A 57,671-nucleotide genomic window follows, 5' to 3' on the forward strand; every position below is an offset into this window, starting at 1 on the left:
TGTCGTAGAGCTATCAACTGAGTCAGCATACCGCCCATAGACATCCCTACGATATGCGCTTGCTCAATCTTATAAGCATCTAATACTCGAATCGCATCATCTGCCATGTCTTCGAAGGTATAGTCCGGTTGACCAGGTTCATAGGTTGTAGAACGTCCAACATCTCGGTTATCATAGCGAATGACAAAGCGACCTTTCTCAGCTAAACGCTGACAAAATTCTTGCTCCCACCAGACCAATGAGGATTGAGCCCCCATAATCAGTAATATTGCCGGGTTAACTTGCTCGCCGAAACTCTCACTACAGATTTCTATTCCATCGCTTTTTATGAGTTGTTCGTTCAGTAGAATTCCTCCCCTCAATGATATATAACAAAAAAACACCGAATATTACCTTCATCATTTATCCCCATAAAGTACTTACGGTGCCCCGCCTTAGGCAGACAGAAATTACCGATCTACTCGGTCGCTAGTTTAAATTATTTTGTTGCAAGAAATTCAGAAAATCTCTTTGCATAGAGCCAAGAGTAAGAATTTTTTTGATTATCCTAAACCTACAATGCTGGCCTTTGATTTTAAATGACCATATTGCAGAAGACAGGTGTCCAGAATGATATTTTTGTTCTTGTAAATCAGCAACTTCATATTCAACTTTTTGTACTACTTTTGTGGAAAATAGATTGAGGAAAAGGATAATAATCCTATCATTATTTAAGAGTAATATGGCTCGACTTGTATAAGCCGAAAAGCTCTGTGGAGTTGAATAGCAGACAAGCATGTCAGATTCTCTATAAGGTTCTGCTAGCTTATTGATCGTTTTTTTTGTAATAAATAGCATGATCAAATACCTCTCTATTTGGATGTTTAAATGAATTGATAGAAAAGAATATCCTTCAAAAGTATTATACTACACAAGTAAACTATTCCAAAAAAGGATAGTCATCTGTAGCCTATTTAAACATACTCCCTCCTCCTCACTTTAGATGTGACATATACTCAAATGCTCCAAACGTATATTTCATTGCCTTTTTTGCTCCAAAATGATGCACTGTGGATAATATGACGATATTGGTAGGGCCTGGTGTGAAGGTAGCAATAAAACAATAAATTAAAACTGATGTAATATTCATAAGGAAAACTCCTTTTAGCGTATTCTCATGAAATATTACATCTTAAGATAAATAGCATATAGTATGTTATTGCAGGTATTGTATCCTTCGTAGTCACGTTCTCCCACCATTTTTGCCTTTCCTCATCATACCAAGCCTTCAAAGAAAGAGAATAGCCTTTATCCTCCACCGTTGAAGATGTCATTGACCTTACCGACAACAACGCAATTATGGATTATTGTGGTATTATTGTGGTATTATTTTGGATTATTGTTAATACTACGTATCTGAGGAGGGTGAAAATGAAGTTACATACCAAATTTTCAAGACAATTATGCCAGAATATCGAGCTCATTTGTGACTTCATGGGAAACAGTTCGGATTTTGTTGTTCGTGAGATCACGACTGGCCATAAACACGCTGCTCTTTTTTATTTGGACGGCATGACTGACATGCAAAAGGTACAGGATAACGTGATCCGTCCGTTGCATGATCGTGTCTCCTCTGACGAGATCACTTTACCGTTATTGAAAAACGCAATTTTGGACATTGGTGAAGCAAACTTTACTCAAAACTTTGAAGATGCCTTGGAACAGATCCTCTCCGGTGGTCTTCTCCTACTCCTGAACGATATGGATGAAGGATTGGTCATTTCTTTGCCTGGATGGGAAGAACGCAGCATTTCGGACTCAAAGACACAGCCAGTGGTCAGAGGTCCGCAAGAAGCGTTTACAGAAACTTTACGTACGAATACGACTATGGTTCGTCGAAGGGTGAAGGATACAAGAGTACGTCTAACTACCCTAAAAGTTGGCAAAAAAACTAAGACCGATATATCGGTCATGTATTTACATGGGATCGCTGACCCAAAAAAGGTGCAGGACATGATATCCAAGTTAAAGAACATGCATGTGGAGGGCGTACTTGAAAGCGAATATTTGGAAGAATGTCTCCATGAAGATAAACAATTCACGATATTTCCGCTCTTTTATAATTCTGATCGCCCAGACTCTATTGCAGCAGGAATTATGGAGGGGAAAATAGCGATATTTGTGGATGGATCTCCCTTCGCCATCCTTGCACCTGCGGTGTTTGCAGATTTCCTTCAATCCGCAGAAGACTATTATCAATCCTTTGTTTACAGTAGTATCATTCGAATATTAAGGTACATTTGCCTGGCAATCTGTATGTTGGCTCCGGCCATTTATGTCGCATTAACGACATTCCATCAGGATATGATTCCAACCGTTTTGTTATTAAGCTTATCCGCGCAACGTGAAGGAGTACCGTTTCCAGCATTTATTGAGGCGATGATCATGGAAGTGGTTTTTGAAATTCTGAGGGAGGCAGGTCTTCGTATGCCACGGACGGTCGGTCAAGCCGTTTCTATTGTCGGGTCAATAGTGATCGGCCAAGCAGCTGTAGAAGCAAACATCGTTTCGGCTGTTATGGTCATTGTTGTTGCAATAACTGCCATTTCGAGCTTTGTCATTCCCTCGTACACTTTTGCTATTCCAATCCGGATATTACGTTTCGCTTTCATAGGCATAGCCGCTATGTTTGGTGTGTACGGATTGACTGTTGGTATTCTCATGCTCTTTGTACATCTGAATGGGCTTCATTCATTCGGTGTACCGTATTTGAGCCCCTTTGCCAATTACAAATCGTCGGAGCAGAGGGACGCCATATTGCGTTTTCCATATAGAACTAAAAAACATCGTAAAAACTAAAGGAGTAAACCATCATGAACTCGTATCGATCCACCATTTTATTACTGTTTATGTGCATCTGGCTAATGGTGTTTCTTACGGGTTGCTGGAACAGTAAGGAATTGAGCGCAATTTCCGTCGTGATGGCTCTGGGCATTGATGCCGTTGATGACCAATATGAAGTCAGTTTACAAGTGGTTGACCCATCGAAAATGTCGCAGAATTCCCCCATGGAACGGACGCCAACGATCGTTTTTTCCAAGCGCGCCGATACCATATTTGAAGCTATTCGAAAATTAACAACGGAATCGTCCCGAAAAATGTATATGTCTCACTTAAAGTTTGTCATTTTTGATGAGAAAACGGCAAAAAAAGGAATCAAGGAGCCGCTGGACTTTCTGTTCCGTGATCATGAAGTTCGGCCTGATTTCTATTTGGCCGTTGTCAGAGGAAACTCGGCAAAGGAGGCCGTTACTTTTGTAGCTCCAACCGAGATCTTGCCTGCAATGGATATGTATAAGGCATTAAGGCTTTCTGAAAAAGCATGGGCTCCAACTTCCGCGGTCAATGTGAAAGATATTTTAGAGAAATTTACAGAGGATGGCATTGAACCGGTTCTCACCGGTATTCGACTGACAAACGTAGAAAAAGGTCTAACTATTGATAATGTGACAAAGTCGCCCCAACATGTTAAATATTTTTTCACTGGAATTGGTGTTTTCAAGGGCGACCGACTTATCGATTGGATGGATGATTCACAAAGTAAAGCCTTTACCTATATATCCAACCGTGTTTCCAGCACCGTAGCTTCCATCGATTGTCCGAATTCCAAAGGGAAATTTGTTGTTGAAGTAATCCGTTCCAAAGTAAAGATGCGTCCAGAAATAATAGACCATGAGCCGCACATTTCTCTTATTGTGGATACAGAATCCAATATCGGAACGATCTCGTGCAATGCCAACCCTAAGAATGAAGAGACATTTAGAGATCTTCAAGAATCAGCTAAAGAGCATCTGCAACAGTCTTTGAAGAAAGGCATTTCGCACGCACAACAAATCGGTTCCGATATATTCGGGTTTGGAGAAGCTTTTCACCGCAAGTTCCCACGTGAATGGCATAGATGGAAAGAGGATTGGCCACAAAAATTTCAAACGCTTAAAGTGGATATTCAGCTCAACTATCGTTTAGTCCGGTTCGGAGACATTACCAGTCCAATTGATATGGGAATACACAATCAGGAGTGAATGCATATGCTTTATGTGATTCTCGTAACTTCCATTTTAACATCGTTGTATGAGTTTAAAAAATTTAAGGCGAAACAATATGTGCGTGAAATTGTATTCAGCTCGATATTGTTGATTATAGGCGTTATATTGATTATCCTACGGATCGCCAACATTAAACTGCCGACTCCACTGGCGGGCATCCAAATCCTATTTCAACCGATAAGCCGGTTACTTACTGAAATATTATCTTAAGGAGGCATGGGGATGAATTCCAATTTGACAGTTCGACAAGCTATTTTGTGGTTTGCATTGTATCAAATAGGAAGCGCATATCTGGTGCTCCCAGCGGTAATTACCGCTGTCGCTAAACAAGATGCCTGGCTCTCCATCCCAGTCTCCTTAGGTTTCCATCTGTTATTGATACCTTTATATGCCTCCATCGCTAGGCAAATGCAGGGGAAATCTTTTGTAGAGCATCTCCGTTGCCTCTTCGGTCCCTTGGGCGGGACGATTAGCATCGTTTTCATTTTTTTGTTTCCCTTTCTTGTGTTCATTATGACACTTCGAAATCTGGGCGACTTTATCACGACAGCTATTATGCCGGAAACTCCCTCCGACTCGATATATTTCATTATGCTTATAGTCATTTATTTTGCCGTTCGATCTGGCCCTGCTGTAATTGGCCGTTGTGCGGAAATCCTATTTTTTTTCCTTCTGGTTCTGTATCTGTTGGTCAGGATTACCCTTCTTTCTGATACCACCATAGATAATGTGCTCCCTATTTTTGAGTATGGTTTGAACCCTATCGTTCTCGCATCGTTCAATTTGTTTGCCTTTCCCTACCTTGAGGCAATTCTGTATCTTTTTTTTGCACAGTACATCCCCGATCCAAAAAAGTGGAGAAAGACAGTGATAACTTGTGCTTTGATTAGCGGCGGCATGTATTTTTTCATGGTTTTACAAATAATTGCCGTGATGAGTGAAGGTGTTGTATCTAATTTGACATTTCCTACTTTTTTTATTAACCGAACAATCAGTAACGGAGAGTTTCTTCAACGGTTTGAAATTTTCGTTGCAGTGTTTTGGTTTGTCACCATTTTTTTCCGACTCGCACTGCTTTTATATGTTTCAGCGCAAGGGCTTGCAGATGCTTTTCGTCTTCGAAGCGCTAACTCTCTCTTAGTTCCTCTGATCCTAATCGCATTGGCAATGGTTCATTCTATTTGGCCAAATATGCAATTTTTAATCAAGTTTTTTTCAGTATGGCCTTTTTACGCCATGATTTTCGGTATCGTGTTTCCTATTGTGCTATGGCTGGTGGGTAAGGTAGGCGGCTCGCTAAAATTTCGTAAAAAGTATCACTAAAGTTGCGTTGGCCGTATGAACATACTGTCCTTCAAATAAACTTTTGTTGTACTCATTATTGCAATTTAGCAAGAAGCAACTCCAGTTCCTCCCTCTCAAGATGTCTCCATTGCCCACGTTCCAGATGATCCAAGGTAATATTCATAATTCGAACACGTTCCAACTTGAGCACCCTGTACCCCAAGGCCTTACACATTCTGCGAATTTGCAAGTTCAGACCCTGCGTCAAAATAATGCGGAACTCGTATTCGCTTGTACGATCAACCTTGCACGGTTTGGTAATAACGTTCAATATTTCAACGCCACAAGACATAGCCTGCGTAAACTCGTTTGTAACAGGTTTGTCTACAGTTACTACATATTCCTTCTCATGACCATGCTCGGAACGCATCATTTGATTGACAATGCTTCCATCGTTGGTTAATAGAATGAGTCCCTCTGACGCTTTGTCCAGCCTGCCAATGGCAAAAATCCGCGAAGGGTAGTTAACATAACTAATAATATTACCAGCAACCTGTTCTGCTGCGGTACAAACAATGCCTATAGGCTTATTCAGAGCCAAATATACAGGTTCACTGGAATTATACGGAATAACTTCCCCATCAATCAGCACGATATCCTGTGGCTCTACTTCCGCGCCCGCTTCACAGACAATGCCATTAATCGTAATTCGTCCTGCTGCAATCAGTCTGTTGGTTTCCCGACGTGAACAGAATCCTGTCTCACTGATGTACTTGTTAATTCTCACGATTCACCTGCTTCTGATTATAATATGTGAGTTTAAATAAAATAATTAAAAAAACACCTGATTGTTCTTGCTTAATCAGATGTTCGCCGTTTACGACAACTTATACTTTCCCGGCTTATTTGCTACTGTTGCCGCCGTTTTTATTCCTTGTTGGTTTGGCAGTGCCGCCTTTTGTGCCACCTGCCGCTTTGCTTCCCGGTGCGCTTGTAGAAGCGCTTTTTGTCCTTACTGGCTTCGCAGTTTTGTTCCAGCGTGTCCATCCCTTACTACCTGTGCCTCTGCCGGTCCCGCCGCCCTTGCTTTTTCCACCCATATGATCACTCCATTACTAGTCGTTCAGATTTAACTAAGCTATCATACCATTACTTTGAATATAATGCCCATTTGTTTTAAAAATTGAACATGTTAAGCCGCAAATACTTTCGCAAAACGGATCTTACTGTATTTTTGTTAGTTTGCAGGTTAATAATGAGATAAGGCCATATAGTATGGAAAAATAATGATTCTTAAAGGAGTGAAACACATGTCTGTTGATGTTTATCTTAACTTTAATGGAAACTGTCGTGAAGCAGCGGAGTTTTACGCAGAGGCATTTGGGACTGAGAAACCACAAATTATGACGTTCGGTGAAGCACCGCCCAATCCTGATTATCCTCTACCAGAAGAAGCCAAAAATCTGGTCATGCACACGCGGCTTCAAATTGATGGTAGTAATGTCATGTTTTCAGACGTTTTTCCTGGTATGCCATTCGTAGCCGGAAACAACATCAGCCTCGCCATCGTCAATAAGGACGAAGAGAAAATTCGATCGTACTTTCATAAATTAAAAGAAGGAGGAACCGTAAACATGGAACTTCAAGAAACATTCTGGAGCAAATGTTACGGTAGCCTTAAAGATAAGTTCGGAATTGAATGGCAATTAAGTTATGATAACGGAATGACCGACAGTTAGTCTGTTATATTACCCTGCGATAGTTAAGCCCCTCGCAAGCTATTCTAATTGAATACTTTGTGAGGGCTTAATATCAGCTTAAAGTTACTCTATACAGCAGCCTTAGAATTCTTCCAAAACCTTGAATTTGTCTCCATGAATCTTATCCAGGTGATCCTCTCCCCAGTAGCATAAATGGTCTAGCGCGGGTTTTAATCCCCAGCCGTAGTCCGTTAACTCATACTCTACTTTAGGAGGGATTTCATTATAAACCTTTCGTGTAACGATCTCATCCTTTTCTAGGCCTCTGAGCTGAGTGGTCAGCATTTTTTGTGTAATGCCGGGTATTAACCGACGAAACTCAGACGTTCGTTTCCGTCCTGTCATCAGATGGTAGATAATTAAAGGCTTCCATTTCCCTCCCATCACCTCTAAAGCCGCTTCCACTCCAACTTGATACTTCTTTTGAACCCTATTTTTTGTCTGTTCAGTCATTTCTTAATCCTCCTTTAGAAGGCTTCGTTTGCTCAGAACAACCCATCACTTCAATTCATTACTCAGATCAGTTTCTAGGGAATCTACCTAGGGCACTTCCATGTTCCTATGGCACCTGTATCATCCTATAGAACTTAGAAGTGCGTACTTCCAGATTATTTTCCTACTGTATATAATAGCATCAAGCATTGAGCATTCCTAGAAGTAAGCTATTGAGAAAGGTAGTGAAGAAGCATGAAAGTATTAACCGTTGTTTCACACCCGAGAAAAGATTCCTTGACCTTTAAGGTTGCTGATCGTTTCGTACAGGGTCTTGCCGATGCAGGCCACGATTATGAGATATTAGATTTGCATGGGATTGGTTTTGATCCTATTTTAAAAGGAGTAGATGAACCGGATTTGACAGTTGCGGAACAGTCCTTTTCCCCTGAAGTAGAAATGGAAATAAGGCGGATGAAGGAGCATGATGCATTGGCATTTATTTTTCCACTTTGGTGGTGGAATTTGCCAGCTATGCTGAAGGGTTATATTGACCGTGTATGGAACAATGGGTTTGCGTACGGTTCGAATCACCTGCATCATCAGCATATCTTGTGGCTTGGCTTGGCCGGCGTTTCGAAAGAACAGTTGAAAAAGCGTAACTATGATGAAATGATTACTCATTTGCTGAATGTGGGAATTGCAGATTATTGCGGAGTTTCCAATTCCAAGGTTGAATTCTTAGATGAGACCCTGAGTTCAAATTCCGGTCATTTTGTAATGCTGCTGGATCAAGCTTATCACTTTGGTTTGAATTATGGCAAGGATTAGGCTTTATTTACAATCCCCTCCGACACGAAGGCCGGAAATCCTAACAGAATGCGAGAAAGAATTATCTTTCCGCAAGGAGACCTAAGTAGTAACGCGAAAAAAGACGTTAACCCAGCCATATTTTGCATGGACAGGGGTTAGCGTCTTTTCATTATTCTGCATTTAACTAGCTTTCGACAGCAAGTAAAGGAAATAAGGGGTAACCAGTATGGTGATAATAATTCCGGTTGGAATATCTGCACCAAAGCTGATCGTCCGAGTAAGTGTGTCAGCAATCAAAATGACGAGTGCACCAACTAATGCTGTCGTAGGTAGCAATAGCTTATGATTGGGCCCTACTAGCTTGCGCGCTAGATGGGGACTGACCATGCCTACAAAAAAGAAATTCCCTCCAAGTGCCACGCTACCAGAAGCGAGCGCAACGGCAGCAATCGTCAAGCCGATAAACTCCCTTTTAATTGCTACACCGAGGCCCGATGCTGTCTGATTCCCCAAATTCAACGTATTGAGTGTGTTAGACCTGTAAAAAACGTAAAAACAGATGATAAACACCCACGGGAGCAGCACCATAATATAGCTCCAGTCGTCCCCCCACAGGTCTCCAGCCTGCCATCTCAGAGCAAAGTCATACTGTTGCTTGTCTAGCCGGAGTGTCAACATCAGAGATAATGCGCTGTAGCCACTCCCCATAGCGACACCGGTTAAAATTAGGCCTGTAGGCGAGATGTCTCTTCCCCGCCTGAAAGCAAACATAAAAATCAAGAAAGCTGCCGTGAGGCCGCCTGCAAAAGCTAACCCTGGAAGAAGAATCGGCGATAGCAATCCTTCACTAGCGAACAACGTAATATACATAAGTACAAATAGCCCCGAGCCTGAGCTGATGCCGAGTGTCCCGGGACTGGCCATGTCGTTTTTGAGCAAGCTTTGCATGATACAGCCTGATATCCCCATGCCAATACCTACCAATATAGAAAGCACAATACGTGGCAGTCGAAAGTCAAACACGATCAGGTTCTGTTTGCTCGTTCCTTCGCCCATGATGACCTTGAAAACTTCGAGTGGAGAAAGGTTCATTTTCCCAACATTCATACTGAGTATAGCCACTAACAGCGTCAGCACTACTAACAGTAAAATAATGCTAATACCCCTGCTATTGCGGGACAGCTTCAACTAAACTCCCTCCTTTGCTTGCGCACAAGGTAGAGAAAATAGGGTACGCCCACCAAGGCAAAAATAATGCCAAGGGGTGTTTCGTGAGGGCGATTGATCAGTCGTCCAAGTAAATCCGCTGCCAACAGAAAGACTGCTCCATACAAAGCTGAGGCCGGGATAATATACCGATAATCCGTTCCGACCAGATGGCGCATAATGTGTGGCACGATCAAACCCACGAAGCCAACAGGACCGACGACAATAACCGATAACCCCGTCAGAATTAATACAATTAGGGTTGAAAACAACTTAATCCTATTGGCACGAATACCCAAGCCTGATGCTACATCCTCCCCGAAGCTCAAAATCGTAATTGAGGGAGAAAGCGCGATGGCACAGACCAAACCCACTACAAACAGTGGCGCAATGAAAGCTAATTCACCCCACTTGGCACTGGCTGTACCACCAGCAGACCAGTAATCAAGGGCTTGGCCAATCTCATACTTAATAGCGATAAACGTACTAAATGCACCAAAAAGCATGGAGATGGACATTCCTGCCAGTACCAGTCGCTGAGGCGTCATGCCTCGCTTGCCTATAGATGCGATGTAATACGTAATGCCCGTAGTGATTGCTGCACCTAGGCAAGAATACAGCATGGTTTCTCCGTAGGTGCGACCAGGCAAAAAGGCCATACATAACGCAATAGCAAATGTCGAGCCTGAGCTTATGCCAATGAGTCCCGAATCCGCTAGTGGATTACGAGTGGTTCCCTGCATAATCGCCCCACACACAGCCAAGCTACACCCTACAATGATATCTGCCACGGTGCGTGGAAACCGCAAGGTGTGAATAATCTGATGTTCCGTAATGTTGGGATCAAACTGAAATATAGCCCCCCACGCCAGCTTCAAGCTCATTTCCGCAGCACCAAAGGTAATGGATGCTGCGGTAACCACCAGAAGCAGGAACACGCCCACGATCATGCAGCCTATAAAATGAAATATTCCTTTTTTATTTGGTTCTTTGTGAGTAGACATCGATTACACCCTTAGTTGGTCAATTATGCATCGTTACTTCGTCTGTTCCAGCAATTTGCTAATCATATAATCTAGCTGTCCCGTCATACTAGCAACGTCCGAATAATAGAACAGTCCTGCATATTTCGCTGGAATTTCGATGATATGTCCGTTTTTAACGGCTGGAATGCTGCTCCAGATTTTTGTCTTCGCATATTCGGATTCCTTGCCTTCCTGCTTAAACCAAAGGACATAATCTCCAAAGTATTCAGCAGCTACCTCGTAGGATAAAGAACCACGATTCTCTCCGGAGTTTTTAACCAATGTGTTGAGCTTTTCCGGTTTGTGAAGTCCAAGATAATTGTAAAGCAACGTTCCTCCGCGTGAGCCTGTTTCATAATAAATTCCGTAGGAGCCACTGCCCCAGTCCTCGAAAATGCTAAACGTTTTGTCCTTGAATATGTCGGAATTTAGTTTTTCTTTGGCCTGACTCAGCTTGCTTTCAAACAGTGAAATCACTTTGTCCGCTTCTGCTTCATGTCCTGTGGCCTGACCAAGAAATTTCAAACGTTCTAGGGAGGTCATTTTATCCTCAGGTATCACAAGAACAGGCGCAATTTTAGACAGCTTATCATAATCCTTTGTATCATATGTAATGATGAGATCAGGATCATACTTCATAATTTCCTCAGTTTCCCACTTTTCAATATTGGGGACGTCGTTAAACTTATCGTAAAAAGGCATCGTTTCTTGTTTCCACCCCATGACTGCGGCCGGCTTAATCCCTAGTGTAAATACATCGCCAACATACCAGTTCACGACTACCCGTTGAGGATTAGCGGGCACCTTCACATCTCCTTTTACCGTAGAGACTGTACGCGTATCAGAATCACTGCTTACCTCTTCCTTCGTGGACGACGCGGATTTAGCAGATGAATCAGAGGAGCTGCCAACATTCCCACAACCTGAAATAACGAAAATCACTACGAATAGTGCACATAAAATCATGTGAAACTTCTTGTTCATCATACGATGCATGTTGCAAATCTCCTTTGAAATATAGTAAGTGCAAAGCATACTTAAAATTAATGATATTGATAATCATTATCACTAATATAAAATTGTAAATTTTACCTCACTGATTGTCAACTGTTTCTTGTTTTGTTTTACTTTAATGGGTTCTCCAGTGTTGCTCTTCTATTCGCTTCATGCCATTCCTGATAGATTCCTCCAATTTCATAAAATGCTTTGTTCATTGAAGTTGTCAGCTCCTTCATGATCTCCTTTGTATATTTTAAATGAGTATTTATGTTATCCACTTTATATTTGCGAAGCAGATTCAGATGGGCAATGATGTGAATTGTATCTTCGATGATCCAATAAATCACATCCTCTTCCTCTTTCGTAAGCTTGTTCAGCATCTGTATGCCTCTTTCATACATTTGGAGCGTATAACCCCGCTTGCTCACTTGCACATACGGACTCAGATCATCATAAAAATCCGTACAGAAAGGTCGTCTTACATATTGCTCATACTGCTCTTCATATATTGAAGTTTGTTCAAGCAGTTTAATCGTCATATCTATGAGTTCTTGTTCGCTATATATTTTTTTCATCAGATTTTCCCTTCCCTCTCTCTACTAAATAAATTCAAGTCATATGGACGAAAGCATCGGCTATTCTATGGGTAGTGGTATCCCTGATGTTCAATGGAACGTACGCGCTCGCAGCTTCAGCAACATCAACGTTTATCGTTACGTTTCAACAAGCAACCTTGGTATACAACGATCACGTAGGCACGATTAGGCCATTGCTGTCCAGGTGGCAGGTCAATCCATTAGTGAAGGTAACAGCGTAAAGGCCTCCTCCGTTTCTGCCAAAGGTTCTACCGTTAAGCTAAAAGTGACGATAATAGAATGCTAAAAAATAGACCGTCACTCCCAGGAGCAGCGGTCTTCATATTTACAAGTCGCGGTAACTGGGCAGGTACCATTTCGGTATATAGGATTGAAAGTCATCATATGCCTCCAATACCTCTTCAGCTCGTTGCACCATATCGTCTACCTCTTCTTTGCCAAATGGAATGGCCCAGTGGATCGATGAAAGCTGATTGCTTGCAATATACAGAGCCATTAATCTAAAAAATAAATCAGGTACATTGTTATTAAAATAACCGTGGATTCGGCCCGAAGCGAATAAAGGACTTAATGCTGCACACCAGGTAATTCTATTGAATTCTTCCCAAGGATCACCATAGTCCATTCTATTAAAATCGATGATACCCAGTTCACCAGATGGGGTAACCACCATATTGCCCACATGATAATCCCCATGCTGAAATGTTTGAGGACGATTTTCTAATAGATGACGGTTTTGCTCAATAAAGCTTATGGCTTGATCTGCTCCCTTTAAGAAAATACCGCATGACTTATAGTTTGTAATATACCTGTTGATTTTGCCATTATAATGCTCAGCCCATGGGACTCGATCTGGCTCTGCATGAATCTCATGCATTTTTTTCAATGCATCTCCCGCTTGAACTCCAAGTTGATACTGTTGTGCTGCAGCTAACGTGGGGATCATCTCTTCAGCATCTTTCCCTTCGATCCAGGTGAACAAGGAATATACAGATTGACCCTCATGACAAAACCCAAATTCAAGCGGCCGGGACATGAACAGATTCTCCACGTGATTCAGCTTTTTTACAGCTTCAAACTCGCGTTTCTTTTTATCATAATGAACCATATCCGCCATTCTTAGCAGCAAGTCTCTACCATCAGTGGTTTGAATATAATATTTTTTGTCACTGGACCAGCCTCTATGAATCTCTTCCACGTTGCTCCACTTGCTGGCACCCGGTATTTCACTAAAGAGTTGATTCACGCTCATCCCCCCACGTTAAAATAGCCTTACTTACTAACTTACTATATGCTTTCCATAGTTTACCTTTGAAATGACAGAGGAATCAATCTTCTTCCAGAAAAAACTCAAATATAAAAGGCTGAAAAGACAAGCTGTCTCTTCAACCTCAATATTCACTGAGTTGCCATCGTGAACACCCATCACTTATATTATAAAATCAGTAAGAATACGAAAACTCATGTTTAAATTCGTCTACCCGTTGAATGGTTTTGAGAATATTGCGACCTTCACGTGTACCATCAATAATACGACGAGCTTGTTTACTATCCCCAATATTAATAACTTCTACTTGAGGTTTTTTACCATATTCGAGCAAGCTGTCCATCAGCGGACTGTATGAACGCATACCCAAGCATACGAATCCAAGATCAAAAGGAATCTCAAACTCCTGTTCTCCATGCTTTACTTTGAAACGGTCGCTACACACTTCTGTCAAAGCTGTTTCCGTATGGACGTTCACTTCCCGCTCCTCTACCATTTTCATCATGGAGATTCGGGTAATCATATCCAGATCTTTACCGAGTAGCGGCATCATCTCAATAATGGAAACCTCTTGTGCTCCACGCTCTGCGTAATATTCGACGACATCCAGTCCCACAGCCCCGCCACCAACTACAGCAATGCGTTTACCTTCAAACTCCTGGAATTTCTCCATGTTGTGCAAAAGATCAAAGATGGAGAACACTTTTGTCCCCGGTTTGCCCAGTTGCTCATGCAAACCTGCAATAGGCGGAAGAAGTGGTATGGCCCCCGTCGCATTGACAATAATATCAGGATTCAGGGCACTAATCATCGCCAAATCGGCTCGGCTCCCTGTTACAATGTTCAGATTGGTTAACTGTTTGGTGCGTTGAATCAGATAATCAGGGAAATCATTGATGCGTGTTTTGTCTGGCAAGCGGGCAATATCACGGGCCAAACCGCCCAACTCTGGTTTCTCCTCAAAGAGGGTTACTTTGCAGCCTACTTCGGCTGCCGTACATGCTGCTTCCATCCCAGCGGTACCCCCACCGATCACAACAACCTGAACATTGTTTTTAACACGTTGTTTCCGGTATTCAGCTTCCTTGAACAGATCCGGATTTACCGTACAGCAAATCGGTTTACTTTTGGAGATACGATGATCGGCACAACCAATGTTGCAAGAGATACATTTTCTAAGCAAATGTTCGTAGCCGTTTTGCACTTTAAGCACCCAGTTCGGTTCTGCAATCAAGCCTCTACCCATTGCCAGAAGATCCGCGTCACCTCTCACCAAAATATCCTGCGCAGCCTGTGGGCTCCGAATATTACCTGAGGTCATCGTTACCTTCCCGAATTTTTCTTTTACCGCTTTGGCCATATATGAGCGCCAACCATCTGGCAGGTTCATCCCGTCAATCTGGAACTGGATGGAATCATTCAGAGCAGCAGAAACATTCAAAATATCTACCTCATCATTAAGATACTCCAATAACTCGAGTGTATCTTCCAGTGTGTTCCCACCTTCTGTGAACTCTTCCGCGCTAAAACGTAAGCAAATAGGGAAGAATGGGCCTACCACTGAACGAATTTCATCAATGACTAATCTGGCAAAACGGGTACGGTTTTCTGCACTGCCGCCAAATTCATCCGTGCGTTTATTATACATCGGCGAAAGAAACTGACTCAGCAAGTAGGAGTGTCCCGCATGAATTTCAACACAGTCAAATCCTGCTCGTTGCGCTCTTCCCGCTGCTTCTCCGTATTTGCGCACAATGGCGTAAATTTCTTCTTTTTGCAAAGGTCTTGGAATCGCTCCGCCCTTTTTAGAAGGAATATTGGAAGAAGATACAGGCTGAATTCCGTTCAGTCGTCCCGCATAAGCTGAAGCACCCGCATGGTTAATTTGTACAGAAACACAAGCTCCATAAGAGTGTAGGGCTTCTGTTAATCTAAACAGTCCGGGAATAAACTGATCGTTATCCATACGCAGCTGGGTTGTTCCGTTTGTACCCATTGGGAAATCCAGACAAACATTTTCTACTGTTATCAAGCCGGTACCACCTTTGGCCCGTTGCACGTAATAGTCAATATGATCCTGAATAAAGCTTCCGTCCATGGCAGCAAAGTTAGTTCCCATTGGGGGCATAACAATCCGATTTTTCAAGGTCATGCGTCGTATGGTTAGAGGTTCAAAGATAGCAGGATAGTGGTTCATTGTTCTTCCTCCTTGCGAGTGTACAAATTTCATGTTCAAGCTTCCATTAAAGCATTCTCATATGTGATTTATTTCACTTTTGGGAATATCGAGATGTTATTGAGTACGATTATTCCTTATGACTTGATTTTATATCATCTAATCCATAAATTCTAATGCTATTTTATGTACTAAATCATAGTTTCAATCTATAGATTAACTGGAGTTATAAATAAAATAAAAAAGGAACAATCCTGTGAGGAATGTCCCTTTGGTGTGGAAAAATCATGCTTATATTCTGGTATCCATCTACCGAGCTGTTCTTTTAAAACCGTTGGGTACACGTACCAAAATCCCTTCCCTAACGTATCTGTCCAGCAGTCCACACATTGTGGTATATCCATTTACTTCGAATAAAGGTGCGTAGGCTGAGGCTTTAGGAGAGGTATTCAGATATTTAAGGAAAAATCCTTCGTCGATGACCTGGGTATCGTAAATATAAGCCTCAATAGATGTATGCCGTTCTGGGTGATGCTCCACAATATTCATAAACAGACAATGATCACCATGCAAATCAGCTGACCATATTCCATCAATAATCAAGTCTGTTTCTTTCTGTTCCAGCCATTCAAACTGAGTTGGGAACGGATCAAACTCAGAAGGTCTGAATTGGTGGGTTTCGGTAGCCATTCGTTCACATAAACGCTGAGCAGATAGTGTGTATTCGTCCCACAAGCCCAGAATAGCCATATCTCTTTCACTCGAGTATTCCCACTCTTGATCCTCTTCTGTCGAAGTTGGGAACTGTGCGAGTGATTGGTCTATCCCCTTATGTCTCATTGCTGTTTTCTTTCCTCCTATCCATCACTAGAAGTGCTCCATTCAGAAACCAAAAATCCCCTGCCCGAAAAGCCGGGTGAGTCCAATGAAAGGAAACACCCCGGCTTGACGTCAAGGGAGACTTGTCTATCCGTATCAAGATTATACTTTTAAATCACCATCATAGGTGGCAATCATATTGTACAGTTCAGGACGACGATCACGGAAAATGCCCCATTCAATCCGTCCTACTTCCAGCTCATCCAGGTCAAATTCAGCAGTAAGCACTTCTTCATCGGTACGACCCGCTTCTGCGATCTTGTTACCTTGATGTCCGGCAATAAAGGATGAACCGTAGAATGTAATACTGGAGTCTTCGTCCGTTTCAGTTCCGATCCGATTGGAAGCTATGACTGGAATCAGGTTGGAAGCAGCATGACCCAGCATGCAAGTCTGCCAGTGATCCTTGGAATCGATGGCAGAATCCTGCGGTTCTGAGCCAATAGCTGTCGGATAGAACAAAAGTTCTGCGCCCATGAGCGCCATACAGCGGGCCGCCTCAGGATACCATTGATCCCAGCACACGCCTACCCCAATTTTGGCATAACGTGTATTCCATACTTTAAAACCGGTATCGCCCGGATTGAAATAAAATTTCTCCTCATACCCAGGACCGTCCGGGATGTGGCTTTTGCGGTATTTACCTAACACTTCACCGTCTGCGTCAATGACAGCAAGACTGTTGTAGCGCGCGTAGTTTTTCTTTTCATAAAAACTGATTGGCAGCACAACCTGTAATTCTTTGGCGATTTTCTTAAAATGGTTAACCGCTTTGTTGTGCTCCAGCTCAGTGGCATATGAATAATAATCAGACTTTTCCTTCTGGCAGAAATATGGAGTCTCGAACAACTCCTGTAGCAAAATAATTTGTGCGCCCTGCGCAGCCGCTTCACGTACTAACTTCTCTGCTTTACTAATATTTTCTTCGATATTGGTAGAGCAGCTCATTTGAGTTGCTGCCACTTTTACTTTTCTCACGTTAGTCCTCCTTTTAGATGTTGTATCGTTCAACGCTTACAGCAGGCATCTGCTGGGTCGTACAGTGCACGTTACCGCCTTCACGGATGACCGCCATACCGTCTACCGTACGAATGGTGCGATCTGGAAATACATTTGCCAGCACTTGCTCAGCTGCAAGATCGCTCTCAGCGGCAGTGCTGCCAAATACCGGCAAAATAATGCCGCCATTCACAAAGTAGAAGTTAATATAGCTCAGTGTCAATCGGCTATCTTCATAATCCACGCGCGGCGGCTGGCCGATCCGAATCACTTCCAGCTTACGGCCTTGGGCATCCGTTGCTTGCTCCAGAATGCGCAGATTTTCCTGCGTGATTTCGTAATTTTCATCCTCAGGATCATCACATACTTGCATAATGACCTTGCCAGGAGCTGCAAAACAAGCAATATTGTCCACATGACCATCTGTTTCGTCGCCACTAAGACCACGTTTTAGCCATATTATCTTCTCGGCACCTGTATACTCACATACATACCGTTCAATTTCTTCTCTGCTTAATTCCGGATTTCGGTTGGAATTGAGCAAACACTCTTCGGTTGTAATCAGTGTGCCTTCGCCATCTACGTGCAGTGAGCCGCCTTCCATCACAAGCGGTGCGTCAAACCGTGGAACTCCAAGTTGGTCCAAAATTTGCGGCGCAACCTGGTCATCTAGATCCCATGGAGCGTATTTGCCGCCCCAGGCGTTAAACTTCCAGTTTACACCTGCCAATTGACCATGCTCGTCTGTGAGAAAAGTAGGGCCGTTGTCACGCAGCCACGCATCACTGTGCTCAATCGGCAGCAGTTCTACCCGTTCCCCAAGTTCAAGCGCCTTAACGTTCTCCAGATCATCCGGATTTACGACCACAGTAACTGGTTCAAATTCCGCCATGGCGCGTACAATTCCGGCATAGCCCTTGCATACATCAGCATGCATATCTGGGTAAACCATTGAAGATTTTACAGGCCAAGAAATATACGTGCGTTCATGTGGCGCCCATTCAGGCGGCATCTTATAATGTGAATCCTTAATTTGCATGTATTGAAGCTCTCTTTCTTTTTCATAATGTAGACTCCGCTCCTATCATACAATAATATGATCTTTGTCTCAATCGAAGCGGAAAACTTTCAATAATTTACATTCACATTGGAGTAAATTACTTTGAAAATGTGATTGCTTTCACTGTATTCCCATCAAAATCCTTCACAGTGAATTGTGCCCCCTCCAACACACCGTAAGAGGATGGATAGTTTTCTTTTGGCAGCGAGATCGAACCGGGGTTCAGTATAAAGATCCCATTTTCCACATCCGCTACCGGAATATGAGTATGTCCCTGGATAAACACATCTCCCGCTTCTAGTGGTGGTAAATTTCCGATACTAAAGCCATGTCCGTGCGTGACATAGATTCTCCGTCCTTCATGGTATAGCAAAGCATAATCACCCATCATAGGAAACTCCAGCAGCATCTGATCCACCTCTGCATCGCAATTTCCGCGCACAGAAACCGCAATATGGGACTTGTGCTTATTCAGCAGTGCGGCGACTTCTGCCGGATTATACCCTTCTGGTAACGGATTACGTGGTCCGTGGTACATATAATCTCCGAGCAGGACAAGACGATCGGCTTTCTCCTCCCTGAACTTTTCCAGTGCCAATTGCAACCAATGCAGTGAGCCGTGAATATCTGATATAAACATCAATTTCATAATTATTCTTTCCTTTCTGAATAGGCTGAAAATATTCCACTTAAGCACATTATTGCATTATTCCCTAAACAAATCTGTGCAAAAATGTTCTTTCGTTTGGTCATACTCTTTTTAAGACAATAAACTACAGCTCCGAGTGAACTGTAGTTTATTGTTATTCCTTTTATATTTGTACTTATCATCTTCGGTGATTTTACGGGTGACCTTGCAAGGGTTTTCAACCGCAATCACACCAGAAGGCACATTACCACCGATCCATCCTCGCTTCGCTTATTTAGATACAGAAGTCAGATTTCTTTTAAAGCTTCATTGTAGGATTCCACATGCTCACTCTTCAGAACTGAAAAGCTACTCACATTGAAATTTCCACTAAATTACCTTCTGGATCTTTAATTACGCTTTCATAATAGCCGTCACCTGTCAATCTTGGCTGACCCACTACTTCATATCCTGCAAGCATGAGCTGCTCTGTCTTTTCATTCACCAGTGCTTTACTTCCAACGGAAAATGCCACATGAGCCCAGCCCGTAATATTGATCTGTGGAGAATGATCTACTCCCGTTTTACGCATAACTTCTAACCTTGCTCCATCCTCAAAGGTGATAAAATAGGACTCAAATCCTTTTGTAGCGTTATAATATTTATCGTTAGATTTTCCATCAAAATATTGCTCGTAAAAGCTCTTCATCTTTTCTAAGTCTCTCACCCAGATCGCTACATGCTCAATCTTCATTATTTTCCTCCTTCTGCAGCCCTCATCATTAAAAAATCATTAATTTATACTGGACTCAATTTTCTGTATAGTTATTATTAATGTTTTAATAAGTCTTAATATATATTAGTAATTAATTTTTGTCCAATTCTAACACCCCTAAAAAATTAGCGACCGCTTCGTAAAAGAAAAAAAGCGGTCGCTATCTATAAGCCTTCATTTATATATAATTAATCACTGGATTATTTATAAATTAACGTTTCAAGCTTTCACCATTCGTAGCAATAACTTCTTTATACCAATGAAACGATTTCTTCGGATATCTTTCAAGTGTACCGCTGCCATCATCGTGACGATCTACGTAAATGTAGCCATAACGTTTCTTAAGTTGAGCGGTCGATGCGCTGACAAGGTCAATACATCCCCAAGACGTATAGCCCAAAACCTCTACTCCGTCCTCAATAGCTTCTCCAACTTGAACCAAATGATCATTCAGGTAGTTGATCCGGTAGTCATCTTCAACCGTTTTTTCGCCTTTTTCATTTGTAATCAGTTCATCAACGGCGCCCAGACCATTTTCAACGATGAATAGTGGTTTTTGGAAGCGATCATAGAACGTATTCAGGACATAACGCAAACCTTGCGGATCAATTTGCCAGCCCCACTCACTTGCCTCAAGATGCGGATTGATGACACCACCAAGGATATTACCTTCACCTTTGACTTTTTTAGCTTCGTCAGCTGTCTCACAAGTACTCATATAATAGCTGAACGAGATAAAATCAACGGTATGCTTCAAATCTTCGGCATCACTTGGTTCAAAGTGAATAGTAATCCCGTTTTCTTTAAAGAAACGTTTCATGTAACCTGGGTATTGACCTCTTGCGTGAATATCGGCAAATGCCATGTTTCTGTGATCAAATTCCATTGCAGCAATGACATCGTCTGGATTTGGTGTCAACGGATAAGTAGGCATACTCAGCACCATACAGCCAATTTTGAAATCAGGGTTGATCTGATGACCGATTTTTACCGCTCTTGCACTCGCTACAAGCTCATGGTGAATAGCTTGATAAAGATCTTGCTCACTAAGTTGATCTTTTGGTGTGCTAATTCCTCCACTCATGAATGGTGCTTCAAGAATGGAGTTGATTTCATTGAAAGTCAACCAGTATTTAACTTTATCTTTGTAGCGATTAAATACAGTTGTAGCATAGCGCTCATAAAAATCAACAAGCTTACGGTTTACCCAACCATCGTATTCTCTGGACAAATGTAAAGGTGTTTCATAGTGAGATAGTGTAACGAGTGGCTCAATTCCATATTTGTGAAGTTCATCAAACAAATCATCATAAAATTGCAAGCCTTTTTCGTTAGGCTCCAGTTCGTCACCTTTAGGGAAAATACGTGACCATGCGATAGAAGTACGGAATACTTTGAAACCCATTTCCGCGAAGAGTTTGATATCTTCTTTATAATGATGATAAAAATCAATACCGATCAATTTCATGTTATCTTCTGTGGGTACATCCGTAACGGGCCCCCAACCACCACGAGGAGTTACATCCTGAATGGACCAGCCTTTTCCATCTTCTTGATAAGCGCCTTCGAGCTGATTAGCAGCAACTGCTCCGCCCCACAGGAAATCTTTTGGAAACTGTGTACTCATATTTTCTCCGCCTTTGCTGATGTTTTTTATTAACTAGGATAGAAACACGTTACCCTTATGCAAATGTGTTATAAAGTACTTCTAATTGAATCTTAAGGTTTGTAACGCGTTTCATGTCAAGTTTTATTTTAAAAACATCCAGAGCTTATCATAGTATTATCTCCAATAATTATTCCCATATTTATAACTCTTCTATTATTGAGTAAAATGACTATTCTTCAAATGGCGGATCTACATGAATATCTCTATCTGGTTCAGTACTTACCCAGCGTGTAAAGATAACCTGAAAGCCGGCTCGAGTCGGCGCGCAGGCAAAAGGACCTGCCTGTTGTCCCGTTTCATAAGGAAAACGTGCTACACGTACAGTGCGCCAGCTTTGATTTTCGGTTCGGGCTCTAATGATAACCGCGTCCTGTAGTTGTGAAGCACGGATCGTGACATTTTTCCCTACCCAATCGGGTACAGGAGCTAATGACCAATCGGAATAGCCATCTGTGACTACGACTGCCAGCTGAGGAATTCCGTCATTTAATTCGATTCCGGCTTTAATCCACTTTTGTTGTCCTTGATACAGCATTATACCGGCCTGATCGTAAAGCTCCGTAAATGAGCCTAATTGAAACGTGACTTCGATGGCAGAGCCTTCTTCCCAGTCTGTAAGCAGGGAATGTCCGCTACTGCGTTCAAACCCATACAAAGTTTTTTCCCAGTAGTCGCTTCCTTCTCTGGTTTCAACTTTAAGAAACTGGTCTTCTTCTATGGATGATACAGGGTGATTAGTCCATGTCCCTGTAGTCCATGCAATCGATTTTTGATTCATTAATCTCATCCTCTCATGCTTTATTGAACGATGTCTTATTTCCTTTTCTCCACCAATTGCAAATTGTACGTCAGACTTTCAAGGGTCACCGAAATCAAGCCATACATGTATTCATCATGCGTATCGTTTTTCACAAAAATCTCGGGCATATGTTCTTTGGGTATATCTTTTAGACAGCCGCTATAAATATCGTCCAACAGATTCGGCTTGGATAACTCTCCAGTCAAAGCGATAGATACAGGGTTTATAATCGCAATAATGGAAGTTATCGTTTGGATCGCCAGAGGAACAAAGCCCTCTATGCTATTTAACTGTTTAAGCTGTTCCTCTCTTGTTAAATCAAAAGGTAAGAAGGAAACTTCCCCCGCAAATTTGGTATTTCCTTTTAACAAATGTCCATCGACAATAAAACCCGCTCCGGGGAAATTGTCTTTTGGAAACGTAACAATAGCAAAGGTTTTATCCTCATCATAATTCTGCATGTTATAAAATCCGTAGACTGTTAAATGCATATCATTTTCAATGGTAACTTCTAATCCGTATTTATCTTGAAGCTGTGGACCTACAGGGACTCCTATGAGCAGGTCGAGATCACAAACATCGATAATTCCTTGATGAACGACCCCGGGGATGCCAATCCCAATGGCTTTGACGTTTCCATAGTTATTAATCAGCTCTCCAATTTGGGTTTCTATGACCTCATAATCAATATGAGGCACAATGGAAGTATTCTCGATGATGGTATCACCAAGCAAATTAGCAACAGCATAAGTAAGAGAATGTATACCCCCTTCCGTTTTCACATTTAAACAGATAATATAAGAATAATCAGCGTTATATTTGTACCGTCTAGCCGGACGTCCGCCGTTCGACTCTTCCAATTCCGTCTCTAATACTTCCCCGGTTTGAAGAAGCTCATTCAGAATATTTCCGCAGGTTGCCACACTAAGACCTGTGATACTGGCTATCGATGACTTGGTTGCATATTCCTTGGATTTCAGTGTGTTTTTAACTAACTCTACATTAATTTGTTTAACCCGAATGGTATTATTGGAGACTGGTTGTATTTGAATACACTCCTTTTCCAGTATTTATTAAAAGGTTTATAATAAGTTGTAATATAACGCTCTGCCTGTAAAAAGTCAATTTGTACGCCTTTTCCTCTTCTTCTCTATCATCATGCTATACTATAAATAAAAAATAAATTTTTAGTGCAGCATTTCTGCGTTGAAAGTCACTTAAATAGGGGGGAATTCTGTTGTCAGCTATTGAGTATATAGCAATCATCGCATTGCTCCTCTCCGTCATACTTTTAATTAAGGTCTACAGCCTTCAATCTCGGCTTAATGACTTGAAATCCGACGTGGAGCGTCTAGAAAATCGTTCAGGAATACAAGGAACATCGCTGTCAGGCACCATCGCTGCCTCTCCTCCACATATTCTAGATGCAGGAGCTTCAGAAGATATCAATGAAAGGTTGCTCCTGCTCATTAGGGAAGGAAAAAAGATTCAAGCCATAAAAGAACTGAGAACGGCTAAGGATCTTTCCCTTAAGGATGCAAAGGATTATGTGGATCACTTGGAAAAACTCTAAAGAAAGGAAGAAATAAGATGAGTGCCAGCAAAACAAACGCCATGCGCATATTGGACAGGCAACATATACAATACAATATTTTGAGTTATGATCATCAAGATGGAAAAATAGACGGTATGAATGTGGCTGAGAAAATCGATAGAGCCCCGGAGATAGTTTTCAAAACTTTGGTTGCACACAGCAAACAAAATCTGTTTATTTTTGTAATTCCTGTACATAAAGAGCTTGATCTCAAAAAAGCAGCCAAATCCGCAGGAGAGAAAAAAATTGAAATGCTTCCAGTTAAGGATTTGCAAAAGTTTACGGGATATATTCGCGGTGGCTGCTCCCCCATAGGAATGAAAAAGCTCTACCCCACTTTTATCGACCAGCCTGCATTGGAACTGGAAGCCATCGTTGTAAGCGGTGGGAAAATTGGGACCCAACTGGAGTTAAGTCCGCACGATTTAGCTCAAATCATTCAGGCTCAGTTTACAGATCTAACGCATACAGCATAAAACTCACTACATGATCATAAAATCTTTATGCGTATTTTCTTATCCCATACTTCATCAAGCTTCAACCTGGAGAGGAAGATTTAATGATGCATAATGATTACCCGAAAAATGCAAGAATCCCCCAACCCATCAGAAGTGATGGTGCTGGGGGCATCGATAAGGGTCCACGTGATGTGATGAGGGATCTACAGAATCCCGATATGCTGGTTCCCCCCGTAACGGACAATGGTCTCATTCCAAATATGAGATTTTCTTTTTCTGATGCCCATATGCAGCTTAATCATGGTGGGTGGTCAAGAGAAGTAACGGTAAGGGAATTACCTATTGCTACAACCCTTGCCGGGGTGAATATGAGTTTGACACCGGGTGGTGTACGTGAGCTTCACTGGCATCAGCAAGCGGAATGGTCATATATGCTGTTGGGAAGTGCTCGCATTACGGCAGTAGACCAAAATGGACGTAATTTTATTGCTGATGTGGGTCCCGGAGATCTCTGGTATTTTCCTCCTGGCATTCCGCACTCTATACAGGGGCTTGAGGATGGGTGCGAATTTTTGCTGGTTTTTGATGATGGCAGTTTCTCCGATCTGAACACCCTATCCATCTCCGATTGGTTCGCACATACTCCCAAAGACGTACTTTCTGCAAATTTTGGTGTACCAGAAGCTGATTTTGCAGCGATTCCTCAAGACCAAGTATATATCTATCAGGATTACATTCCCGGTTCAATCCAAAGCCAAGCAGTGTCCTCTCCCTATGGTACGATACCTCAGTCCTTCAAGCATAAATTACTAGCCCAGCTCCCAATCAAAACGCCGGGCGGAAGCGTACGAATCGTCGACTCCTCCAATTTTCCGATATCCAAAACCATCGCAGCTGCTCTTGTTGAGATTGAACCCGGTGCCATGCGGGAAATGCACTGGCATCCTAATAATGACGAATGGCAATACTATCTTGCCGGGCAAGGACAGATGACTGTCTTTGGCGGTAATGGTGCAGCCCGTACGTTTGATTTTAGAGCCGGAGATGTTGGATATGTGCCCTTTGCTTACGGTCATTACATTCAAAATACAGGCTCCAGCACACTTTGGTTTCTTGAAATGTTTAAAAGTGACCGTTTTGCAGATGTTTCCTTGAATCAATGGATGGCCCTTACGCCTACAGAACTGATTCAGAGTAATTTACATGTAGGTACTGATGTGATCTCTAATTTACGAAAGGTAAAATGGCCTGTCGTTAAGTATCCCGGGTATTCTTTTTACCCTAAAAAGAAATAACCATAAGAGGTCCGATGATTACTATACAAAAAAACACCGTATCTAAATACGGTGTTTTTACAAACTAATTAACAAAGACTATTCCTCAGAGTCTACATTGTGGTAAACCTGCTGAACATCCTCCAAATCTTCTAATGCATCAATCAGTTTATCGAATTGAACCTGTGCATCTTCTGGAAGAGAAATATCATTTTGGGCAAGCATGGTGAGCTCCGCAACGGTAAACTCAGTTACTCCTGCTTGTTTGAAAGCTTCCTGCACAGCATGGAATTGATCAGGCTCTGCATATACGATGACGGCTTCATCTTCTTCAATGATGTCACGTACCTCTACATCTGCCTCCATCAGTAGCTCCAGCACTTCATCTGCGGTTTTACCCACCAGACCAATAACTGCTGTTGAATCAAACATGTAGGCTACAGATCCGCTCACACCCAGGCTACCACCATTTTTAGTAAAAGCAGAACGCACATCCGATGCTGTACGGTTAACGTTATTGGTCAGCGCATCTACAATGACCATGGAACCGTTCGGTCCGAAACCTTCATAACGAAGCTCTACGTAGTTTTCATCGCCAGCACCTTTTGCTTTTTCAATAGCACGGTCAATGATTGCTTTGGGTACATTGTACGTTTTTGCACGTTCTAGAACTACTCTTAGTACCCGATTGGATTCAGGATCAGGTTCGCCTTGTTTGGCTGCCACATAAATTTCCACGCCAAATTTAGCATATATACGACTCGTATTAGCATCCTTGGATGCCTTCTTTTCTTTAATGTTATTCCACTTACGTCCCATAATATCCCGCTCTCTTCCTGTATGAATATACACAACGAACTTCATTATATCCTTGTATATTATATCTCCTAAAGGACATACGAACAAGTTTAAACAACTCTGTTATGGAAAAATAAACAATTCTACCTAATTAGGGATGCTTGAAAATGTGTACTTTCATTTCTCCTCATCTATGGACAATCTCCCTATCCATGTCTAAGATGAAGAGGAAGTCTGACTTGAAGGAGATCATTCACTTGGATGTCTTGTACAAAAAGTTGAGCCATAATCATGAAATCACAGTATACGAAACCACCGAGCTGTATGGTGAAAAGGGATTATTTCGGGTGATGCAGTTTTCAAATACAGCCGTCCAAGGCGCGGTGGACTTGAATCATCCACAACGCATTTTGTTCGAATATCCGAGAGCAATTATCCATCTTATGGAGCTGAACGATCCATCATTTGAAGATGTATTTGTTATCGGGCACGGTATAGGTACAATAGCGGGTCATTTTACAGATAAACGTTTTAAGATTGCCGAGCTGGATGCACAAGTTGTAGAGTTCAGCCGAACATTCTTTGGATACGATCAGGATAATGTGACTGTTGGCGATGGACGACGCCTTCTGGAGAAGGAAGCGCCGGATGCTTATGACTATGTTATTTTGGACGCCTTCACGGAGCTGGGTACGCCCTTGCATTTAGTATCCTGGGAATTTTTCAAGATGGCCAAAGAAAAGCTGGATTCCGAAGGCTCCCTGATCATGAATTTAATGGGCAAAAGTGAACACGACCATTTGATCCATGCCATTCATACAACGTTGCGTGAAGAATTTGCCTATGTCTCAACTTTCTCGCTCCCCTCGGAAGGCGCTGCCGACGTTCAAAATATCATTATGATAGGTCGGGACAAGCCAATCCGGTTTCAGGCACGTCAGATGGCGGACTTTCATGAGATTACACTCGGAGAAGGCCATATTCTACGGGATATAGATGCTTAGTGTAGTTCCAATATTCGTCTCTCTACATCTTCAATACGAATCGTCTCTTTGTTGCAGCTTTTTCGTTCCACTAACTCTACTTTCCCGTGTTCGGCATCTTTACCTACGATGATGCGCACGGAAATACCTACTAAATCGGAGTCTTTGAATTTAACCCCAGGCCGTTCCTCCCGATCATCCAGCAGCACCTCCACACCGCGATCCTGCAGCTGGTTGTATAATTTCTCGGCTATTTGCATCTGAAGCCTGTCTTTCACAGAAATCGGAATAATATGAACTTGAAACGGGGCTAGTGCATAAGGCCATATCATTCCGTTCTGATCGTGATTTTGCTCTACAATGGCAGAAAGGATCCGGGATACGCCAATGCCATAGCAGCCCATAATCATCGCTTGCTCAGCTCCAGACGCATCCAGAAAGGTCGCACCCAGCTTCTCACTATATTTGGTGCCCAATTTAAATACGTGTCCGATCTCAATTCCACGATGAAGTTTCAATTCCCCTTCGTCACATCGAGGACATCTATCCCCTTCTATGACATTGCGCAAGTCAGCCACATGCCGAAGATCTATATCGCGCCTTGGGTTCACATGTCGATAATGGTAATCCAGCTCGTTCGCGCCTGCGATACCGCTGGACATTTGGACAACGGCGTAATCCACCCACACAGGGATTGTCAATCCGCATGGGCCTATGAACCCCGAGGGGGTTCCAGTCGCCTTTGACACGATGTTTGTACTTGCTATTTCGAATTTTTCACTACCTAAAATATGTTTAATTTTCACTTCGTTAACCTCATGATCCCCCCTAACAACTACAGCAATAGGTTGATCGTCAGCCATATAAATCAGTGTTTTGATGATTTCTTTGGGCTCTATGTGAAGCGATTCAACCAGTTGATCTATTGTACACAGGCCTGGAGTATGGAATTTTTCCATTTTAGCTGTATCAAAAGAAGGAGGGCTGACTTGTTCATTTTTATATGAGACAGGAGATATTTCTATTTTTCCCGTCGATCGCGCCACGGCTTTTTCAAGATTAGCTGCATATTCACAGCAGGTACATGCTACAATGGTGTCCTCTCCAATATCAGCTAGAGCCATAAATTCATGGGTTTCACCTTCGCCACCAATGGCACCCGCATCTGCTTCTACTGCACGAAAGTTTAGACCACAGCGAGTGAAAATGCGATGATATGCCTGGAACATGGTCGAATAGGTATGATCTAGTCCTTCCCAATGTGCATCAAACGAATAGGCATCCTTCATCAAAAATTCTCTACTGCGAAGCAGGCCAAATCGCGGACGTCGTTCATCCCGAAATTTGGTTTGAATTTGATACAACGTTACAGGCAATTTGCGATAAGAATTCACTTCATTTCGTATTAAAGACGTAATGACCTCTTCATGTGTAGGCCCCAAAGCAAACTCCCGACCATGCCGATCTTGCAAACGCATCAACTCAGGACCATAAACATCGTATCTTCCTGATTCTTGCCACAGCTCCGTTGGCTGCAATACAGGCATCAGCAGCTCCCCAGCCCCTACGCGATCCATTTCATCCCGTACGATTTGCTCTACTTTTCTGAGCACCCGTCTGCCCAGGGGCATATAGGTGTACATTCCAGCCGCCAGTTGGCGGATAAATCCTCCCCGCAGCATAAGCTGATGACTGATCACTTCAGCTTCTGCGGTTGCTTCACGCAAGGTTGTCAGTAATAATTGGCTTTGGCGCATGTGTAGCTTCCTCCTTGTTGGACGATAAAATGTACGCAAAAAGACACATCCGTCAGGGACGAATGTGTCGTGGTACCACCCTTCATTTGACCGTAGCCATACACGGAACGGTCCTTCATTAGATAACGGCGTCTAGCCGGTAACGGTTTATCATACAAACCGCTACAGCTCGCAAGGCAGGGAAACGTTCATTCGCGGCGAGAAACCTTTCAGCCCATGAGTTTCTTCTCTGTATAGCGAGTATTGAACCTTTGATCCTTGGTCTACACTATTCCTATATATTACAATTTTCACCACTTTACACGAAATGTAATTTCTAGTCAAGGAGATAATCTTCTGCTACACAGCAAGAAACTCGTTACCCTGCTCTACCTGTAAGGGCCGCATAGAATAGATCAGTCTGTCCATCATACAACATGCTCCTTTTACAAATTCAATAATTGAGGCCATTACATACGTGAAGCTCCAAATATGCGCTGTTGTAGGTTAGAGTTCTCTTGATTAATTATGTATCATTCTTTTTAAAATACACGCCCTTGAAAAACACAAAATTTTGCGTATGTGTGCCATACAGCTCCTGAAACCTAGAATGAAGTTTATTCATAGAAAGAGTCTCTGAGACCGTCCGATCCGTTTGCAGGGTCAAGTCGACACAGCTAATTCCAAATTGGCACACTTGCTCCATAGGATAACCTTGGGTAATTCCATATATCATCCCGGCAATAAAAGCATCATCTGCGCCTGTGACATCAATGACCTCTTGAACGGGATGAATGGGAATTTGGCCATGAGTTCCATCCTGAGAGGCGTACAAAACACGATCAGCACCGCAGATAAAAATGACATTCTGAACTCCAAGTTTGTGAAAAATTCGGGTGGCATCCAACATATGCTGATCATCTGTAAGTTCTAGCTCCAAATAGGCTTCAGCCTCCACCGGTTTACATACCAGCCACTCCACTCCATGCAAATTTCGGGGAAGCTTTCTCATCTTCGAGGCCGATACCGAAGAAACGACAATCGGAATCCGATGCTCATGACAGACATGTATGGTGGCTGCAATTACGTTCATAGAGAAATTAGTGTCCAGCAGAACGAGTCGGGATGAGGCAATTAAAGGAGCATTTTCAAAAATTACTGAAGGACGAATCTGATCATAAATCTCCATTTCTGCTGTCGCTACAATCAGTTCACCACGCTCGTTCAGCAAGGCAGTATAAACCCCAGTTGACGGTTCACCTTGGACTTGCAGAGGAACCACGTGCATGTAACGGCTGGACTGTTCGATAATAAATTCACCTTCCGCATCGTCCCCAACTGTGGTCAGCAGGCTGACCCGCTGGCTCAACCTCCCTAAATTTTCGGCTACATTTCGTGCTACCCCACCGCAAGATTGCAGTCTTGTACTGCTCGGATTGGAGGTATGAAGCTGAAATGTACCTTTAATCATGATTTTACGATCCAAATTGGCCCCCCCCGATACATAGTATTGGTTTGCTAGAGGGCCAAGGCTCGTCCTGTTCATTTTGGTGGATTTTTTTTTAATTTCATCATTTGACTCCTTTCTCGAGTCTATTCGTTAAAATGATTTAAATTTGTACAGAAATAGGCACTATATAAAATTAACACGTTCCAAATGTCATATTCCCAAGAATAATGTCGAGTTCGTTAAAATATCCTAAAGTTACACATGCAAAAAAACACCCTATTGTAAAGATATCTTTCACTTTTACGATAGGGTGATTGGGTTGGAACTACAGCATAGTTCTTCCTTACATTATGTTATTCAGGATTTTTGCAAAATCCTCTATTTCAAAATAAATAGAGCTGCTCCGTGAGGAGGTAAATCTGTGGACAGCTCTTGTGCTAAAACACCTAAATCTACATGGTTCCATAAATCTCTGGCATTTGCCTGACCTTCAATACCAAGGTCTTTTAAGGATACACGCACCTTTGAAGATTCATCCCCAGCATTAAACAAAGCTGCATATACATGCCCTTTCCCGTTATGTGAAGTCCAAACGATATGTTCATCCTTTCTATACACCTGCCGTGCATTCAAACCGTTGCGATGAGCATTTAACACTTCTTCATTAGTCAGCAAAGAAAGAGTCCATGCATCATTATCCCGCAGTTCGCCCCCGAACATCAGGGGAGACCGGAAAATGCTCCACAAGGTCATCATCGTTAGCTGCTCATCCTTAGTAAAGCGTGTCCATCTGTCATGGCTGCCGGAATCTACCGAATCTACCGAACGAATACCCAGATGACCCAGTGGTAGCATGTCGCAATCCGGCCAGTGACCCGGCCCTACATGTTCCGCCCATTTCTCGCAGCGCTCAAACATACCATACAGTAAAGGCCATACATCCCAGAAGTCATCAGTCATACGCCACATATTCACGTTTGCGATTAAATCAGATGCATGCTCCAGCGGTGCAGGACCAGGCGATAGACTCAACACCATCGGACGTCCGCATTGGGCGATAGCCCGCCTAATCAATTCAATTTCCGCCAAATGAATACCATAGAGACGTGATGCAGCAATGTCATCTACTTTGACAAAATCCACACCCCATTCCGCATACAGATCAAACAACGAATTATAGTACTCCTGTGCGCCTTCCTTGGATGCATCTACCCCATACATATCTGTGTTCCAGGGACAAATAGAGTTGGGATGCGCAATTTGTCTCGCCGTGGCTGTGGTTCCCAAAATCGGGGTATCCTGATGCACCGCCTGACGGGAGATGCCTCTCATAATATGTATACCAAATTTCAATCCCAGACCGTGTACATATTCCGCAAGAGCTTGGAAGCCTCGTCCATCTGCTGCCGAAGGAAACCGATTCACTGCTGGAATAAGACGTGAAAATGAATCCATTTCCAATGGGACAAACGGGCGATACTGTGAAGATACTGCTCCTGACTCATACCACTGAATATCTACCACGACATATTCCCAACCATATTCCTTCAGATGCTCCGCCATATATTGAGCATTTCCCCGTACTTCCTCTTCCCGTACTGCTGCACCGTAGCAATCCCAGCTATTCCACCCCATAGGTGGTGTATGCGCTGTCAAATGATGCTTCATTTCATTCATCCTTTCATCCAGTAGATCTCATCCTGCTACCAAAAATCCCCTCATCAGTACGTAACTATTATAATGTAAACCCTTACTTTTGTCGCTCGTCTCCTTTTTCATTTCCACTTTTTATACATTTAAGTTGACTAACTAAAAGAATGTGGTACATTTAAAATTGCTTTAAAAAAACTTTGACTTGAATCAGAGGGTGATTTTACATGTGTGAACATACTTATCGAATTTTGTTGTTTTACAAATATGTCAACATTGAAGATCCTGCCACCTTTACGGCAGAGCATCTGGCTTACTGCAAGGAGCTGGGCGTCAAGGGAAGAATCTTGATTGCTGCGGAAGGAATCAACGGAACACTGTCTGGTACAGTAGAGCAAACGGAGCAATATATGCGTGATTTGCGCGCCAATCCGAAATTCCACGATATCGTTATTAAAATAGATGAGTCTGACGGTCATGCGTTCAAGAAAATATTTGTACGCCATCGTCAGGAGCTTGTTACGCTGCGTCATGAAGATGAGCTGGACCCTAATGAAATTAGCGGTAAGCGTCTGTCACCAAAGGAGTTTTATGAACAGCTTCAAGATGAAGATGTAGTTGTTCTGGACGGACGTAATGACTATGAATATGACATCGGTCATTTCCGCGGGGCTATTCGCCCCGAAGTCGAATCGTTCCGTGAATTTCCACAATGGATTCGCAACAATATGACTCAGTTCAAAGACAAGAAAATTCTGACGTACTGCACCGGAGGTATCCGTTGCGAAAAGTTATCGGGTCTTCTGATCAAAGAAGGATTTAACGATGTAGGCCAGTTGGATGGCGGCATTGTGACTTACAGCAAGGACCCGGAAGTACAAGGACGTTTGTTTGACGGTAAATGCTACGTATTTGACGAACGAATCTCGATTCCGATCAATCATACGGATGAGGACGTCATTGTCGGCAAGTGCTTCCATTGTGAAACGCCGAGCGATCATTATATCAACTGCCCAGTGTGCAATCTCCAGCATATTGCATGTCCGGATTGCGAAGAACAGCATCAGCACTATTGCTCTGACGATTGCCGAACCAAAGCGGAAACCGTAGCTACTGCATAAATTGGCAGTATCATTGGTTCATTATAATAAAAGGGATGCCCTATTAGCCGTTCATCATGGCTGTGGGCATCCCTTTTATTGTTTTCACAATAAGTGTCGTAGGCTTCATAGTATATACCTATGGCCTTGATTGTATTTTCATCTTGGACGGGCTCGAAAGTAGCGTCTTATAATGGAAAATGTCATTACAGAAAGGATGGGTGGAATTCATGATTCAAATCGTACTTTCAACTCTATTATCGGTTATCGTTCCGCTGTCCATTCCGGTGATCGCCGGATTTTTACTTGGAAAATTCATGAAGCTGGAAACGAAACCGCTCTCGACTTTGTATTTATATTTTTTAAGCCCCGCCATGATTCTGGACACGCTACTCAAAGCACAGCTTACCTGGCATGATGTGGCGCAGACTGCCGCTTTTTCAATATTAAACCTGCTGCTGTTGTGGGGAATTGCACAATTAGCAGGGAAAATCTTTAGACTGAGCACTCCGGAAACGGCTGGACTTACCTTAATCTCCACACTCACCAATAGTGCAAATTATGGCCTGCCCCTAATTTTACTTGCCTTTGGGCAGCTCGGTCTGGATAAAGCCTCCGTGTATGTCGTCATCCAGATAATTATAGTCAATACCATTGGCGTTTATTTTGCAGCCCGCTCTGAATTTTCTGTTCAAAGTGCTGTTAAGTCGGTGTTTTCACTTCCTGCGATCTATGCAGCTCTACTCGCCATGGGACTGCGGCTACTGGACTGGCATCTTCCCTCAGGGATTCAATCAGGCGTCTCGATGATTGCTGCTGCCTATTCTCCGGTCGTGCTGGCGATTCTGGGTACCCAGATGGCTTATGTAAAAATATTTAAGTTGGAGTCGTCTATTAAAAAAGCCAGCTACGCCGGACTAACAATTCGGCTTCTACTCTCCCCACTTGCGGCTTGTCTTGCTATGCTGATACTGGGAATTTCAGGTCTTTTGTTCTCCGTTCTCTTCATTCTGGCCTCAATGCCGGCTGCTGTAAATGCTGTCATTTTAGCAGAAAAATTTAATGCATCGCCAAAACTGGTTTCCACCTGCATCCTGTGGAGCACGCTTGCCTCATTCCTGATATTGCCTATTCTGATTATGTTGGTGGCAGGTTAGCGAGAAAAAAAGACTCTCTACACCATAGAGAGCCATGCGCGATTCTGTCTCCATTCTACTTGCACAGGCGTTTCAAAAAAAGCACTAAGCGTTTCACTGCTTAGAATATCAGTCGTTTTACCTTTAGCAAATACCGTGCCCCGGCGGATTAAAATCGTATGCGTGTACATCGGTAGAATTTCTTCGATATGATGTGTAACATACAGTAAATTCGGCGAAGCCGGCGACTCCGATAACTGGCGAATGCTATCCAGCAATGCTTCCCGGGAAAAAAAGTCCAAACCATTACACGCCTCGTCCAAAATCAGTAGCTTGGGCGAGGCCATTAATGCGCGGGCGATAAGCACTTTCTGCTTTTCTCCCTGTGAGCATCCCTGATACAACCGATCCACGAGATGAGCACACCCCAGTTGCGTCATAAGCTGAACGGCCTGTTCATAATCTGTATCCGTCGTCTGATCATAAAGTCCAATGGAGGCAAATTTGCCACTAATAACAACATCCTGCGTACGCTGACTCCCATTAATTCTTTCCTGTAAAGAGGAACTGACCCAACCAATAGATTTGCGCAGCTCCCTCAGATCCACATCCCCAAAGGTATGGCCCAATACACCAACACTACCTGTGGTTGGCCATATGTAACCGTTAATCATATTGAGCATCGTTGTTTTACCTGACCCATTCAAGCCGAGTACAGCCCAGTGCTCTCCCTCAGCTACCTGCCAATTGATTTGATCTAGTATGGTGCGGTTATCTCTCTTCCAGCTTACATTGTTAAGTTCAATGACAGAATTCATGGCTGTACATCCTTTCTATTCGTCGTATCATCAGATGTTTATACGCATAGTAAAGATCATCATTAGTACGTCTAGCTTCTCTTTCATGTAAGCATAGCACAGGGTCACAGGTTGTTCAATTTTAAATAACCCACTCCATTGTTCATATAGGAGTGGGCTGGCAATGAAGCAATCCACTAATCAAGATACTTTTTCTTTTTTAGAATCCTTAATTACATTCTTATCTTTGTTCTTATCTTTATTTGTGTCTTTGCTTGGGACCCTAACCTTCCTTCTTTCATTAGCCAGTCGCCAATAGCCTAATACTTTACGGTACATGGACTTATCTGATAATTGGTTAAAAATATATGGGTCTGGCTTCGTATTCACCTCAATAATCCATGGGGTAAAGCGATGATCCAGTCCAATATCCACACCAATTTGCCGGAAATTTGGATATGTTTTTTGCAGTTGTTTGGCGATGGTAAGACCCAGTTCATTTAGTTTCTTGACCAGCTCCGCCTGTTTGCTTTGCGATAAATGGGATTTTAGTAACTGCTCCAAGGCCATCGGCTTGCCACCACTATGATAGTTAGTCACGATTTTACGGGGATGACCCAGACGTCCAATAATTCCAGTAGACTCCCATAGCCCTTTTTCATTACGCTGCACCATGACCCGAATATCAAAATAACGCATTTGATGGCGTAGTAAATGGATTCCCTTTTGAATAAGATAACTTTTCTTCCCCGTATGTTTCGATAGGCTGGTATATAGTGCATCCAAATGTTTAAATTCTTGACGCGTTTCCTCATATTGATAGGCGAAACGCTGGCCAGCCTCCTGCTCTACTCTCATTACACCTTTACCAAAGGTACCTCGCTCGGGTTTTACATAGACCATACCGTATTTCTCCAGCATTGACTTCAAATTTGCTTTGTTATATTTGCGAGTTTCTGGTACATAAGGTTTGATGCTTCCATTCTGAAGCAACAATTGGGTTTTATGCCATTTGCTGCGCGACGCCTGCGCTTGTGAAGAATTCACTTGCCCCTCTCCTCTCTACTCTCAGGTAGAACGCTCTTGTTAAAAAAGATCAATCTATCGTATGCGCTAACTCCCCATTCGAAGCTTCATCAGCCCTGTCCTGCATAGAAATGGACGTTTGACCTTGCCCGGTCGAAAGCGCCTGTCCAAGCATACGATATTGGGAGACGCTGGGAGCGTATATTTGCACATATAGGGAGTGAATAACATGTCAGCGCAATCGGATGGTCCACGGAAGGGTTCCCTTACAATCGATGTTCTGATTCCCGCAATTGATAAAGATATTGCCACACTACCGCTGGTAATTGACAGTCTGCGCCGTCACGTGCAGCACCGAATTGGAAATATTTATATCGTTTCACCGCAAAGCACCGGGATTCGCCGTCTGTGCGTAAACAAGAAATGTACATTTATAGACGAAAAAACGGTGCTGCCCATTACCAAAAAACATATCCATTACGGAACAACGCGCTGGGACCGTTCAGGCTGGCTGTATCAACAATTGCTCAAAATGAATGGCGACAAAATCAGTAAAGCCTCTTTTTTCCTCGTCATTGACGCGGACACGGTTTTGATTCGTCCACATACGTTCCGTAAAGACGGAAAAACGATTTTTTACTACCGCAGCTGGAGCCAGCCTGAGTATTTTCGCACCCATCACAAGCTGATGGGCGTTAAAGCTCCCTCACCAAAGTCCTTTGTTACTCATTATATGCTTTTTGAAAAAGCGCGGCTTACCCAGCTCAAGCAAGTTATCGAGGCCCGTCATGGAAAACCTTGGTACAACGCAATTATCCACAGTATAGACCGGACAAAACAGTTTGGGTTTTCCGAATATGAAACGTATGCCAACTATTTATACAGTAATCAGCCCTCTCGGATGATTTTGCGCAAGTCATTGAATAAAGCGCTTCATCGTCGGGCTTCTTCCCTGTCGCAAAAACAATTGGATGTCTTGGCTAAGAGCTATCGCTCCTTATCTTTTCATCAACGCAAGGTGTACCAGCTTACTCCAAAAACAAAGATTGAATCATCGCTAAAATAGTTTTTAAAATCCTGCAAAATGATGCAGTCCAAAATAGATCTGCATTGAAGGAGGAAACGTCCGTGCGCATCGTATTATTATGCGGTGGTGCCGGAAAACGGCTATGGCCACTATCCAACGAAATCCGGTCGAAGCTGTTTCTCCGGTTGTTGTCCGCTCCTGACGGGCATAAGGAATCTATGCTCGGTCGGGTGTACCGTCAGCTTACCTTAACCGGGCTGGATTCCTCTGCCCTGCTTCTGGCTCATCGGAGTCAGGTAAATCTAGCCTTTCGCCATACAGAAGGTCGTCTGCCCGTTCTGGGCGAGCCTGCCAAACGTGGAACCTTCACCGCTGCTGCACTGGCAGCTGCTTATTTTCACACCAGAGGCACAGGGCTGGATGAAGTTCTCTGCATTGCCCCAGCGGACATGTTTGCAGGAGAGGATTTCTTCCATAGCATAGCAGCGCTCTCCGGCATATTGTTTGAGAGCGGAGCCGATCTAGCTATGCTTGGGACAAGGCCCACTCATCCCTCCGACCAATACGGCTACGTCGTTCCGGGTCTGCAAATGATACGGGAAGGGAAAACTTCCTATGCGCAAGTTGCTCGCTTCACAGAAAAGCCGGATCTCCCCGGAGCACAACAGCTTATTCATCAGGGCGCGCTCTGGAACTGTGGTGTTTACGCTTTTACATTACGGTATATGTTGTCCTGTATGGAGCGAAGTGATCTGCCGCTGAACGATAAAGCATTATGCGCGATGTATGATAGCCTCCCCGTTCGCAGTTTCGACGAAGAGATTGCAGAGCGTGCCGAACATGCCATCGTCCTGCCCTACGATGGCGAATGGCACGACATCGGCAACTGGCAGGCTCTAACAGAGCAGCTAAACAGTCAAGTAATCGGGCGTGGACAGATTAGTGGGCAGACTCACGGCACGCATATCGTTAATGAGCTGCCCTATCCACTTCATGTCATTGGTGTGGAAGATATTATTGCTGCCGCGAGTCCCGATGGCATTCTCATTGCGTCCAAGAGCCATGCCCACGTAATCAAGGAGCAGCTAGGTAAACTTCAACTTCACCCCATGCATGGTGAAACCTCTTGGGGCAGTTACCGAGTGCTGGACGAATTTGATCATCGGAGTCTGAGCGATATACTGGCCATACGGCTGACGGTACTGCCAGATCAACGTTTGAATGGCCGTATTCACGGCAGTGGACTTAAAGTATGGACGATCGTGTCCGGCCGGGGAGAGGTCATGCTGAACGGAGAACGTTTTGCTGCGGCAAGCGGTTCTGTATTTAGCATTCCGGTCGATACGCATCACACAATCCGTGCCGATCTGGATACACCACTGGAGCTAATTGAGGTACGTCTGGGAAACAGCTTGGTGAACGCCTTCTATAAATCCGAGTCCTGACAACACATAGATCAGGATTTTGCAAAATTTGATTCCAGTCGCTCCAAAGTGCAATATATAGACGAACTAGAGCATTTCGATCTATATATTGTTCATTGGAAGTCGCTTATTGGATTTTTGCAAAATCCTCAGATATAATGCACGCTACGGATTCTGAACGAAGGTCGCAGGTCGCACATAAAAAATCGCTCCTGAGCAAGGTGAAAAAGTCCTTGCTCCAGAAGCGATTTTATTTTGTGATGCAGTTACCTTTGACTATTCCGGCTTCTTTTAAAAAATGCTGAACGATCTCCAACTGATAGTGTATGCGTACTTTCTTGGGCAGGCTCCAACCCGTTTCCACGGTAACCGCGCGTGCACCTAAAATACGGGCTACAGCGGTGCGGGAGGAACCTGGAAGCTCATGCAGCCGAAGGTTGAAATGTCGGTCGCTCACCTGTATGGAGCGATTCATTCGCTTAATAACCCGACGAACCGCAGGAACCACCGGGTTGGCCTTGTTGGAGATTAGCGTTTGACCAAGCACCTCGGCATCCTTTTGTGACAATCCATTGGCCTCATGCAAGTCAAGATACCATTCAGGTTGATGCTTTTGTGTTAATTTGAATAGAGCAGCGGAAAGTGGTTGTGTTGCCAGCTGCTTTTTTTTGCGCGGAAAGGTTCGATTAAGATCAGGTATTCCTCTAATCCGTTTGCGGTAAGCCTTTTGGTTTACAATCGGTACAATTATAAGCTTACCCTGGCTAATTCGCAGTTTTTGCTGATTCAAAAGCTTCACCAGTTTCTCAGCAGCTCGTATGCTAGCTATTTCATTACCATGTATCCCCGCGACCACCATCACACACGGACCTTTCTGCCCCCCTGTGACTATATAATAAGGAGTTGCCCAAGAGCCATTTCCGAGCATATATCGTTTGACCTGCATCCCCTTCACCTCCGTATAGGCTGTCGTTGTCCTCTCTTCTGTTCTCGCCGACGGATGATTTCACGGTATAGTCTTAAGTAGTTACTGGTCATCTGTTTGTTGGTAAATCTTTGGTTGACATATGAACGAAGCTGCGCTGGTGACGGATAATTTTTTTGCTGTGCCTTTCCTGCCATTTGGCTAACTGATTTGCAAATCAACTGTGGAAAGCCCAAGAGTACCTCGGGAACGGAGCCATTTTTTAATGCCAGCACCGGTGTTCCACAAGCCATGGCCTCGACCATTACGAGTCCAAATGGCTCTTCCCACAGTGTCGGAAACAGCAGACACTCTGCATGTTTCAGCAGCTTCTGTTTCTGAGCACCTCCAACTGCACCTACATAGCGTATATTCGGATTACGCTGAATTCGTTTCTGAATCTCTTTACGGAAAAATTCTGGAGCTTTGATAGGACCTGCAATAAGCAGTTTTTTTCCTGTTCGTTCTGCAACCTGAATGGCCTGCAATACACCTTTATCTCGTATGATTCTGCCCATAAACAGCAAGTAGCCACGCTTCTCACTGCTGAACTCGTATTCATGGGTGTTGATACCATTATAGATATAAAAACCTTTGCCCCTGCCCATCAGCTGACGCGCTCGTTTACTGACATATACCGGGTTTTTACCGTGTCTCTTCACTGGAAGATGAACGGTGCATACTGATGGACAAGGCAGCTTCCTACGTCCCACAGAAGAACGAAAAGTATGATCATGAATGATATGTGTGTTGGAAGGCATATGCCGGAGTACATATTGGGGGATCTGACTTTGTTTCAAACCCTTGGGGTAGGTAATCAACCGCGCACTGCTCCTGCTCCCACGGGCGGCAAACAGCGATACATGATGCCCTCGTCTCACCAATTCCTCAGTTAATTCATGCACGACCTTTTCCGTTCCGCCTTTGTTAGAGGGTACCGGCTGTGCATCGGGATAGTTGGAAATGACCTGAACAATGGTTAGACGCCGTTTTTTGAGTGCTTTATTCTGCCTTGAAGCCATACGAATTCCCCTTCCTGACCGGAAATACGGTGTGATCCTTACGATGTCAACGGGAATCAGAGCATACTCCCGTACAAGTTATAAATTGTAGTATATAGGTATGTATATTTTGCGTGATTGCTTGTGCCAATCGTCTGCAAGTCGTTTTTTGCCATACGAGCCTATCTATAAGGGGAGTCTATACAATTTGTCAAGCTAAAATTAAGGAGAAAATTCTCATCGTTTTCTAATAAATGAGGACAAAGCGTTGGGGTAACAGGTTTGTAACCATGAGTGGTAAATTCCGGACATTTTATTTGTGTTATTGTCATTTCAGGACATCAACACAATACGAATAACGGAGGAATTTATATATGAAACGTACTTCAAAAAAATTGTGGATGGGTATTTGCTTTACTATGACTTTGGCATTGAGCGCAGGGAGCTTCGTCGTTGGGCCAGCCACCACTCATGCCGCTTCGGCAAGTAAAGCTGATCAGATTATTTCTAAAGGTTCCCAGTTTATGGGTGTGCGTTATGAGCATGGAGCCCCAGCAGGCAATACAAGATCTTTTGACTGCTCTTCGTTCACTCAATATGTATTTGCACAAAATGGCATCAAGCTTCCACGTTCGTCCAGACAGCAATCAACTGTTGGCACTTTCGTACCGCGTAGTCAGCTGAAAAAAGGCGATTTGGTCTTTTTCTATGCGCCAATTCATCATGTAGCCATTTACATGGGGAACGGCAAAATTCTGCATACGTATGGTAAAGGCGGCGTAACGGTTACAGATCTAAATTCGGGCTGGTGGAGCCGCAATTACACAACAGCACGTCGTGTCCTCTAGGATAAATTTTAGTTGATTCCCATCCACCGAATGCTTAACTTACAAATAACAATAAAAAGGGCTGTTCCGCGAGTAGATATTTCTACTGGAGGGACAGCCTTTCCTTTTGTCTTTGGGGCAGCGTGACGATGACTACCGTTCCTTCTCCTTCTACGCTCTCCATACGTATCGTACCCTGATGAGCATCTGTAATTGCCTTGGCAATCGGCAACCCCAGCCCGGTCCCTCCAGTTTTACGATGCCTGGAGCTATCTACCCGATAAAATCGTTCGAAGACCCGCTTGATCTCGCCCTCAGGTATTCCGATCCCATAATCCTTAACCCGGATATAGACATCCTTTTTATCTTTAGATAAGCCTATTTCAATCTCATCCGAGCTGTATTTTAATGCATTATCCAGTAGGATCACTAGCAATTGCTTCATTTTTGTCAGGTTGGCATCCAGCCAAATTTCTTTCTCTTCGGTTAAAATAGAAATTTGACGATCATGTACAGGCTTGAGATGCGCTACTACCTGTTGACAACAACCGATCATTTCTATCCGCTCATGCGGCTCAGGGTCTTTCTGCTGTGAGGAGGCAAGAGTCAGCAACTGCTGTGTCATCGTACGCATTCGCTGAGTTTCTTCATAGATCGATTCAATGGATTCCTTATGAATGTCCTCATCACGCGTGCCCCACCGCCGCAGCATGTTGGCATAGCCCTCAATAATCATAAGTGTGGTATTCAGTTCATGTGAGGCATCTGAAACAAACTGCTGCTGGCTCTGAAAGCTTTCTTCTAATCTCTCCATCATTCGGTTAAAAGTAGCGGTCATTTGGGACAATTCATCTTGATTATGACTGCCAGCGGGGATTTTTTTAAATTTTAAGCTTCTCTCAATTTCCTGCATCGTTTGAATACTACTGGAAATCGGCAGCAATATGGCATTCGCCAAAATCGTGCTCCCTACCAAACTTAGCATCATTGCTCCTACAGTCGAAGTGATGAGAATCGTATTTAAAATATCGAGATTGGTTTCGAGTGCATCCCATTTTTCCACGATCTCCAGCGTTCCCTTCTGATTGCCCTCCGGAGAAAGCACGGGGAGATGGATTACCAGAATTTTATGACCCTGTACATCAGTCAATTGAGAGCTTTGAGAAGTGTTAAAACGAATATCGCCCAGCTTAAAGCGTGACTGGCGACTTACTTCATACAGAAGTCGGGATTGCTGATCAAACACCCTCAGAATAGTATCTCCGGAAAGCTCATCTTTCAATTTTGGACTCCATGCATTCTTCAGAATCATGGTATGTCCGGTTTCGGCAATGATTTCAGTCCACTTATTTTGCAGCACTTCTCTTTCATTTCGCGTAGCGATTTTGACGAACAACAAATGAACCGTGACATCCACAAACAGGAGTATTATCATCACTAAAATAGAACTGAGCAGGGTGATTTTGGTCCGCAGCTTCAATGTTCTTCCTCCCTGATGCAGTACCCCACACCACGTACGGTTTTAATTAATTTCTTTTTGTATCCATGATCAATTTTTTTGCGAACATACCGGATATACACATCTACGACATTCGTATCACCAACAAAATCAAACCCCCACACGTTCTGAATCAATTCATCCCGCTGCAATACCTGATTTTTGTGCTCCATCAGATAGAGAAGCAGATCATATTCTTTGGGCGTCAGTTCGATTCGGTTTCCTTCCCGCACCACTGACCTAGTCTTGCGTTCCAACACCAAGCTATCCACTTGGAGCCTGGACGACAACTTGTCCTCTTTTTGTGAAGCGGTAGCTGTTGGCTCCATTTGATGCCTCATACTGGCCCGCATCCGCGCTAATAACTCCTCAATCTCAAAAGGCTTCGTAATGTAATCATTGGCACCTTCATCCAGACCTGAAACCTTATCAGGAGTCGTGTTACGTGCAGTGACCATAATTACTGGTGTATGATTGTTCACTTTTCGAATCTGCTTCAGCACCTCGACCCCGTTCATTTCCGGCAGCATGACATCCAGAATGATGATATCCCATGTACGTGCTAGAGCTTTTTCCAATCCTTCTCTGCCCGTTTGTGCGATTTCAACTGCATATCCTTCATGGGATAACTCCAACTGAAGCAATCTGGATATCTTCTCTTCATCATCAATGACCAGCACCGACTTTTCCATCGCAAAACCACCTATTTCTATAGAAAAAGCAAATGAGTAACGGAAATGACATTCATTTTTTATTTGATTTTAAGCTTTTATCCGTGTAGTCGCTCTATAATATAACTTTGTTATTCAATTTTTTGATGTTAAGGAGTAATTTATTCATGTTAATTAATGTAGACTATGCTTTATTTCACTGGATCAATGAACTCGCTAATTCCCTCGCCTTTTTGAATGGAACCATGCGTTTCTTGGCGCAATATGCACCGTATTTATTCGGAGTGGCTTTGCTGATTTACTGGTTCACCTTTAAAATGCCGCATCGAATGATGGTTTTAGAAGCCGTTATAACGGTTTGTATCGGCTTTGTAATTAGTTGGGGTCTTGGACATTTGTTTTACAGAGATCGGCCTTTTGTCGGACATTCAGTCATTCAGCTTATTCATCATGATCCCAATGCTTCATTCCCGAGTAACCATGCACTTGGAGCGTTTTCTCTGGCTGCCATTTTATGGCTTCATCATCAAAAATTTCGTGTTCTCTGGGTTATTTTAGCTGTACTCATCGCAGTATCCCGCGTATGGACCGGAGTGCATTATCCCTCGGATATTTTGGCAGGTGCGCTTATTGGTGCAGGTTGTGCCATCGGCGTTCATCAATTCATTCGAAGTCGGAAGCTACCTGGCATCTTTATGCAGGCGGCTATTATATTTTATGAAAAATGGGAGCAGAAGCTGGGGCTCAAGCCTGGTGAACAGGCCAGAACCAAGATGACTGAACACACTTCCTCTGTCCAAATGAAAAGCAGACGCTAAAGCGTCTGCTTTTTAGAAACTTCATTATTTATGCAACCCGTTATGCTGTCGATTTAGAGCGAAGTGACAGCATTCGTCGTTCTTCGTACCGCTGATAAAACCAAATACAAGCTGCCATCCAGCAGCCACTCATAAAATAGCCACCCACAACGTCGCTCGGATAATGTACGCCCAAATAAATGCGGCTCGTCCCGATTGCTACAATCAGCAGGCTGCTGAGTACAATAAGAAGGATACGCCCCAGCCTAGAAGGAACATGCTTCCACACTAAAAATGTCAGCGCCGCATACATGCTGAAAGCTGTCATGGAATGTCCGCTTGGAAAGCTGTATCCATTCTCTTCAATAATACGGTGAATCTCCGGTCTCGCACGCTGAAAAAGTACTTTCAGTATCGTATTCAGCATTACCGATCCCAATACACCAGCCGCCAAAAAAAGCAGTTCTCTGCGGTGTCCCAATACTCTATAGAGCACGAACATGGCCATTAAAACAATGATCACAACTGGAATTCCGCTGCCGATCATGGTGAAAAATTTCATTACACGGGTCATGGCGGGCGACTCCAGTTGTCCAATAACCGAAATAATTTCCTGGTCAAAATGCCGAACTTGATGGTCACTCACCCATAATGCGATTAAGCCAAAACCGAATGCACATACTATACATGTGAGCAGAGCCAAGGAAATGGGCAGCTTTGTTGATGTTTGCTTCATTTTCTGTAGTTCCTCCATAATATTCATTGCGTGATAAAACAAAGTGCAGCATTAGCTTAGATATAGGTCTTACTTTGCCCACTTTTCCCTTATCATTTCATTAAAAGAATTAGTTGCATCCTCCACATAATGAAACCCGTTTTAAAAAAATATCACTTTCAGAATCATTTTATAATATAAGAAATTCATATTGACTACAAAATCGCAAGCGGACTGTAGCGAAAAAAGCAGCAACAAAAAAGGACGCCATTCAAGCCTTATAAACGGCTCGAATGACATCCTATGATTACACGTGGCATACTACAAACGTAATTCCCAAGTTAAACAAGCATCATCTACTAATTAGGTTGGTGTGACTTCTCCAAGTTTAACCTTACTCTCTGCTTCCTCTATTGGATAGCGTCTGCGGAACCACAGCGACTGAAGCAGCAAGAAGGTGCCGCTTACTGTCCAATATAATGGCATGGCAGCAGGGGCATTGAAGGAAAAGACCGCCATCATAATCGGTGAAAGATAGCCCATGATCGCAAATTGCTTGCGCTGGTCAGGCGTCATCTGAAACTGAGAAAGCTTGGCCTGTGCCAAGTATACAATTGCGACGACGATTGACAAAATCCAGTCCGGCTGTCCGAGCCGGAACCATAGGAAAGAGTGAGATGCGAGCTCCGGGGTTAAGCGGATTGCTGTATACATACCGCTCAAGATCGGGAGCTGAATGAGAATAGGCAGACAACCGATATTAAGCGGATTGAATTGATGTTCTTTGTAAAGCGACATCATTTCCTGCTGCATACTCTGCTGGCTGGTGGTATCTTTCTTGTTTTCATACTTCTTCTTAATTCGGTCCAAGTCGGGCTGCATAGCGCTCATCTTGCGCTTCATACCCTGCTGGGCACGCGTTTGACGCATCATAAGAGGCAGTAAGGCCAGACGGACAATGAATGTCAATGTCATAATCGCCAGCCCAAAGCTTCCACCAAACCATTGCGCCAATTGCTGAATAAGCCAAGAAAGCGGGAACACCACGTAATGATTAAAAAATCCGGGTGTCTGTGCATTTATCTCCGCAGCATTCGCACCACAACCAGACAGTAGCATGACCACCGCCAACGCTACCATTAATCCAAATATCCGTTCTTTTTTACCCCAAAAGGTGAATCCCTTGAATCGTTTCATATGTTCCTCCTCGTTGATTGGCTGTGCCATCGTTCAACGAGGGAGAACAATCGGATGCATCTTCATCCGGCGCTTCTTTACGCCGGATATGTCGGGCCAGCCGGACAGGCATGTCCTGTCCACGGGCAGACATCGGCATCTGCGGAGAGGCATGAGACCTCACGGGCCCACCTTCGACCCAGCATTCGGGTACATTGCCGTGCAAATGAGCGAGATACGTATAAGTCACTGTGCACAGCAAACCGATTGTAAATAAATAAGGGAGTAGGTCTTGAAGCTCAAACAAGGGATTCACCTCCTTCGGTTTGTTGCTACAATTATAGCACGAAACCGGACAAGCGACTAATCTTTAATTAGAGATACGGGTTGGATCACAAGCAACTGAAATAATTATTTCTGCTCCTTCGGTCTAATGCTCAAATCCGGTGGAAGGAAGCTCTATATTACGGTAAAAACTTAACGGATAGCAAGCATACGATTCAATGCTAGTACAGCATCCTGTCTGATCTGAGCATCCACACGAATCACACCCACAGGCTCACCCCGGTCAAACTGTTCCATTGCCCACAGCAAATGGGGAAGATCGATCCGGTTCATGGTCAGGCAGGGACACATATCTGGATTGAGCGATTCAATGTGCTGTTCAGGGTACTGCTGCTTGATTCGTTGCACGAGATTCATTTCTGTGCCAACAGCCCATTGGGTCCCTGGCTCTGCCGCACGGATGGTATCGATGATGAATTTTGTGGAGCCCGCGCAATCTGCGAGCTGTACGACTTCATAAGAGCATTCGGGGTGAACGATGACCCGGACGTTCTTATCACGCTCGCGAACGTTGCGAATATGATCTACTGTAAACTTTTCATGAACGGAGCAATGCCCTTTCCATAAAATAATTTTTACGGTTGCTGGGTCCTGTTCAGTCTCAAGCTGATCTGTCATTGGATTCCACACGGCCATTTCATTTAGCGGAATTCCAAGATCGTAAGCTGTATTGCGACCTAAATGCTGATCCGGCAAAAACAAAATACGTTCCTTTTGCTTCAGCGCCCACTCCAGCACTTGCTTAGCATTCGAAGAAGTCACGGTAGCCCCACCATGCCGTCCTACAAAGGCTTTGATCTCTGCTGTGGAATTTACATATGTTAACGGAATGATCGTATCTCCTACCAACTCCTGTAAATGCTTCCATGCTCGTTCTGTCTGTTCCACATTCGCCATATCTGCCATCGAGCAACCTGCACGCATATCCGGCAGGACAACAGTCTGTCGATCGGTAGTCAGCATATCCGCTGTCTCCGCCATAAAATGTACCCCACAAAATACAATGAACTCCGCTTCCTGATTTTGTGCAGCCATTTGAGCAAGCTGTAGAGAATCTCCTGTTATATCAGCAAACTGAATAACCTCGTCCTTCTGATAGTGGTGGCCCGGTATAAGCAGCTTGGGTCCCCATTTTTGTTTCAGTTCGGCCACTCGCTGCTCCATTTCAGCAACCGTCAGTGTCTTATAATGCTCTGGCATAAGCCCTCGATTTCCTTGTAAAACGTCAAGCATAGACATTAGAATCCCTCCATATCGATGCGGCTGATCGTTCCGCTCTCAGCGAACAGATAACCGCTTTGTGTACATTCATATTTACAAGTGTCTTGACACTTATATTTACACATGCCTACAATAATCTCAAGAGTTTTTGAATGGAATTATTTTTAAGCAGGGAGGATTTGGTGTGATTTATCTCGACTATGCCGCTTCTACACCTATGTGTGGTGAAGCTTTAAATATGTTTAACGTATTAAATAAGGAAATGTTCGGAAATGCCAGCAGCCTTCATGATGCGGGCGGTCAAGCAGCCTACACGCTGGATTACAGCAGGCAACGAATAGCAAATATGATTGGCGGGCAAAAGGAAGGCATCTATTTTACGACAGGGGGAACAGAATCCAATATGCTGATTGTGCAATCGATCCTGAACGGGTTGCCGCAGCATAAAAAGCATTGGATCATGAGCGCTTTGGAACATCACTCGATGTACAACCTTGCCACTTTGCTGGAACGTCAGGGCTATGAGCTGACCATTGTGCAACCGGATCGGGAAGGACGAGTGACTCGTGAAGCTCTTTTACCTCACCTGAGAGAAAACACCGGACTTGTATCCGTACAACACGCCAATTCGGAAACGGGATTGGTTCAGGACCTTGCTGCCTTATCTCCCCTGCTACGCGAACGGGGTATTTTGCTGCATAGTGATGCGGTACAGACATTTGGGAATATTCTCGTAGATGTAGAAGCCATGGGAGTAGATGCACTCTCTGTATCGAGCCATAAAGTGTATGGCCCCAAAGGCGTCGGAGCTGCATATCTCAAACCCGGAACTCCTTGGCGTCCCGTGTACCCTGATACAATACATGAAAACGGATTTCGTCCTGGAACGGTTAATGTTCCCGGGATTGCAGCCTTTGTCGCGGCGGCAGAAATGATGACCGAACAGATGGAGTCGCATCAGGAGCGATATGCTTCCCTGAGAAGACACTTTATTACGAAAATTCGGGAAAGATCCATTCCGTTACGTTGGGTGGTACAGGAAAGCGAGAATAAAGCAGCGCTTCATCATATAGTAGGCTGTTTTTTTCACGGTTACGAGGGACAATATGTTATGCTGGAATGTAATCGCAGAGGTGTCTGTATATCCACTGGAAGCGCATGTGCTGCCGGACACCACGATCCTTCGCCTGCCTTACAGGCGCTTGGAGCATCCGGCCGTGAAGCGTTACAATTTATCCGTGTTTCTTTCGGAAGAACGACCACCATCGAGGAATTGAATGTATTGGTAGATATTTTGACAGACCTGACGCATCGAAAAGAAAGGAGCTTATCCCGTTGACTGAATCTTTAAAACGGTCAGGTACGGATCGCCGCGAACAGCTACTATTGTGGCTCAAGAGCGAATCACCACTGACCGGGAGCGAACTGGCGCGCAGATCCTCCGTCTCCCGACAAGTAATTGTACAGGATATTTCCCTGTTAAAAGCAAGCCAAGAGCCTATCCTTGCAACGAGTCAAGGATACATTTATATGGAGCCTGCGGGTCAGGCAACTCCCTTAGCCTCACGTATTATTGTGTGTAAACATCGACCTGAACAGACAGAAGAGGAACTAAAGCTGATTGTGGACTACGGTGTAAGTGTGCAGGATGTTATTGTTGAGCATCCGGTATACGGGGATCTGACTGCTCCGATACGGGTTGGAACTCGCAAGGAAGTGGACGATTTTATCCGTAAAATCAGCTCCACCCAGGCCACTTATTTGTCCCAGCTGACGGGAGGCATCCACCTGCACACCTTGAATGCCTCGGATGAAGATAAAATTAATGATGCCTGCGCTGCATTGGAGCAAGCAGGCTTCCTAATGACGGACTAACTTAGTGCACTTAGCGGAGTAAAGAAAATCCTGTCCAGTGTATGTGGAGTGCAACTGTGCTCCACATGGACGGTATGTAAGCAGCGAGAAATAAAAAAATCCCGGCCCCCTCATATAAGGGAATCGGGAATGAACTATGTGAGCTTAATTTCAAGCAGCTCATATTTAATTACAGCCATGGGTGCATCCACATGAATGATACTGCCCACTTCTTTTCCCAAAAGTGCCTTGCCTAAAGGACTCTCATAGGAAATTTTGTTATCAAGAACATCCGCCTCAGCAGGACTTACAATTTTGTATTCCATCTTTTCTGAAAATTCGATGTCATTCAAAATGACAGTCGATCCAATACTAACGGTTCTAAGGTCTAAATTACTCTCATCCACGACCCGGGCTTTGGTCAGCATCTTCTCCAATATGAGAATGCGGGTTTCCATAAACGCTTGGTCGTCCTTGGCTGAGTGATACTCACTATTTTCTTTCAAATCGCCGTAGCTGATAGCCAACTTAAGGCGTTCGGCTAGCTCCTTGCGTTTTACGGTCTTCAGTTCCTTTAGCTCATCCTCCAGCTTGGCCAATCCCTCTTTAGTTAACAATACTTCTTCATTCGACATATTTTATCTACAACTCCTATTTCAGCATTTTGCTTAATTCCAATTCAACGCTCAAAAATACAATAAACGAACTAAACCGTTTTAGTCTAAACATTGCTGATTGAAAACGCTCTGGGATTTATGCAATTGATCATTTGGCTTGCTTTATTGTAGTTTACTCTAAATCGGACCAACATGCGAAATAAATTACTGGATAACAGTAGCCAACTGCCTTCAGCCAGGGTGATTCTTATAGTAACCAATGCTCTCTTATTCGCATATCGTATGATCATAACGTATTTTGATGAGCACTGTAGTGCCGCTGTCCTTGTCCCGAATTTTCATAAAAACCAGGCAAGAACAGTATATGGCGGGAGGAAGATTCAATGGCTTCCTTAGGAAAGAACGGCAATGGGAATGGCAATGGAAACGGGAATCGTAAATCCAAATCCCCACCTAACGGTCAAAAGAAAAATGGATTAAACAGTAATTCGGCTATCTTTTCCGCGCTTCAAGGAAAAAATGTGGAGGTCCTTGTGGCAGCCCTCCTACTAACAGGAAAACTAAACGTCGATTCGGTGACTTTATACAGACAAGCAACATTGTTTTTAGGACTCACAGGAAAATACAAAACACTAGCATCCACTCCATCCAATGTCGATAATATGGTGAAATTTTTAAATGATAACGGGAATATGACACTGGACCAGGTGATACAAGCCTTTTCACAGAAAATAAATAATTAACAAGTGGCGAAAGGAGACTTATGTGGTGAGTGAGTTTGATGGAGAATATTTTGCAGAGGTTGTCATTATTGTGATTCTAGTTGCCATGTTCTTCTATGGCTCCTCAGATATAGAGGGACTTTCCGCTTCGCCAACCCAATCCTAAAATGATAATTCCCGCTTCGTAAAAAATAAAAAAGCATCTATAGACTCTCACGAGGTCAATAGATGCTCTTACTTTTTAACGGCCCATCATTTCTACTTCATGGCCCTTTACTTCTACACTTATCGTTTGACTAGAAACTTCTCCTGAAGCATTGACTAACTCGGCCCGGTACTCATATGTACCCGGCTTTTGATTTTGGATGCTGGTCACTGCACTTTGGGCCTGCGGACTTTGGCTCAGCAGATCCTGCGCGTCGATCAGCTTTCCGTTTTCATACAAGTTGTATTTCGTCGCATTTGTGCCCCACCACATGTTCATAGCAAGAGTATAGGCACCATCACCATCCCAATTGTCATGAGACAGCACTGGAATGCCAGGAGAAGCATCGGTCACTTCGACAGTTAACGGGTCGCTGGTCGTTTTACCAGAAGCGTTGATCAGTTCTGCAGTATACGTGTAGGTACCGTTGGTCTTACCTGTAACAGGAATGACTGCATGCTGTGCTCCAGGAGAAGCCGCTTGCAACGATTGAGTGCCAATCAGCTTGTCATTTTCGTACAACTTGAGTTCATCACCATTCGTACCCCACCACAGATCCATAGTGATGTTGTAATTGCCATCCTTCAGCCCAGTGTCCTGCCCGTTATCATGCGACAGCACAGGTTTACTCGGCACTTCACCTACACCAGTCTTTTCGACTCTAACAGTTACAGGATTGGATACGACCGTTTTACCATCCAAGGTAACGCTGGCTGTAATCTCCGCGCTCCCCTCTTTTAGGGCCTTAAGTTCTCCATACGTATCCAGCGAAACGGATTCATGACTGCTGACATACTGAACAGAAGCGCGGTTTAAATCTGCTTCGCTGCCATCTGTCAGCGTACCCTTGAGATGTGTCACTGCCGTATCCCCAATGTTGAGGGTCGTTTGATCCAGTGAAAGCTCTACTTCTTGCAACTCTGCACCTGCCTGAGCTGAAAAATCATCCAGTCCACGCGGTTTCAACTGATAATTCCCTTTGAAAATCGCCGAAATTCCTTTTAGCTTCACGTGCTGTCCTTCTTGATATGGAAAAGTTGTCCGTGTTAAGCCTGTACGTGCATCGACACGCACATGGTGACTTACTTCACCTGATACTGCATCAAATTCAAACGAACCTACGGGAGTCGCGTCTATCACATTACGAATCATTGCCGTAGGAAGCTCAACCAACTGTCCTTGGCTCGCATCACTGAGTTGGGTGACTTGTACAGCTTCTGGAAGTTGTCCTTCTCCCGTTTTTTCAATTGCCACTGGATCGGTTAACTCTAGCTCACTATTAAACAGTGCCAAGCTTGCTGTAAGCTTTACTCGATCCCCTTGGTGAAAGCCGCTTTGGTTCTGATATACATAAATACCGCCACTTTCATCCTGCATGTAAAAGGCTTGACCACCGAATACACCTGGTTCTGTCGTCACAACACCCTCTAAGGTCACGACTTTACCAGCCGGGAGACTCCGTGCTTCTGCGACACTGATACGAGCTGGAACCGTATTGCCTTCCTCAGGCAACGGCTGGGCCGGGACATCAGCCAACACGACGGATTGAGTCAGCAGATTGCTGCCGTTTTGCCTCAGTCTAAGATTAGCTGAACCACTGGTTCCCGGCTTGATTCGCACCGTCAAGTCCTTATAGGCATGCCCTTTGCCGTTGGACTCCAGACTAAATGTTCCGCTATAGCCGTAAGAGGTTGGCCAGCTTCCATCCGGATTTTGAATCTGGGCTACTTGATTGCCGCCCTCTATATAAATACCTGTGCTGAATCCGCTAATCGTACTATTGGGAGCCAGCTGATCGGCAGTAACTCGAATTTGAAAAGGCTGTGCATTGGGCAGCTGCTCTTGACGAACGATGTTGTACACAGGCTGCGCACTGGCTGTAGGTCCGCCATAGGACCCTGCTTTGAAGGTTCGCTGATCCCACCATTTGTAGCCAGCTGCGGGAGCGGACCAAGGCTCGGCTTGTGGTTCCGTGGAAGCCTGTGGCTCTTCAAAAGGCAGTAATGCCGTCGGCTGGTCCAGCTGTAAGCTTTTCACTTCCGTCAGGCTGATATACTCCTCCTTCTTGGACAACCAGTCTACGATATTGACCAGTAACTCGGCGTCATCCTGCTCCTTAAAGCCGTCATACGTTGTCTTCTTGGTTCCTGTCTCTTCGCGCAAATATTTTGGCGTTGCATCTTCGACAGGAGACGAGTCCCCAATGAAAGCAGCTTTGCCTAGTCCTACTTTCGATACAGCTGCATAAGGTCCTTCCGGAATGCCGCCTCCATTATACACGCCCTGATCTACTGCGTTGCCCCAAGCCTGATTGGTTTTAGGAAGATATACGATTCCCTTGGCTTTCGCTGGGTCGATAATTGCGAGTGTTGATCCTGCATGCATTGCCACATTACTCACTCCAGCTGTAATGCCGAACGCCTGTGCTGGCTCGACAATCTGATTGGCCGTGATATCGCCTAATGCATTGTAGCGAAAGCGCACACCAAACTGGCTGCCCAGCCAATCTGAGCTGACTACGCCCTGCATTGCTGCCGAGCTTTTTTCTTCCGCACTCATTCCCTTCGCAGGGTCTTCCCATGCACCACGACGATAGCCATTAATGCTCTCCGATCCGTCCCAGCGATTCTTGTTGCGGTCCGCGTTATAATGATCTCCAATGAAAAAAATACTATTGCCTGCTTTTACATACTGCTCCATTGCAGCCTGTTCGCTCTGTTTAAAAGGAATATTCGGCTCTGCTGTAACAAATACATCATAATTCTTTAGATCATTGTAAGTAATGGGCGTAGATTGGCGAAGCTCGTGTACATCATAGCCATTGCTCGCGAGGGCTTGGCCGAAGTCTGAAAATCCACCATCAATCACCCAATCTGCTGCGCCAGCTGTCTGTCCATGAGTATTATCAAACAGCACTTTTTTACCAGCGTTCTCATTGACCACTTTCGCTGCAATGAAGGGGGCTGGGTCCGCCGGACCTTCTGCCCGTACCGGTTGCATGCTGCCCGCAACACCAGCATACAACGATAAAGTGAAAACCATAGCAGTTGCATATTTGAAGCTACGGGATGTAAAACGACGAAAGATTCCCATTCTTTCCCTCCTGTTTGTTGGTTTAAAGCCCTTCTGGGGGGCATCAGATACAAATTTTAGCATTCATTTATGTTCGAATATGCATTGTTTTGTAAATCTTTAGGAATAATGGATAGGAAGGAAATTCCAATAAAAGAGATACACTGTATGCAGCAATGTGAGCACCGCAAATAGGATTTTCCCGGCAGCCCGGGTTCTTCTTTCCCCTGTAATCAGCTTTGCGCCATTCACGATCAATACCCACACGGCAATGAGTGCTGAAATGAGTGGCAGTGTGCAAATTCCCCAGATATACCACGCGGAATAGCCATACACGATCTGATTGTTACCATAGACGACCTGCACTCCGAGAAAAATCGTGTTTAGTGACGCAATGAATGCAAGGTTGGACGAAATGTGATTATTCGTTTTACGGATAGCTTTGATCACATATCTTACGATCCAAATCAGCAAGGTTGTGATGAAAAATAAGGAGGCGGCTGCATAGCTGACAAGCAGAGTCCAGGTGCGGTGCCAAAGTGTCGTTTGCTTCATGGTTTTACTATCCGGGGCAACCATCATCCACGTACCGTTTTCCTGATACAGCAAAATTTTAAGCTGGCCCTCCTTTTCCACAAACAATCCATCGCCTGCTGCTTGAAAAACTTTGTCTGTTGCTTCATTCTCATTTGGGTATTTTCCTTTAACAATTAACGTATGATCATCTTGAATTCGCACGGTGTATGTAATGTTTCCCAGTATTCGAATCCATTTTCCCCACCCATGAACAGGATTAGAATCCACCTGATATACGCCCTCAATCTCTGGCGAAAGCTTCACTTGCGTGGTAGAACGAGCCAGTGACTGAGAAGCGGCCTGCGGATTTGCGGGCAGCATTTGGGCTATCGCATCGATGACTTTTCCATGAAGCAGAGTGTCCGTGTCAGCTGAATTAATGATCACAAAAATACCGATCTTTTGTGACGGAATCAGTACCATTTCGGAAATAAAATCATCAATTTCCCCGGTAGCCCACAGCATAGGTACTCCTGTCTCCAAATGACCACGAAAAAATCCGTAGCCCACGCCATCCAGGCGTGCATCGACTGCAAATTGCTGCGCATGCATCACTTTTACCGTATGTGGTTGGAGCACCACTTTGCCCTCATACTTGCCTTGGTTTAAATGAGTGATCAAGTAATGGGAAAACTCGTTGGGTGTGACGTTCAACGCTCCTGCTCCGGGCAGATTGATATACGACAAAGGCTGTTTCAAATACGCTCCATCCTTCCACTGATACGACTGGGCCTGTGCAGGATGATTTAACGGCAATTCCAGTGTCGCGCTGGGCATATTCATCGGCTGGAACAGATGTGTACGAAGGTAATCATTCAGTCCCTGACCGCTTACTTGCTCCACGATATTACCGATCAGACCGAAGGCGACATTACTGTATTCATACTGAATTCCAGGTTTGCGGATAGGTGGCTGATTTTGAAAATACGTGCTGAGATACTGTTCTGTGGGTAAAACGCCTGCCCGAGTCGAGCTGTTAATGTCGTACAGCGCTTCATCCAATCCTGAGGTATGTGTCAAAAGCTGATGCAAATTGAAAGGCTGATTCTGGTATTGCGTAGCTTTATAGCTGTGGAGATAGTTATTCACGTCTTCATTCAAATCAAGCTTGTTTTGCTCAACCAGCTGCATCGTGGCGCTTGCACTAAATGATTTGGTTAGAGAGCCGACACGAACAATGGTCTTTGCTGGATCGAATGCCATTTTCCGCTCCAGATCTGCATATCCGTAGCCTTTACTAAAAAGAATTTGGGTTCCCTGAGTCACGACGACCGCAGCCCCCGGAATATGCAATTTTTCCAATTTTGTAACCATGATATCGTCCACTTTTTTTTCCAATGAATTAGGTGTTATGCTGTCTATTGCCCATGCCGGAGCAATGAGCAGGTTCCAGAGAAACAACGCTGCTAAAAATGCGGATAGGTAGCAAATGCCTTTATTCTTCATATTGAAGTACCATCCTTACGTATGAAGTTGATTTAATGATTTGAACCGTGCGGTGATTGCATAGCGAGCAGATATTTATACTCCGTATGGAAGCCATCAGCATGGCGCTATGGAATCATCGCACTTCCCATCGCGGGAGTGCACATAATAAAGCGAATCCTGATCGAGTCGTGTAAGCAGACGGCATCTTACCTGTCGATCAGGATTCATGTGTTACAGATTAAAAAATTAGTGATTCAGTTCTTAAAATCATCAACCGTAGATTTTCAAGATTTATGATGTGCTAAATCTTGTGTCATGTCTTTGTCCGTGTTCCGAGTTATCTTTTGTATTGCGGCACGGATACTTTTTACATTTTTCTCGATAAATCCGGGTTCCAGTAGTTCATAATGATTACCAATCAAGCTATGCTCTTCATAGCTACCTTGTGTAGCGTCTTTCCATAAAAGTCGATTATCTCCTGTACCCCTCACCGTTTCCGATCCAACGGCGACAAAGCCGTGAATATTCGCCTGAACGCTCTCTGTATTCACAAGCTGGTTGCCATACACCGCGTAAGCGATCATTTTACGTTGGTACGTTTCATTCAACAGCTCACGGTAGGAGTCGGGAACCTGTTCCAGCATGTCATGAATTTCATGCTCTGTTTCTTCAGCTGTGAAGGGCAGGGCTTCCGCCCTTTTGACCGAATCGAGCATAAAAATATCTGATACGGTATGACCTTGACGTTCCAGTGTGTCAGCAACCTTATGCGCCAGATTACCACCTATGGAATAACCAAGCAGTACATACGGACCTTGCGCTTGCGTGCTGACGATCAAATCAACGTAACGTGCCAGCATGGCCTGCTCATCGGCAGCATCATCCACGAACTCCAATCCATACACGACTGCGTCCTGATCCAGTTGTTTGGCCAGCTCCGCGAACGACAGCCCGTATCCAAGCATAGGAGGAAAGCAGAAGATGGAGATCGGACCGTGTTCATTCAACCGTATGATTGGACTATCGGCCTTGTATTCCAGATCCGCTTTCAATAATGTGAGCGCCTGCTCTTCTATA

At 43.9% G+C, this 57,671-nt stretch carries 56 protein-coding genes and 2 pseudogenes (2 of these 58 cut by a window edge); 20 read left to right on the top strand and 38 right to left on the bottom strand.

Annotated elements, in window-relative coordinates; all coding sequences use genetic code 11:
• The 3 genes and pseudogenes from ACWA2B_RS22420 to ACWA2B_RS22430 form a co-directional block, all read right to left on the bottom strand.
• A protein-coding gene (locus tag ACWA2B_RS22420) for an alpha/beta fold hydrolase (RefSeq protein ID WP_341071891.1) crosses the window boundary here: on the bottom strand, positions 1-344 show its start. The gene continues 499 nt to the left of window position 1, outside the view; 344 of the gene's 843 nt are visible here — the first part of the coding sequence; it begins with the start codon at positions 342-344; its stop codon lies off the left edge, out of view.
• Between the two features lie 124 nt (positions 345-468).
• Positions 469-837, bottom strand: coding sequence for a hypothetical protein (locus tag ACWA2B_RS22425; RefSeq protein ID WP_029515073.1), 369 nt, complete (start codon positions 835-837; stop codon positions 469-471).
• A gap of 163 nt (positions 838-1,000) precedes the next feature.
• A pseudogene (locus ACWA2B_RS22430) lies at positions 1,001-1,129 on the bottom strand (LysE family translocator); the annotation flags it as partial.
• Between the two features lie 281 nt (positions 1,130-1,410).
• Here ACWA2B_RS22430 and ACWA2B_RS22435 point away from each other — a divergent pair.
• From ACWA2B_RS22435 to ACWA2B_RS22450, 4 genes are read left to right on the top strand one after another with little or no spacing between them, the layout of a single operon-like run.
• Entirely contained in the window at positions 1,411-2,838 is a 1,428-nt protein-coding gene (locus tag ACWA2B_RS22435; RefSeq protein WP_069011178.1) for a spore germination protein, read from the top strand.
• 14 nt (positions 2,839-2,852) lie between these two features.
• The gene (locus tag ACWA2B_RS22440) at positions 2,853-4,061 is read left to right on the top strand and encodes a Ger(x)C family spore germination protein (RefSeq protein ID WP_069011179.1); all 1,209 of its coding nucleotides are present in this window, start codon (positions 2,853-2,855) and stop codon (positions 4,059-4,061) included.
• A 6-nt stretch (positions 4,062-4,067) separates the two neighbouring features.
• A complete protein-coding gene (locus ACWA2B_RS22445; RefSeq protein WP_069011180.1) occupies positions 4,068-4,295 on the top strand; it encodes a hypothetical protein in 228 nt (75 codons plus the stop codon).
• A 12-nt stretch (positions 4,296-4,307) separates the two neighbouring features.
• Complete coding sequence (locus tag ACWA2B_RS22450; RefSeq protein ID WP_069011181.1) at positions 4,308-5,408, top strand: GerAB/ArcD/ProY family transporter; 1,101 nt, start codon at positions 4,308-4,310, stop codon at positions 5,406-5,408.
• A gap of 55 nt (positions 5,409-5,463) precedes the next feature.
• On the opposite strand, the gene ACWA2B_RS22455 is transcribed toward ACWA2B_RS22450, so the two are convergent.
• Together ACWA2B_RS22455 and ACWA2B_RS22460 are read right to left on the bottom strand one after the other, a co-directional pair.
• Positions 5,464-6,156 (bottom strand): pseudouridine synthase, encoded by a 693-nt coding sequence (locus ACWA2B_RS22455; RefSeq protein WP_029515081.1) that lies wholly within the window; start codon positions 6,154-6,156, stop codon positions 5,464-5,466.
• A gap of 115 nt (positions 6,157-6,271) precedes the next feature.
• The gene (locus tag ACWA2B_RS22460) at positions 6,272-6,469 is read right to left on the bottom strand and encodes a DUF3934 family protein (protein ID WP_029515083.1); all 198 of its coding nucleotides are present in this window, start codon (positions 6,467-6,469) and stop codon (positions 6,272-6,274) included.
• A gap of 210 nt (positions 6,470-6,679) precedes the next feature.
• Between ACWA2B_RS22460 and ACWA2B_RS22465 the strand changes: the two genes are divergently transcribed.
• Positions 6,680-7,108, top strand: a complete 429-nt coding sequence (locus ACWA2B_RS22465; RefSeq protein ID WP_039274565.1) for a VOC family protein — start codon at positions 6,680-6,682, stop codon at positions 7,106-7,108.
• A gap of 102 nt (positions 7,109-7,210) precedes the next feature.
• Here ACWA2B_RS22465 and ACWA2B_RS22470 read toward each other — a convergent pair whose 3' ends face one another.
• Positions 7,211-7,582, bottom strand: a complete 372-nt coding sequence (locus ACWA2B_RS22470) for a winged helix-turn-helix transcriptional regulator (RefSeq protein ID WP_029515086.1) — start codon at positions 7,580-7,582, stop codon at positions 7,211-7,213.
• A 234-nt stretch (positions 7,583-7,816) separates the two neighbouring features.
• On the opposite strand from ACWA2B_RS22470, the gene ACWA2B_RS22475 reads away from it, so the two are divergent.
• Complete coding sequence (locus ACWA2B_RS22475; protein WP_029515088.1) at positions 7,817-8,392, top strand: NAD(P)H oxidoreductase; 576 nt, start codon at positions 7,817-7,819, stop codon at positions 8,390-8,392.
• Between the two features lie 162 nt (positions 8,393-8,554).
• Here ACWA2B_RS22475 and ACWA2B_RS22480 read toward each other — a convergent pair whose 3' ends face one another.
• From ACWA2B_RS22480 to ACWA2B_RS22495, 4 genes are all read right to left on the bottom strand, one after another.
• Complete coding sequence (locus ACWA2B_RS22480; RefSeq protein WP_029515089.1) at positions 8,555-9,562, bottom strand: FecCD family ABC transporter permease; 1,008 nt, start codon at positions 9,560-9,562, stop codon at positions 8,555-8,557.
• Positions 9,559-10,584, bottom strand: a complete 1,026-nt coding sequence (locus ACWA2B_RS22485) for a FecCD family ABC transporter permease (RefSeq protein ID WP_318628352.1) — start codon at positions 10,582-10,584, stop codon at positions 9,559-9,561. The genes ACWA2B_RS22480 and ACWA2B_RS22485 overlap by 4 nt, the downstream gene beginning before the upstream one ends.
• 33 nt (positions 10,585-10,617) lie before the next feature.
• A complete protein-coding gene (locus ACWA2B_RS22490) occupies positions 10,618-11,601 on the bottom strand; it encodes an ABC transporter substrate-binding protein (RefSeq protein ID WP_449292626.1) in 984 nt (327 codons plus the stop codon).
• A 128-nt stretch (positions 11,602-11,729) separates the two neighbouring features.
• Complete coding sequence (locus ACWA2B_RS22495; RefSeq protein ID WP_029515094.1) at positions 11,730-12,179, bottom strand: Imm63 family immunity protein; 450 nt, start codon at positions 12,177-12,179, stop codon at positions 11,730-11,732.
• Positions 12,180-12,265: 86 nt separating this feature from the next.
• Here ACWA2B_RS22495 and ACWA2B_RS22500 point away from each other — a divergent pair, with 86 nt between their 5' ends.
• Entirely contained in the window at positions 12,266-12,421 is a 156-nt protein-coding gene (locus ACWA2B_RS22500) for a hypothetical protein (protein WP_245231687.1), read from the top strand.
• A 104-nt stretch (positions 12,422-12,525) separates the two neighbouring features.
• Here ACWA2B_RS22500 and ACWA2B_RS22505 read toward each other — a convergent pair whose 3' ends face one another.
• From ACWA2B_RS22505 to ACWA2B_RS22550, 10 genes are all read right to left on the bottom strand, one after another.
• On the bottom strand, positions 12,526-13,446 hold the full coding sequence (locus ACWA2B_RS22505) for an aminoglycoside phosphotransferase family protein (RefSeq protein WP_449292627.1): 921 nt from the start codon (positions 13,444-13,446) through the stop codon (positions 12,526-12,528).
• Between the two features lie 196 nt (positions 13,447-13,642).
• Positions 13,643-15,664, bottom strand: coding sequence for an oxidoreductase (locus ACWA2B_RS22510; RefSeq protein WP_449292628.1), 2,022 nt, complete (start codon positions 15,662-15,664; stop codon positions 13,643-13,645).
• A gap of 288 nt (positions 15,665-15,952) precedes the next feature.
• On the bottom strand, positions 15,953-16,483 hold the full coding sequence (locus ACWA2B_RS22515) for a hypothetical protein (RefSeq protein ID WP_449292629.1): 531 nt from the start codon (positions 16,481-16,483) through the stop codon (positions 15,953-15,955).
• Positions 16,484-16,624: 141 nt separating this feature from the next.
• Complete coding sequence (gene aguB / locus ACWA2B_RS22520; RefSeq protein WP_025721082.1) at positions 16,625-17,500, bottom strand: N-carbamoylputrescine amidase; 876 nt, start codon at positions 17,498-17,500, stop codon at positions 16,625-16,627.
• A 13-nt stretch (positions 17,501-17,513) separates the two neighbouring features.
• Positions 17,514-18,560, bottom strand: coding sequence for an agmatine deiminase family protein (locus ACWA2B_RS22525; RefSeq protein WP_449292630.1), 1,047 nt, complete (start codon positions 18,558-18,560; stop codon positions 17,514-17,516).
• Positions 18,561-18,678: 118 nt separating this feature from the next.
• Positions 18,679-19,230 (bottom strand): phosphodiesterase, encoded by a 552-nt coding sequence (gene yfcE / locus ACWA2B_RS22530; protein WP_029515104.1) that lies wholly within the window; start codon positions 19,228-19,230, stop codon positions 18,679-18,681.
• Between the two features lie 352 nt (positions 19,231-19,582).
• Positions 19,583-19,963 carry a VOC family protein gene (locus tag ACWA2B_RS22535; protein ID WP_069011186.1) on the bottom strand — a complete coding sequence of 127 codons (381 nt, stop codon included), beginning with the start codon at positions 19,961-19,963 and terminating at the stop codon, positions 19,583-19,585.
• A gap of 232 nt (positions 19,964-20,195) precedes the next feature.
• Positions 20,196-21,611, bottom strand: coding sequence for a glycoside hydrolase family 1 protein (locus tag ACWA2B_RS22540; RefSeq protein ID WP_029515108.1), 1,416 nt, complete (start codon positions 21,609-21,611; stop codon positions 20,196-20,198).
• A 211-nt stretch (positions 21,612-21,822) separates the two neighbouring features.
• Entirely contained in the window at positions 21,823-22,431 is a 609-nt protein-coding gene (locus ACWA2B_RS22545; RefSeq protein ID WP_029515109.1) for a DUF1349 domain-containing protein, read from the bottom strand.
• Between the two features lie 35 nt (positions 22,432-22,466).
• Complete coding sequence (locus ACWA2B_RS22550; protein ID WP_449292631.1) at positions 22,467-23,375, bottom strand: ROK family protein; 909 nt, start codon at positions 23,373-23,375, stop codon at positions 22,467-22,469.
• A 314-nt stretch (positions 23,376-23,689) separates the two neighbouring features.
• Here ACWA2B_RS22550 and ACWA2B_RS22555 point away from each other — a divergent pair, with 314 nt between their 5' ends.
• The 3 genes from ACWA2B_RS22555 to ACWA2B_RS22565 all read left to right on the top strand — a co-directional run bounded on the left by ACWA2B_RS22555 (position 23,690) and on the right by ACWA2B_RS22565 (position 25,799).
• Positions 23,690-24,025: a ribosomal protein L7/L12 gene (locus ACWA2B_RS22555; protein WP_449292632.1), complete on the top strand. Its 336-nt coding sequence runs from the start codon at positions 23,690-23,692 to the stop codon at positions 24,023-24,025.
• Between the two features lie 17 nt (positions 24,026-24,042).
• Positions 24,043-24,522, top strand: coding sequence for a Cys-tRNA(Pro) deacylase (ybaK, locus tag ACWA2B_RS22560; protein WP_449292633.1), 480 nt, complete (start codon positions 24,043-24,045; stop codon positions 24,520-24,522).
• An 86-nt stretch (positions 24,523-24,608) separates the two neighbouring features.
• Entirely contained in the window at positions 24,609-25,799 is a 1,191-nt protein-coding gene (locus ACWA2B_RS22565) for an oxalate decarboxylase family bicupin (protein WP_449292641.1), read from the top strand.
• A 78-nt stretch (positions 25,800-25,877) separates the two neighbouring features.
• Here ACWA2B_RS22565 and ACWA2B_RS22570 read toward each other — a convergent pair whose 3' ends face one another.
• A complete protein-coding gene (locus tag ACWA2B_RS22570) occupies positions 25,878-26,597 on the bottom strand; it encodes a YebC/PmpR family DNA-binding transcriptional regulator (RefSeq protein WP_013310214.1) in 720 nt (239 codons plus the stop codon).
• 218 nt (positions 26,598-26,815) lie between these two features.
• On the opposite strand from ACWA2B_RS22570, the gene ACWA2B_RS22575 reads away from it, so the two are divergent.
• On the top strand, positions 26,816-27,580 hold the full coding sequence (locus ACWA2B_RS22575; RefSeq protein WP_340957767.1) for a spermidine synthase: 765 nt from the start codon (positions 26,816-26,818) through the stop codon (positions 27,578-27,580).
• On the opposite strand, the gene ACWA2B_RS22580 is transcribed toward ACWA2B_RS22575, so the two are convergent.
• From ACWA2B_RS22580 to ACWA2B_RS22590, 3 genes and pseudogenes are all read right to left on the bottom strand, one after another.
• Positions 27,577-29,316, bottom strand: coding sequence for a proline--tRNA ligase (locus ACWA2B_RS22580; RefSeq protein ID WP_449292634.1), 1,740 nt, complete (start codon positions 29,314-29,316; stop codon positions 27,577-27,579). The genes ACWA2B_RS22575 and ACWA2B_RS22580 overlap by 4 nt on opposite strands.
• 505 nt (positions 29,317-29,821) lie before the next feature.
• Positions 29,822-30,870: pseudogene (locus tag ACWA2B_RS22585) on the bottom strand (carbohydrate kinase family protein).
• A 253-nt stretch (positions 30,871-31,123) separates the two neighbouring features.
• On the bottom strand, positions 31,124-32,413 hold the full coding sequence (locus tag ACWA2B_RS22590) for a glycoside hydrolase family 27 protein (RefSeq protein WP_069011665.1): 1,290 nt from the start codon (positions 32,411-32,413) through the stop codon (positions 31,124-31,126).
• A 209-nt stretch (positions 32,414-32,622) separates the two neighbouring features.
• Between ACWA2B_RS22590 and trhO the strand changes: the two genes are divergently transcribed.
• Positions 32,623-33,516, top strand: coding sequence for an oxygen-dependent tRNA uridine(34) hydroxylase TrhO (gene trhO, locus ACWA2B_RS22595; protein WP_209950193.1), 894 nt, complete (start codon positions 32,623-32,625; stop codon positions 33,514-33,516).
• A gap of 209 nt (positions 33,517-33,725) precedes the next feature.
• Entirely contained in the window at positions 33,726-34,652 is a 927-nt protein-coding gene (locus tag ACWA2B_RS22600) for an AEC family transporter (protein WP_449292635.1), read from the top strand.
• A gap of 17 nt (positions 34,653-34,669) precedes the next feature.
• Here the strand turns inward: ACWA2B_RS22600 and ACWA2B_RS22605 are convergent, their stop codons facing one another.
• Both ACWA2B_RS22605 and ACWA2B_RS22610 read right to left on the bottom strand, forming a co-directional pair.
• Positions 34,670-35,449 carry an ABC transporter ATP-binding protein gene (locus ACWA2B_RS22605; RefSeq protein ID WP_029514871.1) on the bottom strand — a complete coding sequence of 260 codons (780 nt, stop codon included), beginning with the start codon at positions 35,447-35,449 and terminating at the stop codon, positions 34,670-34,672.
• A gap of 180 nt (positions 35,450-35,629) precedes the next feature.
• A complete protein-coding gene (locus ACWA2B_RS22610; protein WP_069011669.1) occupies positions 35,630-36,475 on the bottom strand; it encodes a YheC/YheD family protein in 846 nt (281 codons plus the stop codon).
• A gap of 208 nt (positions 36,476-36,683) precedes the next feature.
• On the opposite strand from ACWA2B_RS22610, the gene ACWA2B_RS22615 reads away from it, so the two are divergent.
• Positions 36,684-37,520, top strand: coding sequence for a DUF6492 family protein (locus ACWA2B_RS22615; RefSeq protein WP_029514869.1), 837 nt, complete (start codon positions 36,684-36,686; stop codon positions 37,518-37,520).
• 62 nt (positions 37,521-37,582) lie between these two features.
• Positions 37,583-38,926 carry a sugar phosphate nucleotidyltransferase gene (locus ACWA2B_RS22620; RefSeq protein WP_029514867.1) on the top strand — a complete coding sequence of 448 codons (1,344 nt, stop codon included), beginning with the start codon at positions 37,583-37,585 and terminating at the stop codon, positions 38,924-38,926.
• Between the two features lie 229 nt (positions 38,927-39,155).
• Here ACWA2B_RS22620 and ACWA2B_RS22625 read toward each other — a convergent pair whose 3' ends face one another.
• Both ACWA2B_RS22625 and ACWA2B_RS22630 read right to left on the bottom strand, forming a co-directional pair.
• The gene (locus ACWA2B_RS22625; RefSeq protein WP_069011670.1) at positions 39,156-39,851 is read right to left on the bottom strand and encodes a succinylglutamate desuccinylase/aspartoacylase family protein; all 696 of its coding nucleotides are present in this window, start codon (positions 39,849-39,851) and stop codon (positions 39,156-39,158) included.
• Positions 39,852-39,856: 5 nt separating this feature from the next.
• Entirely contained in the window at positions 39,857-40,891 is a 1,035-nt protein-coding gene (locus ACWA2B_RS22630; protein WP_029514864.1) for a glycosyltransferase family 4 protein, read from the bottom strand.
• Between the two features lie 353 nt (positions 40,892-41,244).
• On the opposite strand from ACWA2B_RS22630, the gene ACWA2B_RS22635 reads away from it, so the two are divergent.
• Positions 41,245-41,718, top strand: coding sequence for a C40 family peptidase (locus tag ACWA2B_RS22635; protein WP_029514862.1), 474 nt, complete (start codon positions 41,245-41,247; stop codon positions 41,716-41,718).
• Positions 41,719-41,800: 82 nt separating this feature from the next.
• Here the strand turns inward: ACWA2B_RS22635 and ACWA2B_RS22640 are convergent, their stop codons facing one another.
• Together ACWA2B_RS22640 and ACWA2B_RS22645 are read right to left on the bottom strand one after the other, a co-directional pair.
• The gene (locus ACWA2B_RS22640) at positions 41,801-43,177 is read right to left on the bottom strand and encodes a sensor histidine kinase (protein ID WP_029514860.1); all 1,377 of its coding nucleotides are present in this window, start codon (positions 43,175-43,177) and stop codon (positions 41,801-41,803) included.
• Positions 43,174-43,887: a response regulator transcription factor gene (locus tag ACWA2B_RS22645; RefSeq protein ID WP_069011671.1), complete on the bottom strand. Its 714-nt coding sequence runs from the start codon at positions 43,885-43,887 to the stop codon at positions 43,174-43,176. The genes ACWA2B_RS22640 and ACWA2B_RS22645 overlap by 4 nt, the downstream gene beginning before the upstream one ends.
• Before the next feature lie 146 nt (positions 43,888-44,033).
• Here ACWA2B_RS22645 and ACWA2B_RS22650 point away from each other — a divergent pair, with 146 nt between their 5' ends.
• The gene (locus ACWA2B_RS22650) at positions 44,034-44,684 is read left to right on the top strand and encodes an undecaprenyl-diphosphatase (protein WP_029514856.1); all 651 of its coding nucleotides are present in this window, start codon (positions 44,034-44,036) and stop codon (positions 44,682-44,684) included.
• A 40-nt stretch (positions 44,685-44,724) separates the two neighbouring features.
• On the opposite strand, the gene ACWA2B_RS22655 is transcribed toward ACWA2B_RS22650, so the two are convergent.
• The 4 genes from ACWA2B_RS22655 to nadA all read right to left on the bottom strand — a co-directional run bounded on the left by ACWA2B_RS22655 (position 44,725) and on the right by nadA (position 48,138).
• Positions 44,725-45,399, bottom strand: a complete 675-nt coding sequence (locus ACWA2B_RS22655; RefSeq protein WP_029514854.1) for a phosphatase PAP2 family protein — start codon at positions 45,397-45,399, stop codon at positions 44,725-44,727.
• Positions 45,400-45,741: 342 nt separating this feature from the next.
• Positions 45,742-46,575, bottom strand: a complete 834-nt coding sequence (yidC, locus tag ACWA2B_RS22660; RefSeq protein ID WP_069011673.1) for a membrane protein insertase YidC — start codon at positions 46,573-46,575, stop codon at positions 45,742-45,744.
• Complete coding sequence (locus tag ACWA2B_RS22665; RefSeq protein ID WP_013310179.1) at positions 46,541-46,861, bottom strand: hypothetical protein; 321 nt, start codon at positions 46,859-46,861, stop codon at positions 46,541-46,543. Before ACWA2B_RS22665 ends, yidC begins: the two co-directional genes overlap by 35 nt.
• Positions 46,862-47,031: 170 nt before the next feature.
• Positions 47,032-48,138, bottom strand: coding sequence for a quinolinate synthase NadA (gene nadA / locus ACWA2B_RS22670; protein WP_165150061.1), 1,107 nt, complete (start codon positions 48,136-48,138; stop codon positions 47,032-47,034).
• A 166-nt stretch (positions 48,139-48,304) separates the two neighbouring features.
• Here nadA and ACWA2B_RS22675 point away from each other — a divergent pair, with 166 nt between their 5' ends.
• Together ACWA2B_RS22675 and ACWA2B_RS22680 are read left to right on the top strand one after the other, a co-directional pair.
• A complete protein-coding gene (locus tag ACWA2B_RS22675; RefSeq protein ID WP_069011676.1) occupies positions 48,305-49,459 on the top strand; it encodes an IscS subfamily cysteine desulfurase in 1,155 nt (384 codons plus the stop codon).
• Positions 49,456-49,995, top strand: a complete 540-nt coding sequence (locus tag ACWA2B_RS22680) for a transcription repressor NadR (protein ID WP_029514848.1) — start codon at positions 49,456-49,458, stop codon at positions 49,993-49,995. Before ACWA2B_RS22675 ends, ACWA2B_RS22680 begins: the two co-directional genes overlap by 4 nt.
• Before the next feature lie 134 nt (positions 49,996-50,129).
• Here ACWA2B_RS22680 and greA read toward each other — a convergent pair whose 3' ends face one another.
• Positions 50,130-50,609 (bottom strand): transcription elongation factor GreA, encoded by a 480-nt coding sequence (gene greA, locus ACWA2B_RS22685; RefSeq protein WP_013310174.1) that lies wholly within the window; start codon positions 50,607-50,609, stop codon positions 50,130-50,132.
• Positions 50,610-50,974: 365 nt separating this feature from the next.
• Here greA and ACWA2B_RS22690 point away from each other — a divergent pair, with 365 nt between their 5' ends.
• Entirely contained in the window at positions 50,975-51,334 is a 360-nt protein-coding gene (locus ACWA2B_RS22690) for a hypothetical protein (protein ID WP_029514846.1), read from the top strand.
• 220 nt (positions 51,335-51,554) lie between these two features.
• Here the strand turns inward: ACWA2B_RS22690 and ACWA2B_RS22695 are convergent, their stop codons facing one another.
• From ACWA2B_RS22695 to ACWA2B_RS22705, 3 genes are all read right to left on the bottom strand, one after another.
• Positions 51,555-54,611: an endonuclease gene (locus tag ACWA2B_RS22695; protein ID WP_449292636.1), complete on the bottom strand. Its 3,057-nt coding sequence runs from the start codon at positions 54,609-54,611 to the stop codon at positions 51,555-51,557.
• A gap of 99 nt (positions 54,612-54,710) precedes the next feature.
• Positions 54,711-56,612: a serine hydrolase domain-containing protein gene (locus ACWA2B_RS22700; protein ID WP_069011683.1), complete on the bottom strand. Its 1,902-nt coding sequence runs from the start codon at positions 56,610-56,612 to the stop codon at positions 54,711-54,713.
• Positions 56,613-56,878: 266 nt separating this feature from the next.
• Positions 56,879-57,671: the 3' portion of an amino acid adenylation domain-containing protein gene (locus tag ACWA2B_RS22705; protein ID WP_449292637.1), read on the bottom strand. The gene runs 10,427 nt beyond the window's last position; the window shows 793 of its 11,220 coding nt (coding positions 10,428-11,220); the start codon falls outside the window, past its right edge; the stop codon is at positions 56,879-56,881.

The organism is Paenibacillus sp. CMM36, assembly GCF_053570945.1.

Bases quoted from the DNA above. Each gene is read 5' to 3' on its own strand.
- ACWA2B_RS22425 (WP_029515073.1), bottom strand. From the start codon at position 837: ATGCTATTTATTACAAAAAAAACGATCAATAAGCTAGCAGAACCTTAT.
- ACWA2B_RS22435 (WP_069011178.1), top strand. From the start codon at position 1,411: ATGAAGTTACATACCAAATTTTCAAGACAATTATGCCAGAATATCGAG.
- ACWA2B_RS22440 (WP_069011179.1), top strand. From the start codon at position 2,853: ATGAACTCGTATCGATCCACCATTTTATTACTGTTTATGTGCATCTGG.
- ACWA2B_RS22445 (WP_069011180.1), top strand. From the start codon at position 4,068: ATGCTTTATGTGATTCTCGTAACTTCCATTTTAACATCGTTGTATGAG.
- ACWA2B_RS22450 (WP_069011181.1), top strand. From the start codon at position 4,308: ATGAATTCCAATTTGACAGTTCGACAAGCTATTTTGTGGTTTGCATTG.
- ACWA2B_RS22460 (WP_029515083.1), bottom strand. From the start codon at position 6,469: ATGGGTGGAAAAAGCAAGGGCGGCGGGACCGGCAGAGGCACAGGTAGT.
- ACWA2B_RS22465 (WP_039274565.1), top strand. From the start codon at position 6,680: ATGTCTGTTGATGTTTATCTTAACTTTAATGGAAACTGTCGTGAAGCA.
- ACWA2B_RS22470 (WP_029515086.1), bottom strand. From the start codon at position 7,582: ATGACTGAACAGACAAAAAATAGGGTTCAAAAGAAGTATCAAGTTGGA.
- ACWA2B_RS22475 (WP_029515088.1), top strand. From the start codon at position 7,817: ATGAAAGTATTAACCGTTGTTTCACACCCGAGAAAAGATTCCTTGACC.
- ACWA2B_RS22485 (WP_318628352.1), bottom strand. From the start codon at position 10,584: ATGTCTACTCACAAAGAACCAAATAAAAAAGGAATATTTCATTTTATA.
- ACWA2B_RS22490 (WP_449292626.1), bottom strand. From the start codon at position 11,601: ATGCATCGTATGATGAACAAGAAGTTTCACATGATTTTATGTGCACTA.
- ACWA2B_RS22495 (WP_029515094.1), bottom strand. From the start codon at position 12,179: ATGAAAAAAATATATAGCGAACAAGAACTCATAGATATGACGATTAAA.
- ACWA2B_RS22500 (WP_245231687.1), top strand. From the start codon at position 12,266: ATGTTCAATGGAACGTACGCGCTCGCAGCTTCAGCAACATCAACGTTT.
- ACWA2B_RS22510 (WP_449292628.1), bottom strand. From the start codon at position 15,664: ATGAACCACTATCCTGCTATCTTTGAACCTCTAACCATACGACGCATG.
- ACWA2B_RS22515 (WP_449292629.1), bottom strand. From the start codon at position 16,483: ATGAGACATAAGGGGATAGACCAATCACTCGCACAGTTCCCAACTTCG.
- ACWA2B_RS22525 (WP_449292630.1), bottom strand. From the start codon at position 18,560: ATGCAAATTAAGGATTCACATTATAAGATGCCGCCTGAATGGGCGCCA.
- yfcE (WP_029515104.1), bottom strand. From the start codon at position 19,230: ATGAAATTGATGTTTATATCAGATATTCACGGCTCACTGCATTGGTTG.
- ACWA2B_RS22535 (WP_069011186.1), bottom strand. From the start codon at position 19,963: ATGAAGATTGAGCATGTAGCGATCTGGGTGAGAGACTTAGAAAAGATG.
- ACWA2B_RS22540 (WP_029515108.1), bottom strand. From the start codon at position 21,611: ATGAGTACACAGTTTCCAAAAGATTTCCTGTGGGGCGGAGCAGTTGCT.
- ACWA2B_RS22545 (WP_029515109.1), bottom strand. From the start codon at position 22,431: ATGAATCAAAAATCGATTGCATGGACTACAGGGACATGGACTAATCAC.
- ybaK (WP_449292633.1), top strand. From the start codon at position 24,043: ATGAGTGCCAGCAAAACAAACGCCATGCGCATATTGGACAGGCAACAT.
- ACWA2B_RS22565 (WP_449292641.1), top strand. From the start codon at position 24,609: ATGCATAATGATTACCCGAAAAATGCAAGAATCCCCCAACCCATCAGA.
- ACWA2B_RS22570 (WP_013310214.1), bottom strand. From the start codon at position 26,597: ATGGGACGTAAGTGGAATAACATTAAAGAAAAGAAGGCATCCAAGGAT.
- ACWA2B_RS22580 (WP_449292634.1), bottom strand. From the start codon at position 29,316: ATGCGCCAAAGCCAATTATTACTGACAACCTTGCGTGAAGCAACCGCA.
- ACWA2B_RS22590 (WP_069011665.1), bottom strand. From the start codon at position 32,413: ATGAAGCATCATTTGACAGCGCATACACCACCTATGGGGTGGAATAGC.
- trhO (WP_209950193.1), top strand. From the start codon at position 32,623: ATGTGTGAACATACTTATCGAATTTTGTTGTTTTACAAATATGTCAAC.
- ACWA2B_RS22600 (WP_449292635.1), top strand. From the start codon at position 33,726: ATGATTCAAATCGTACTTTCAACTCTATTATCGGTTATCGTTCCGCTG.
- ACWA2B_RS22605 (WP_029514871.1), bottom strand. From the start codon at position 35,449: ATGAATTCTGTCATTGAACTTAACAATGTAAGCTGGAAGAGAGATAAC.
- ACWA2B_RS22615 (WP_029514869.1), top strand. From the start codon at position 36,684: ATGTCAGCGCAATCGGATGGTCCACGGAAGGGTTCCCTTACAATCGAT.
- ACWA2B_RS22625 (WP_069011670.1), bottom strand. From the start codon at position 39,851: ATGCAGGTCAAACGATATATGCTCGGAAATGGCTCTTGGGCAACTCCT.
- ACWA2B_RS22630 (WP_029514864.1), bottom strand. From the start codon at position 40,891: ATGGCTTCAAGGCAGAATAAAGCACTCAAAAAACGGCGTCTAACCATT.
- ACWA2B_RS22635 (WP_029514862.1), top strand. From the start codon at position 41,245: ATGAAACGTACTTCAAAAAAATTGTGGATGGGTATTTGCTTTACTATG.
- ACWA2B_RS22645 (WP_069011671.1), bottom strand. From the start codon at position 43,887: ATGGAAAAGTCGGTGCTGGTCATTGATGATGAAGAGAAGATATCCAGA.
- ACWA2B_RS22650 (WP_029514856.1), top strand. From the start codon at position 44,034: ATGTTAATTAATGTAGACTATGCTTTATTTCACTGGATCAATGAACTC.
- ACWA2B_RS22655 (WP_029514854.1), bottom strand. From the start codon at position 45,399: ATGAAGCAAACATCAACAAAGCTGCCCATTTCCTTGGCTCTGCTCACA.
- yidC (WP_069011673.1), bottom strand. From the start codon at position 46,575: ATGAAACGATTCAAGGGATTCACCTTTTGGGGTAAAAAAGAACGGATA.
- nadA (WP_165150061.1), bottom strand. From the start codon at position 48,138: ATGTCTATGCTTGACGTTTTACAAGGAAATCGAGGGCTTATGCCAGAG.
- greA (WP_013310174.1), bottom strand. From the start codon at position 50,609: ATGTCGAATGAAGAAGTATTGTTAACTAAAGAGGGATTGGCCAAGCTG.
- ACWA2B_RS22690 (WP_029514846.1), top strand. From the start codon at position 50,975: ATGGCTTCCTTAGGAAAGAACGGCAATGGGAATGGCAATGGAAACGGG.
- ACWA2B_RS22695 (WP_449292636.1), bottom strand. From the start codon at position 54,611: ATGGGAATCTTTCGTCGTTTTACATCCCGTAGCTTCAAATATGCAACT.
- ACWA2B_RS22700 (WP_069011683.1), bottom strand. From the start codon at position 56,612: ATGAAGAATAAAGGCATTTGCTACCTATCCGCATTTTTAGCAGCGTTG.